This window comes from Pseudomonas sp. 2822-15, from assembly GCF_002742515.1.
GTDB classification, from domain to species: domain Bacteria; phylum Pseudomonadota; class Gammaproteobacteria; order Pseudomonadales; family Pseudomonadaceae; genus Aquipseudomonas; species Aquipseudomonas salomonii.
The window spans coordinates 1-57671 of sequence record NZ_LJRY01000241.1; the positions used below are offsets into that span (position 1 = coordinate 1).

General features: G+C 61.6%; 46 protein-coding genes (1 of these 46 running past the window's edge). 25 read left to right on the forward strand and 21 right to left on the reverse strand.

The window, feature by feature from the left end; genetic code table 11:
• Positions 1-562 precede the first annotated feature (562 nt).
• The 11 genes from AOA59_RS25990 to AOA59_RS26040 all read left to right on the forward strand — a co-directional run bounded on the left by AOA59_RS25990 (position 563) and on the right by AOA59_RS26040 (position 15580).
• Positions 563-844: a peptidylprolyl isomerase gene (locus tag AOA59_RS25990; RefSeq protein ID WP_005788801.1), complete on the forward strand. Its 282-nt coding sequence runs from the start codon at positions 563-565 to the stop codon at positions 842-844.
• Positions 845-974: 130 nt separating this feature from the next.
• Positions 975-2837, forward strand: a complete 1863-nt coding sequence (locus AOA59_RS25995) for an extracellular solute-binding protein (RefSeq protein ID WP_099489559.1) — start codon at positions 975-977, stop codon at positions 2835-2837.
• Positions 2837-3895 carry a microcin C ABC transporter permease YejB gene (locus AOA59_RS26000; protein WP_069788428.1) on the forward strand — a complete coding sequence of 353 codons (1059 nt, stop codon included), beginning with the start codon at positions 2837-2839 and terminating at the stop codon, positions 3893-3895. The genes AOA59_RS25995 and AOA59_RS26000 overlap by 1 nt, the downstream gene beginning before the upstream one ends.
• A complete protein-coding gene (locus tag AOA59_RS26005; protein ID WP_056859498.1) occupies positions 3895-4917 on the forward strand; it encodes an ABC transporter permease in 1023 nt (340 codons plus the stop codon). Before AOA59_RS26000 ends, AOA59_RS26005 begins: the two co-directional genes overlap by 1 nt.
• Before the next feature lie 10 nt (positions 4918-4927).
• Positions 4928-6499, forward strand: a complete 1572-nt coding sequence (locus AOA59_RS26010) for an ABC transporter ATP-binding protein (protein WP_099489561.1) — start codon at positions 4928-4930, stop codon at positions 6497-6499.
• Positions 6500-6631: 132 nt separating this feature from the next.
• Positions 6632-8038: a sigma-54-dependent Fis family transcriptional regulator gene (locus AOA59_RS26015; protein WP_099489562.1), complete on the forward strand. Its 1407-nt coding sequence runs from the start codon at positions 6632-6634 to the stop codon at positions 8036-8038.
• A gap of 288 nt (positions 8039-8326) precedes the next feature.
• A complete protein-coding gene (locus AOA59_RS26020; RefSeq protein WP_099489563.1) occupies positions 8327-9718 on the forward strand; it encodes a GntP family permease in 1392 nt (463 codons plus the stop codon).
• Between the two features lie 7 nt (positions 9719-9725).
• Positions 9726-10499, forward strand: a complete 774-nt coding sequence (gene hbdH, locus AOA59_RS26025) for a 3-hydroxybutyrate dehydrogenase (protein WP_056859502.1) — start codon at positions 9726-9728, stop codon at positions 10497-10499.
• Between the two features lie 128 nt (positions 10500-10627).
• Positions 10628-12586, forward strand: a complete 1959-nt coding sequence (locus AOA59_RS26030; RefSeq protein ID WP_099489564.1) for an acetoacetate--CoA ligase — start codon at positions 10628-10630, stop codon at positions 12584-12586.
• Between the two features lie 137 nt (positions 12587-12723).
• Positions 12724-15261: a PAS domain-containing sensor histidine kinase gene (locus tag AOA59_RS26035; RefSeq protein WP_099489565.1), complete on the forward strand. Its 2538-nt coding sequence runs from the start codon at positions 12724-12726 to the stop codon at positions 15259-15261.
• Positions 15262-15304: 43 nt separating this feature from the next.
• Positions 15305-15580 (forward strand): peptidylprolyl isomerase, encoded by a 276-nt coding sequence (locus AOA59_RS26040; RefSeq protein WP_003174397.1) that lies wholly within the window; start codon positions 15305-15307, stop codon positions 15578-15580.
• Between the two features lie 120 nt (positions 15581-15700).
• Here AOA59_RS26040 and AOA59_RS26045 read toward each other — a convergent pair whose 3' ends face one another.
• The 8 genes from AOA59_RS26045 to AOA59_RS26080 form a co-directional block, all read right to left on the reverse strand.
• The gene (locus AOA59_RS26045) at positions 15701-16606 is read right to left on the reverse strand and encodes a sugar kinase (RefSeq protein WP_099489566.1); all 906 of its coding nucleotides are present in this window, start codon (positions 16604-16606) and stop codon (positions 15701-15703) included.
• A gap of 110 nt (positions 16607-16716) precedes the next feature.
• Complete coding sequence (locus AOA59_RS26050) at positions 16717-17925, reverse strand: amino acid deaminase (protein ID WP_099489567.1); 1209 nt, start codon at positions 17923-17925, stop codon at positions 16717-16719.
• A gap of 9 nt (positions 17926-17934) precedes the next feature.
• Entirely contained in the window at positions 17935-18699 is a 765-nt protein-coding gene (locus AOA59_RS26055) for an IclR family transcriptional regulator (RefSeq protein WP_056859507.1), read from the reverse strand.
• A gap of 167 nt (positions 18700-18866) precedes the next feature.
• Positions 18867-19256 (reverse strand): RidA family protein, encoded by a 390-nt coding sequence (locus tag AOA59_RS26060; protein WP_010210958.1) that lies wholly within the window; start codon positions 19254-19256, stop codon positions 18867-18869.
• A gap of 15 nt (positions 19257-19271) precedes the next feature.
• Complete coding sequence (locus AOA59_RS26065; RefSeq protein ID WP_065929538.1) at positions 19272-20054, reverse strand: amino acid ABC transporter ATP-binding protein; 783 nt, start codon at positions 20052-20054, stop codon at positions 19272-19274.
• Entirely contained in the window at positions 20051-20713 is a 663-nt protein-coding gene (locus AOA59_RS26070) for an amino acid ABC transporter permease (protein ID WP_056859509.1), read from the reverse strand. Before AOA59_RS26070 ends, AOA59_RS26065 begins: the two co-directional genes overlap by 4 nt.
• An 11-nt stretch (positions 20714-20724) precedes the next feature.
• On the reverse strand, positions 20725-21387 hold the full coding sequence (locus AOA59_RS26075) for an amino acid ABC transporter permease (RefSeq protein WP_056859510.1): 663 nt from the start codon (positions 21385-21387) through the stop codon (positions 20725-20727).
• A gap of 52 nt (positions 21388-21439) precedes the next feature.
• Positions 21440-22288, reverse strand: a complete 849-nt coding sequence (locus tag AOA59_RS26080) for a transporter substrate-binding domain-containing protein (protein ID WP_065907736.1) — start codon at positions 22286-22288, stop codon at positions 21440-21442.
• Positions 22289-22622: 334 nt separating this feature from the next.
• Here AOA59_RS26080 and AOA59_RS26085 point away from each other — a divergent pair, with 334 nt between their 5' ends.
• Positions 22623-22871, forward strand: a complete 249-nt coding sequence (locus tag AOA59_RS26085) for a hypothetical protein (protein ID WP_099489568.1) — start codon at positions 22623-22625, stop codon at positions 22869-22871.
• Positions 22872-22967: 96 nt separating this feature from the next.
• Complete coding sequence (locus AOA59_RS26090) at positions 22968-23345, forward strand: co-chaperone YbbN (protein ID WP_099489569.1); 378 nt, start codon at positions 22968-22970, stop codon at positions 23343-23345.
• Here AOA59_RS26090 and AOA59_RS26095 read toward each other — a convergent pair.
• From AOA59_RS26095 to rpiB, 3 genes are all read right to left on the reverse strand, one after another.
• Positions 23340-24923 carry a TerC family protein gene (locus AOA59_RS26095; RefSeq protein WP_099489570.1) on the reverse strand — a complete coding sequence of 528 codons (1584 nt, stop codon included), beginning with the start codon at positions 24921-24923 and terminating at the stop codon, positions 23340-23342. The genes AOA59_RS26090 and AOA59_RS26095 overlap by 6 nt on opposite strands.
• Before the next feature lie 370 nt (positions 24924-25293).
• A complete protein-coding gene (locus tag AOA59_RS26105; protein WP_017135920.1) occupies positions 25294-26274 on the reverse strand; it encodes a sugar-binding transcriptional regulator in 981 nt (326 codons plus the stop codon).
• 63 nt (positions 26275-26337) lie between these two features.
• Positions 26338-26799 carry a ribose 5-phosphate isomerase B gene (gene rpiB, locus AOA59_RS26110; RefSeq protein ID WP_016969738.1) on the reverse strand — a complete coding sequence of 154 codons (462 nt, stop codon included), beginning with the start codon at positions 26797-26799 and terminating at the stop codon, positions 26338-26340.
• Positions 26800-27082: 283 nt separating this feature from the next.
• Here rpiB and AOA59_RS26115 point away from each other — a divergent pair, with 283 nt between their 5' ends.
• The 7 genes from AOA59_RS26115 to dhaL all read left to right on the forward strand — a co-directional run bounded on the left by AOA59_RS26115 (position 27083) and on the right by dhaL (position 34456).
• Positions 27083-28570: a sugar ABC transporter ATP-binding protein gene (locus tag AOA59_RS26115; protein WP_099489571.1), complete on the forward strand. Its 1488-nt coding sequence runs from the start codon at positions 27083-27085 to the stop codon at positions 28568-28570.
• Positions 28567-29544, forward strand: a complete 978-nt coding sequence (locus AOA59_RS26120) for an ABC transporter permease (RefSeq protein WP_017135922.1) — start codon at positions 28567-28569, stop codon at positions 29542-29544. The genes AOA59_RS26115 and AOA59_RS26120 overlap by 4 nt, the downstream gene beginning before the upstream one ends.
• A gap of 34 nt (positions 29545-29578) precedes the next feature.
• Positions 29579-30586 carry a substrate-binding domain-containing protein gene (locus AOA59_RS26125; protein WP_099489572.1) on the forward strand — a complete coding sequence of 336 codons (1008 nt, stop codon included), beginning with the start codon at positions 29579-29581 and terminating at the stop codon, positions 30584-30586.
• Positions 30587-30764: 178 nt separating this feature from the next.
• Positions 30765-31520, forward strand: coding sequence for an SDR family oxidoreductase (locus tag AOA59_RS26135; RefSeq protein ID WP_099489574.1), 756 nt, complete (start codon positions 30765-30767; stop codon positions 31518-31520).
• A 27-nt stretch (positions 31521-31547) separates the two neighbouring features.
• Positions 31548-32663: an alcohol dehydrogenase catalytic domain-containing protein gene (locus tag AOA59_RS26140; RefSeq protein ID WP_099489575.1), complete on the forward strand. Its 1116-nt coding sequence runs from the start codon at positions 31548-31550 to the stop codon at positions 32661-32663.
• Positions 32664-32803: 140 nt separating this feature from the next.
• Positions 32804-33805: a dihydroxyacetone kinase subunit DhaK gene (locus AOA59_RS26145; protein WP_099489576.1), complete on the forward strand. Its 1002-nt coding sequence runs from the start codon at positions 32804-32806 to the stop codon at positions 33803-33805.
• Between the two features lie 3 nt (positions 33806-33808).
• Positions 33809-34456, forward strand: coding sequence for a dihydroxyacetone kinase subunit DhaL (gene dhaL / locus AOA59_RS26150; protein ID WP_099489577.1), 648 nt, complete (start codon positions 33809-33811; stop codon positions 34454-34456).
• Here dhaL and AOA59_RS26155 read toward each other — a convergent pair.
• Complete coding sequence (locus tag AOA59_RS26155; protein WP_099489578.1) at positions 34413-35309, reverse strand: LysR family transcriptional regulator; 897 nt, start codon at positions 35307-35309, stop codon at positions 34413-34415. The two genes, dhaL and AOA59_RS26155, sit on opposite strands and share 44 nt — an antisense overlap.
• A 150-nt stretch (positions 35310-35459) precedes the next feature.
• Here AOA59_RS26155 and AOA59_RS26160 point away from each other — a divergent pair, with 150 nt between their 5' ends.
• Positions 35460-36974 (forward strand): MFS transporter, encoded by a 1515-nt coding sequence (locus AOA59_RS26160; protein ID WP_099489579.1) that lies wholly within the window; start codon positions 35460-35462, stop codon positions 36972-36974.
• Positions 36975-37093: 119 nt separating this feature from the next.
• Here the strand turns inward: AOA59_RS26160 and sohB are convergent, their stop codons facing one another.
• Entirely contained in the window at positions 37094-38119 is a 1026-nt protein-coding gene (gene sohB, locus AOA59_RS26165) for a protease SohB (protein ID WP_069788443.1), read from the reverse strand.
• A gap of 192 nt (positions 38120-38311) precedes the next feature.
• On the opposite strand from sohB, the gene AOA59_RS26170 reads away from it, so the two are divergent.
• Entirely contained in the window at positions 38312-39022 is a 711-nt protein-coding gene (locus AOA59_RS26170; protein ID WP_099489580.1) for a histidine phosphatase family protein, read from the forward strand.
• A 56-nt stretch (positions 39023-39078) separates the two neighbouring features.
• On the forward strand, positions 39079-39396 hold the full coding sequence (locus AOA59_RS26175; RefSeq protein WP_099489581.1) for an SCP2 sterol-binding domain-containing protein: 318 nt from the start codon (positions 39079-39081) through the stop codon (positions 39394-39396).
• A gap of 59 nt (positions 39397-39455) precedes the next feature.
• On the opposite strand, the gene AOA59_RS26180 is transcribed toward AOA59_RS26175, so the two are convergent.
• From AOA59_RS26180 to AOA59_RS26190, 3 genes are all read right to left on the reverse strand, one after another.
• Positions 39456-40049 carry a hypothetical protein gene (locus tag AOA59_RS26180; RefSeq protein WP_099489582.1) on the reverse strand — a complete coding sequence of 198 codons (594 nt, stop codon included), beginning with the start codon at positions 40047-40049 and terminating at the stop codon, positions 39456-39458.
• A 212-nt stretch (positions 40050-40261) separates the two neighbouring features.
• A complete protein-coding gene (locus AOA59_RS26185; protein WP_099489583.1) occupies positions 40262-42898 on the reverse strand; it encodes a glucosidase in 2637 nt (878 codons plus the stop codon).
• A 134-nt stretch (positions 42899-43032) separates the two neighbouring features.
• Positions 43033-44442 carry an OprD family outer membrane porin gene (locus tag AOA59_RS26190; RefSeq protein WP_065929555.1) on the reverse strand — a complete coding sequence of 470 codons (1410 nt, stop codon included), beginning with the start codon at positions 44440-44442 and terminating at the stop codon, positions 43033-43035.
• 288 nt (positions 44443-44730) lie between these two features.
• Here AOA59_RS26190 and AOA59_RS26195 point away from each other — a divergent pair, with 288 nt between their 5' ends.
• Positions 44731-46107: a VOC family protein gene (locus AOA59_RS26195; protein WP_099489584.1), complete on the forward strand. Its 1377-nt coding sequence runs from the start codon at positions 44731-44733 to the stop codon at positions 46105-46107.
• Between the two features lie 146 nt (positions 46108-46253).
• Here AOA59_RS26195 and AOA59_RS26200 read toward each other — a convergent pair whose 3' ends face one another.
• A complete protein-coding gene (locus AOA59_RS26200; protein ID WP_056860349.1) occupies positions 46254-46478 on the reverse strand; it encodes a DUF465 domain-containing protein in 225 nt (74 codons plus the stop codon).
• Positions 46479-46652: 174 nt separating this feature from the next.
• On the opposite strand from AOA59_RS26200, the gene tkt reads away from it, so the two are divergent.
• Positions 46653-48716 carry a transketolase gene (gene tkt / locus AOA59_RS26205; RefSeq protein WP_099489585.1) on the forward strand — a complete coding sequence of 688 codons (2064 nt, stop codon included), beginning with the start codon at positions 46653-46655 and terminating at the stop codon, positions 48714-48716.
• Between the two features lie 1083 nt (positions 48717-49799).
• Here tkt and uvrA read toward each other — a convergent pair.
• The 4 genes from uvrA to AOA59_RS26230 form a co-directional block, all read right to left on the reverse strand.
• Entirely contained in the window at positions 49800-52319 is a 2520-nt protein-coding gene (uvrA, locus tag AOA59_RS26215; RefSeq protein WP_099489587.1) for an excinuclease ABC subunit UvrA, read from the reverse strand.
• Positions 52316-54028 (reverse strand): ATP-binding protein, encoded by a 1713-nt coding sequence (locus AOA59_RS26220; protein WP_099489588.1) that lies wholly within the window; start codon positions 54026-54028, stop codon positions 52316-52318. The genes uvrA and AOA59_RS26220 overlap by 4 nt, the downstream gene beginning before the upstream one ends.
• 110 nt (positions 54029-54138) lie before the next feature.
• Complete coding sequence (locus tag AOA59_RS26225) at positions 54139-57210, reverse strand: error-prone DNA polymerase (RefSeq protein ID WP_099489589.1); 3072 nt, start codon at positions 57208-57210, stop codon at positions 54139-54141.
• Positions 57207-57671: the 3' portion of a DNA polymerase Y family protein gene (locus tag AOA59_RS26230; RefSeq protein WP_099489590.1), read on the reverse strand. The gene runs 948 nt beyond the window's last position; only the last 465 of its 1413 coding nucleotides appear in the window; its start codon lies beyond the right edge, outside the window; its stop codon occupies positions 57207-57209. The genes AOA59_RS26225 and AOA59_RS26230 overlap by 4 nt, the downstream gene beginning before the upstream one ends.

Sequence of the window (57671 nt, forward strand, 5' to 3'; positions counted from 1 at the left end):
CAAGCCAGCTCCCACAGAAAAGCAGCTCTTCAGTGCATGCAAATCCGCAGCCGACCTCATATTCAAAACTGCATGCGATCAACTGTGGGAGCGAGTTGCATCAGGTAGAGAGGCTGTTGCTTTGCACTTGATCTGGCTTTTGATTCAACCACTCAGGTCGGCTTTCAGGCCGCCGTGCTCTGCTTTTGATCTGAGGCGCCCCGTCAACCACGATGGCCGAACGCAGGCTTGAATCCGTGGGTAACCCGGCAGGACGCCGGGTTAGCCGCGCTGGGCCAAGGATGGCCCATCGCGGCGGCCCACGGATTCAAGCCTTCGTTCTGGCATGCCGAGCCAGAGCGAGGTGCCGAGTGGTGGGGCGAAGACCTTTTGGTTACTTTTGGCTGGGCCGGCATTCCGGGCGTTTGCCAAAAGTGACCCGCTGTAAGAGCGGAACCATAAGCCGCCGTTACCGCAGCAACGGATATGTACTCAATCACCCCACCACAAGATGGAACTTTGCCAACAAAAAACCACCTGAATCCGGTAGGCTCACCCTTTTTACTTCAAGGAGTTACCCCCCATGGCCAAAGCCACCGCCCGCCACATCCTCGTTTCCACCGAAGACAAGTGCAACGAACTCAAGGCCCAGATCGAAGGCGGCGCCGATTTCGCAGAAATCGCCAAAGCCAACTCCAGCTGCCCGTCCAGCCGTCAAGGCGGTGACCTGGGCTCGTTCGGCCCAGGCCAGATGGTCAAGGAATTCGACACCGTCGTCTTCAGCGCCCCCGTCAACACCGTGCAAGGCCCGGTAAAAACCCAGTTCGGCTACCACCTGCTGGAAGTCACCAGCCGCCAGGACTGATCCCGTCCGCGCTGATGCTATAAACAACGGCCCGCCTTTTGGTGGGCCGTTGTGCATCAAGTGACTGGCAACCCATAAGCCGTTAACGTACAAATCCCTATTACTGTTCACCCGGCGCTCAAGGCTGATAATGCGATTGGTTTTTTTCACAAAACTCTTCAGCTCCACCCTGGCCCTGCTAGTGGCTAGCACCGCCGTGATCGCGGCCCCGCAAACCTACCTCACGGTCTACGGCGAACCGGCCAAATACCCCACCGGCTTCACCCATTTCGACTACGCCAACCCCAGCGCGCCCAAAGGCGGCAGCCTGCGACGCTCGGCCATCGAAATCGGGCGCTTTGACCATGTATTGCCATACATAGACAAAGGCATCGGCGTGTCCCAGGTCGACGGCTGGCTCTACGCCCCGCTGGCCCAGCGTTCCCTGGATGAGCCCTACACGGTTTACGGCCTGGTCGCCGAAAAAATGGAACGCGCCGACGACGGCCTGTCGTTGCGCTTCTACCTCAACCCCAAGGCACGTTTCGCCGATGGCACGCCGATCACCGCTGAAGACGTGCGCTACAGCTTCGACCTGCTGATGACCCAGGGCAGCCTGCGCTTTCGCACGCTGTTCGCCGACGTCAAACACGTCGAAGTCGAAGGCGAGCGCCAAGTGCGCTTCGACTTTTCCAGCAATGAAAACCGCACCCTGGCGCTGGATATCGCCACCCTGCCGGTGTTCCCCGAGCACTGGTGGAAAACCCGCGACTTCGCCAACGGTGGCGGCTACGAAGCACCGCTGGGCAGCGGCCCGTATAAAATCAGCAAGATCGACTCCGGCAGCACCATCACCTTCACCCGCGACCCCGACTGGTGGGGCAAGGACTTGCCCGTCAGCCGTGGCCTGTACAACTTCGATCACCTGAGCCTGGAGTACTTTGGCGACACCGAGGTGGCCCGCCAGGTGCTGCGCGGCGGCGCCTATGACTTCAACCGCGAGTTCTCCGCCACCGGCTACTCCATCGGCTACAACGGCCCGGCCCTCGACGATGGCCGCCTGCAACGTGCGCACTTGGCCAAGGAGATGCCGCAACCGGCCCAGGGCTATGTGTTCAACGTGCAAAAGCCGATGTTCAAGGACCGCCGCGTGCGCCAGGCCCTGGCCATGTTGTGGGATTTCGAATGGGCCAACCGGCAGATGATGCGCAATATGTACATCCGCCAGCAGAGCTTTTTCTCCAACAGCCCGCTGGCCGCCAGCCAACCGCCGACCCCAGAGGAACTGGCGATTCTTGAGCCACTGCGCGGCCAGGTGCCCGACGAAGTGTTCACCCAAGTATTCAAGGCGCCGGTCACCGACGGCAGCGGCATGATCCGTGACAAACAGCTGCAAGCCCTGGCACTGCTCGAAGAGGCCGGCTGGACACCCAAGGGCGACAAGCTGGTCAACGCCGACGGCGAACCGCTGGAGTTCACCTTCCTCAATGCCCAGGCCGGCCTGGAACGCCTGTTGCTGCCGTACAAGCGCAACCTGGCGCAGATCGGCATCACCCTCAATATCCGCCGCATCGACTCTTCGCAGTACGTGAACCGCTTGATGGCACGCGATTACGACATGATCGTGATCGGCTTCCCGGTCACCACCTCGCCGGGCATGGAGCTGTACAACTATTTCGGCTCACAGGCCGCCTACGACCCAGGTGCGAACAACTACATGGTGCTTAAAGACCCCGCCGTCGATACCCTGATCAGCGGGCTGGTCAAAGCCAACACCCAGGCGCAGATGCTCACCTATGCCCATGCCCTGGACCGCGTGCTGCAATGGAACTACCTGTGGATCCCCAACTACTACCCGCCCGGCACTTCGGCCGCGTGGTGGAACCGCTTCGGTCGCCCGGCCATCGAGGCCAAGAACGACGAGGCGCTGGAAACCTGGTGGGAAATCAGCCCCACACCGCTGACCAATGAACAAATGAACGCCGAGCTGAAAAAACGCGGGGGAACGCGCTGATGTTTGCCTATATCGTGCGGCGCCTGCTGCTGATCATCCCCACGCTGGTGATCATCCTGCTGGTCAATTTCGTGATCGTGCAGGCCGCGCCCGGCGGCCCGGTTGAACAAGCCATTGCGCACCTGCAGGGCATCGGTGGCGGCGGCATCGGCGGTGGTGGTGGCGAAGCCGTCAACGGCTCGCGCGCCAGCCGTGGCCTGGACCCCAAATTGATCAAGGACATCGAAAAGCAATACGGTTTCGACAAGCCCGCGCCGGAACGCCTGTGGCTGATGCTCAAGAACTACGCCCAACTGGATTTCGGTAACAGCTTCTTTCGCGGCAAAAGCGTGATCGACCTGATCCTGGAAAAGATGCCGGTGACCATTTCCCTCGGTTTATGGGCCACCTTGATCACCTACCTGGTGTCGATCCCCTTGGGGATTCGCAAGGCCGTGCGCCACGGCAGCAGCTTTGACGTGTGGAGCAGCACCGCGATTGTCATCGGCTATGCGATGCCGGCCTTCCTGTTTGCGATGTTCCTGATCGTGCTGTTCGCCGGTGGCACCTCGCTGAACTGGTTCCCGGTGCGCGGGCTGGTCTCAGAGAACTTCGACGAACTCAGCACAATCGGCAAAATTGCCGACTACTTCTGGCACCTGGTGTTGCCCGTCAGCGCCCTGGTGATCGGCGGGTTCGCCACACTGACCATCCTGACCAAAAACTCATTCCTCAATGAAATCACGCGCCAATACGTGGTCACCGCCCGCGCCAAGGGCTTGAGTGAACGACGCGTGCTCTACGGCCATGTGTTTCGCAACGCCATGCTGCTGGTAATCTCGGGGATTCCCCAGGCCTTTATCAGCGTGTTTTTTGCCGGTTCCCTGCTGATCGAGGTGATCTTTTCCCTCGATGGCCTGGGCCGCATGAGCTACGAAGCCGCCGTGTCCCGCGACTACCCGGTAGTGTTCGGCTCATTGTTTATCTTCACCCTGTTCGGACTCTTGATAAAACTCATCGGTGACCTCTGCTACACCCTGGTGGACCCACGTATCGACTTCGCCGCGAGGAACGCCTGATGCTTAATCTGTCTCCGGTGGCCCGTCGACGTTTCGAGCGCTTCAAGAAGAACCGCCGTGGCTGGTGGTCACTGTGGCTGTTTATCGGCCTGTTTATCCTGACCCTGGGCGGCGAGTTGATCGCCAATGACAAACCCTTGGTGCTCAGCTTCAAGAACGAGCTGTATTTCCCGGTGTTCAAGCGCTACACCGAGCAGCAGTTCGGCGGCCAGTTGCCGTTCCAGGCCGACTACCGCAGTGACTACGTGCAAAAGCTGATCAAGCAGGACGGCGGCTGGATGTTGTTCCCGCCGATCCCGTTCAGCGACGACACGCCCAACTACGAACTGACCCGCCCTGCCCCCAGCCCGCCCTCGACGGTGAACTGGCTGGGCACTGATGATCAATCCCGCGATGTGCTGGCACGGGTGATCTTTGGCGCGCGGGTGTCGATCCTGTTTGCCCTGGCGCTCACGGCCATCAGCGCCGCCATCGGCATTGCCGCCGGCGCCTTGCAGGGTTATTACGGCGGCTGGGTCGACCTGCTCGGCCAGCGCATTCTGGAAGTGTGGTCGGGGTTGCCGGTGCTGTACCTGCTGATCATTCTGTCGGGTTTTGTCGAGCCGAATTTTTGGTGGCTGCTGGGGATCATGGCGCTGTTTTCCTGGCTGGCCCTGGTGGACGTGGTGCGCGCCGAGTTCCTGCGCGGGCGCAACCTGGAATACGTCAAGGCCGCACGCGCCCTGGGCCTGGGCGACGGCAAGATCATTCGCCGGCATATCCTGCCCAATGCCATGACCGCCACCTTGAGCTACCTGCCGTTTATCCTGACCGGGGCGATATCGACCTTGAGCGCCCTGGATTTTCTCGGTTTCGGCATGCCCGCCGGCAGCGCATCCCTGGGCGAGCTGATTGCCCAGGGCAAGCAGAACCTGCAAGCACCCTGGCTGGGCCTGACGGCGTTTTTCACCCTGGCGCTGATCCTGTCGCTGCTGGTCTTTATCGGCGAGGCATTGCGTGATGCCTTCGACCCACGCTCATGAGTAATTGCGTATGAACCTGATCGAGATCCGCGACCTCAGCGTCGCCTTCAACGGCCAGACCGTGGTGAGCAACCTGTGCCTGGACGTGCGCCCCGGCGAATGCCTGGCATTGGTCGGCGAGTCGGGCTCGGGCAAGTCGGTCACCGCCCACTCGATTCTGCAACTGCTGCCTGAGGCCGGCACGCACACCACAGGCTCGGTGAAGTATCGCGGCCAGGAGCTGATCGGCGCCTCGGCGGCCACCTTGCAAAAGCTGCGCGGTAACCGCATTGCAATGATCTTCCAGGAGCCGATGACCTCGCTCAACCCGCTGCACAGCATCGAAAAGCAGATCGGCGAAACCCTGCTGCTGCACAAGGGTCTGGGCGGCAAGGCCGCGCAGGCGCGTATTCTGGAACTGCTCGAACTGGTGGGCATCCAGAAACCCCAGGAGCGCCTCAAGGCTTACCCGCATCAACTCTCCGGCGGCCAGCGTCAGCGGGTGATGATCGCCATGGCCCTGGCCTGCGAGCCGGAACTGCTGATTGCCGACGAACCCACCACTGCGCTGGACGTGACCGTGCAGCGCAAGATCCTGCTGCTGCTCAAGTCCTTGCAGCAGCGCCTGGGCATGTCGCTGCTGCTGATCAGCCACGACCTCAACCTGGTGCGCAGCATTGCCCAGCGCGTGTGCGTGATGCGCGCCGGCGAGATTGTCGAGCAGGCCGACTGCGAGACGCTGTTCACCGCGCCGCAACACCCCTACAGCCGACTGCTGCTGGATGCCGAGCCGGCCGGTGATGCGCTGTGCAGTGATGAACGCGAAACCGTATTGCAAGTTGACGACCTGAGCGTGCAATTCCCCCTCGGCGGCGGGCTGTTCAGGCGCAAAACCTGGTTGCGCGCAGTCGACGGCATCAGCCTTAGGGTGCAACGTGGCAAGACCCTGGGGATTGTTGGCGAGTCCGGCTCGGGCAAATCCACCCTCGGCCAGGCGATCCTGCGCTTGCTCGACTCCACCGGCAGCATCCGTTTTCAGGGTGAAGCCCTCGACCCGCTGAACAACCAGCAGATGCGCCCGTGGCGCAAACAGATGCAGGTGGTATTCCAGGACCCGTTCGGCAGCCTGAGCCCGCGCATGTCGGTGCAGCAGATCATCAGCGAGGGCCTGGAAGTGCATGCGCCGTGCAGCCTGGCCGAGCGTGATGCGCAAGTGATCCAGGTGCTCAAGGATGTGGGGCTCGACCCCGAAAGCCGCCACCGTTACCCGCATGAATTTTCCGGCGGCCAGCGCCAACGCATCGCCATCGCCCGCGCCCTGGTGCTCAAGCCGGCGCTGATGCTGCTGGATGAACCCACCTCGGCCCTGGACCGCACCGTGCAGAAACAAGTGGTGGCGCTGTTGCGTGAACTGCAGGAAAAATACGGCCTGACCTACCTGTTTATCAGCCACGACCTGGCGGTGGTGCGGGCCATGGCCCATGACATGATCGTGATCAAGGATGGCAAGGTGGTGGAGCGCGGCGCGAGCCACGTGGTGTTCGATGCGCCGCAACATCCCTATACCAAAGAGCTGCTGGCGGCGGCGCACATCCCTTTATGAGATTGTTCCCACGCTCCGCGTGGGAACACAGCCTGGGACGCTCCGCGTCCCGCTCGCCAAGTGACGCGGAGCGTCACGGGAGGCATTCCCACGCAGAGCGTGGGAACGATCACATCACAGGATTCGGCACACATGAACATCAGCGACAGCCTCAAGGACTACCAGCAGGTTCGCGGCCTGGCCATCCAGTCGCTGTTCGAGATCATCGAGCAGTCCAGCGAAGGCACGGTGATTGTCGATCGCGACGCGAATATCGTGTGGATGAACGAGCGCTATGCCAAGCGTTTCGGCCTTAAAAGCGCCGATGAAGCCATCGGCCAACCGTGCGAGCAGGTGATTTCCAACAGCCTGCTACGCCAGGTGGTGCGCAACGACCAGCCGATTCTGCTGGATATCCAGGACACGCCCAAAGGCCCGTTGGTGGTGATGCGCCTGCCGATCCACGATGACGCAGACGCGGTGATCGGCGCAATCGGGTTTGCGCTGTTTGATGAGCTGCGCAACTTGTCGCCGCTGATCGAACGCTACCTGAGCATGCAGCAGGAACTGGCCTCCACCCGCTCACTGTTGCGCTCGCGGCAGAGCAAATACAACTTCGCGCATTTTATCGGCACCAGCGCCGCCAGCCTGGAAGTCAAACGCCGGGCACGACGCAGTGCGAGCGCGGAGTCGCCAGTGTTGCTGCTGGGCGAAACCGGCACCGGTAAAGAGGTGCTGGCCCAGGCCATCCACGGCGCCTCCACGCGCGCCCATAAGGCGTTTGTCAGCATCAACAGCGCGGCCATTCCCGGCGACCTGCTCGAAGCCGAGTTCTTCGGCACCGCACCAGGCGCCTTCACTGGTGCCGACCGCAAGGGCCGCCCCGGCAAGTTGCAGATCGCCCAGGGCGGCACGCTGTTCCTCGATGAAATCGGCGACATGCCGCTGCCGCTGCAAAGCAAACTGCTGCGCGTATTGCAGGAAAAGGAATACGAGCCGGTGGGCTCCAACGAAATGGTGCACAGCGATGTGCGGGTGATCGCCGCCACGTCCATGGACCTGGAAGCGGCGATCAAGCGCGGCGAATTCAGGGCGGACTTGTATTACCGACTGAACGTACTGCCGATCCAGGTGCCGCCGTTGCGTGAGCGCCTCGAAGATATTCCGGCGTTGAGCGAGGCGATTCTTGAAGAACTGCGCAGCCAGCATGAGCTTGACCGCGAAGCCCTGGCGTTGCTGGCGCAGCACGCGTGGCCGGGGAATATCCGTGAACTGCGCAACGTACTGGAACGCGCGGCGTTGTTGAGTGATGACCTGGTGCTGGATGCCGAGGAAATTCGCGCGGCGATCGGCACGTTCAGCCCGGTGGCGCGTGGGCGGGTGGAGACGGTCGAGGGCGAGACATTTGCGGCGGCGCGGGAGCGGTTTGATCGGCAGGTGATTGCGGCGGCGCTCAAGGCCTGTGAAGGCAATGTGGTAGAGGCGGCCCAGCGGCTGGGGCTGGGTAGATCGACGCTGTACAAAAAAATGGTGGCATTGGACATGAGCGAGTCTCAATAGATAGACAAAACTCCACAAACAAAGACAGTCCACTGTGGGAGCTGGCTTGCCTGCGATAGCGCCGCCTCAGTCACTACCTATTTAGCTGAACCACCGCTATCGCAGGCAAGCCAGCTCCCACCTTTGATCCTTGTCAGTCTCAAAAAAGAGACAATCTCAGGAATTGCACCCGCACAAAATAATAATATCTATATATTTCAACAACTTAGTTACTTGGCACGCATCTCGCTATAGCCCCTCTCCAACGCACCACCCCACAAAAATAACAATTCGATCTGGAGACACACCATGAGTGTGATCATTGCCCTGGCAGCCCTCGCGCTGCTGATGCTGGCTGCCTACCGTGGCTACAGCGTGATCCTGTTTGCCCCCATCGCCGCCCTTGGCGCCGTGCTGCTCACCGATCCGTCCGCCGTCGCCCCCGCGTTTACCGGGGTGTTCATGGAAAAAATGGTCGGCTTCATCAAACTGTACTTCCCGGTGTTCCTGCTCGGCGCGGTGTTCGGCAAGCTGATTGAGCTGTCGGGCTTTTCGCGCTCGATTGTGGCCGCCGCGATCCGCTTGCTCGGCACGCGCCAGGCGATGCTGGTAATTGTGCTGGTCTGCGCCCTGCTCACCTACGGCGGCGTGTCGCTGTTTGTGGTGGTGTTTGCGGTGTACCCGTTTGCGGCGGAGATGTTCCGCCAGAGCAACATTCCCAAGCGCCTGATCCCGGCGACCATCGCCCTCGGTGCATTCTCGTTCACCATGGACGCCCTGCCCGGCACGCCGCAGATCCAGAACATCATCCCCAGCACCTTCTTCAACACCACCGCGTGGGCGGCGCCGTGGCTGGGCTTGATCGGCACGGTCTTCGTGTTCTGCACCGGCATGCTCTACCTGGCGCGCCAGCGCAACAAGGCACAACGCGCCGGTGAAGGTTATGGCACCGAGCTGCGCAACGAGCCGGAAACCGCCGACAACCTGGCGCTGCCCAACCCGTGGGTGGCGCTGTCGCCGCTGATTCTGGTGGGCGTGATGAACCTGCTGTTCACCCACTGGATCCCGCAGTGGTATGGCAAGACCCACAGCCTCAGCCTGCCGGGCATGAGCGCGCCGGTGACCACCGACATCGCCAAGCTCACGGCGATTTGGGCGGTGCAGGCGGCGTTGCTGGTGGGTATCGTCATGGTGCTGGTGTTCGGCTGGTCGGCGATCAAAAGCAAGCTCGCCGAAGGCAGTAAAAGCGCGGTCAGCGGCGCGCTGCTGGCGGCCATGAACACCGCCTCGGAATACGGCTTCGGCGCGGTGATCGCCTCGTTGCCAGGCTTTCTGGTGCTGGCGGACTGGCTCAAGGGCATCCCCAACCCGCTGGTCAACGAAGCAATTACCGTGACCCTGCTGGCCGGCATCACCGGCTCCGCCTCAGGCGGCATGAGCATCGCCCTGGCGGCGATGTCCGAGAGCTTTATTTCGGCGGCCCATGCGGCCAATATCCCCCTTGAAGTGCTGCACCGGGTCGCGGCCATGGCCAGCGGCGGCATGGACACTCTGCCCCACAACGGCGCGGTAATTACCCTGCTGGCGGTCACCGGGCTGACCCACCGCGAAGCCTACAAGGACATTTTCGGCATCACGATCATCAAGACCCTCGCGGTGTTCGTGGTGATCGGTACTTTCTACGCCACCGGCATTGTGTGAGGTTTTCATGACGACTTTGAATGGCAAGACCGCCCTGGTTACCGGCTCCACCAGCGGCATCGGTTTGGGCATCGCGCTGAGCCTGGCCAAGGCCGGTGCCAACCTGATCCTCAACGGTTTCGGCGATGCCAGCGCGGTGATCGCCCAGGTGCAGGCGTTTGGCGGCAAGGTCGGGCATCACCCGGCCGACGTCAGCGACCCGGCGCAAATAGCCGACATGTTTGCCTACGCCGAGCGCGAGTTCGGCGGCGTCGACATTCTGGTCAACAACGCCGGCATTCAGCATGTGGCGGCCGTGGAAGACTTCCCGGTGGAGCGCTGGGATTCGATCATCGCGATCAACCTGTCGTCGGTGTTCCACAGCACACGTTTGAGTTTGCCGGGCATGAAGGCCAAGGGCTGGGGGCGTATCGTCAATATCGCGTCGGTGCATGGCTTGGTCGGCTCGGTGGGCAAGGCGGCGTATGTGGCGGCCAAACACGGTGTCATCGGCCTGACCAAAGTGGTGGGCCTGGAGACCGCCACCGGTAACGTCACTTGCAATGCCATCTGCCCCGGCTGGGTGTTGACGCCGCTGGTGCAAAAGCAGATTGATGATCGCGCGGCCAAGGGCATTGATCCGCAGCAGGCCCAGCATGATTTGCTCGCGGAAAAACAGCCGTCGCTGGAGTTTGTGACGCCGCCGCAGCTGGGTGAGTTGGTGTTGTTCCTGTGCAGTGAAGCTGGCGCCCAAGTGCGCGGCGCCGCGTGGAACATCGATGGTGGCTGGCTGGCCCAGTAATGGTCGTAATGATCGTTCCCACGCTCTGCGTGGGAATGCAGCCAGGACGCTCCGCGTCCCAAGAGCGGACGCAGAGCGTCCATAGAGGCATTCCCACGCAGAGCATGGGAACGAGAAGAGGCAACTGTATGTCCGAGATCCTCTGGCAACCCTCCCCCGAACGCATCGCCAACACGCGAATGGACCAGTTCCGGCGCTACATCAACCAACGCTACCTCGTGCAGCTGGGTGACTACCCCGCCCTGCACCAATGGAGCATCGACCAGCGCGCCGACTTCTGGCAGGCGATCGTCGCCTTTTTTGAGGTGCAGTTTCGCAGCCCGCCCAGCACCACGCTGATCGAAGGCGCGGCAATGCCCAGCGCCGAGTGGTTCCCCGGCGCGACCCTGAACTTTGCCGAACACCTGCTACGCCGTCGGGATGATCACCCGGCAGTGGTGGCGGTCAGTGAAGACGGCCAGCGCGAACAGCTGACCTATGCCGAACTGGCCCGGCATGTCGCAGGCTTGCAGCGTAGCTTGCGGGCGGCGGGTGTAACCCGGGGCGACCGCGTGGCTGCGTGCATGCCCAACACCTGGCAAACCCTGGTCGGCATGCTTGCCACCACCAGCCTGGGCGCGATCTGGTCGTGCTCCTCGCCGGACTTCGGCACCCAAGGCGTGATCGACCGTTTCGGCCAGATAGAACCCAAGGTGTTGATCACCTGCGCGGGCTACCGCTATGCCGGCAAGGACATCGACCAAAGCGCCAAACTCAATGAAATCCTCGAACGCCTGCCGTCCCTGGAGCAGTTGATCATCGTGCCGTATGCCCGGCCCCAGGCGCGCAGCGAGGACTACCGCACCCACGCCAGGGTCGCACTGTGGAACGAATTCTACTCACCCGGCGGCGAGCCTGAATTTGTCGCGGTGCCGTTCGATCATCCGCTGTATATCCTCTATTCCAGCGGCACCACCGGCGTGCCCAAGTGCATCATCCACAGCACCGGCGGCGTGTTGCTCACCCACCTCAAGGAACACGGCCTGCACGCCGACCTCTCGCGCGAAGATTGCCTGTTCTACTACACCACGTGCGGCTGGATGATGTGGAACTGGCTGGTGTCGGTGCTGGCCCTGGGCGCCACGGCAGTGTTGTATGACGGCTCGCCGTTTCACCCCGGCCCCGAGCGGCTGATCGACCTGATCGACGCGGAAAAAATCAGCGTCTTTGGCACCAGCCCCAAGTTTCTCGCCACCCTGGAAAAGGCCGGCCTGCAACCGCGCCTGAGCCACGATCTGGGCAGCCTCAAAGGCCTGATTTCAACCGGCTCGCCGCTGTCGCCGCAGAGTTATGACTATGTGTACCGCGAGATCAAGGCCGAGCTGTGCCTGTCGTCAATGTCGGGCGGCACCGATATCGTCTCCTGCTTTGTGATCGGCAACCCGGTGCTGCCGGTGCGGCGCGGCGAAATGCAGTGCAAGAGCCTGGCCATGGCCATCGAAGTGTGGGACGACCAGGGCCGGCCGCTGATCGGGGAAAAAGGCGAGCTGGTGTGTACCCGGCATTTTCCGGCCATGCCGATTGGCCTGTGGAATGACCCCGACCGGCAAAAACTGCGCGCCTCGTATTTCAGCCAGTTTCCCGGCGTGTGGGCCCAGGGCGACTACGCCGAGCAGCGGGCCAATGGCAGCCTGCTGATTCACGGGCGCTCCGACGCGGTGCTCAACCCCGGCGGTGTGCGCATCGGTACGGCAGAGATCTATCGCCAGGTGGAAAAAGTCCCGCAGGTGCTGGAAAGTCTGGCCATCGGCCAACGCTGGCAGGACGATGTGCGGGTGGTGCTGTTTGTGCGGCTCAATGACGGCATCACGCTGGATGACGCCCTGGAGCAGCAGATTCGCCAGGTCATCCGTGCCAACACCACGCCGCGCCATGTTCCGGCGAAGATCCTCGCGGTCAGCGATATACCACGCACCATCAGCGGCAAGATCGTAGAACTGGCGGTGCGCAATGTGGTGCATTGTGAGCCGGTCAAAAACACCGATGCCCTGGCCAATCCGCAGGCACTGGAGCAGTTTCGCAACCGGCCTGAACTGGCGGACGGATGAAAGGTTTCAGCGCCGACGCACGCAATTGAAGACAAACCCTCAATGCATGCTATTTTTCGAGGGGTAGTCAGCCGTTCCCGTCTCGCGGGATAATCGGCTGTGGTCGTATTTCAAAGTGTCAGGTGCAGGGCTTTTACATGAATGGAACATCCACCGGTAGCGAAGCCGCTGCATTGATTGCGCGGCTGGACTGGGCGCAAAGCCCGCTCGGTGAGGCCGGTGACTGGCCGCAGAGCCTGCGCACAGCCGTCGATATCGTCGTCCATTCACCGATGCCGATGCTGCTGTTGTGGGGCCGCCAGCTCACCCAGCTTTACAACGACAGCTTCGCGGTGCTCGCGGGCAACAAACACCCCGAGGCGCTGGGCCAACCGGCCCATGACACCTGGCCGGAGCTTGAGAGTTTTACTGCGCCGATCTACGACGCGGTGCTCGGCGGCCAGGTGCGCACCTTCAGCGAACAGCGCTTTGTGCTGCAACGCAATAACCGCGACGCCGACATCTGGCTAGACCTCACCTACAGCCCGGTGCGCGACGAAGGCGGCAGCGTGGCCGGGATCCTGGTCACCGCCATCGAGACCAACGAGCGGCGCAGCAAAACCCTCGAACTGCAGCAGCGCTCCGAAGACAGCCTCAAGGCCCAGCACAACAGCGAACAGCGCCTGCAACTGGCCCTGGCGGCAACCGACGCGGTGGGCACCTGGGACTGGGATATCGGCGAAGACCGCTTTATCGCCGACGCCCACTTTGCCCAGTTGCACGGTGTCGACCCGCAAGACGCCGGCCTGCTGCCGATCAGCGACTACCTGCAAGGCGTACACCCCGAAGACCGTGGCATGGTCGCGCGCAGCATCAAGCATTGCATCACCTTCGGCACCGAATACGCCGAGGAATACCGCCTGCTGCAAGCCGACGGCCAGGTGCGCTGGGTGTTTGCCCGCGGCCGCTGCTACAAGGACCATCAAGGCCGCCCGGCACGGTTCCTGGGGGCCGCGCTGGACCTGACCGAGCGCAAGCAGACCGAACAGGCGCTGCGCCAAAGCCAGACCGAGCTGCAACTGATCATCAACGCCATGCCGGTGCTGATCGGCTACGTCGACCACGAGCAGCGCTTTCGCCTCAACAACAGCGCCTACCTGGAGTGGTACGGCATGACGCCCCAGGAACTGTACGGCAAGAGCATCCGCGAAGTGCTTGGCGACGAGGTGTATGCCGGGCGCGTGGACAAGATCGACGCCGCGCTGCGCGGCAAGGCCTGCAGCTTCATGACCATCACCCCGCACCGCGACGGCCGACCGCGCCATGCGCTGATGAAATACTTGCCGCGCTTCAGCAATGACGGCTCGGTGAATGGTTTCTACATTTTTGTGATCGATGAGACCGAACGCAAACTCACCGAAGAGGCCCTGCGCCACCTCAACGAAAACCTTGAAGAACGCGTGGCCCAGCGCACCCAGGCGCTGGCCGAGGCCAACCAGCGCCTGCAAAACGAGATGTTCGAGCGTGAGCGTGCCGAAGACGCACTGCGCCATGCACAAAAGATGGAAGCGGTTGGCCAGCTCACAGGTGGCATCGCCCATGACTTCAACAATATGCTCACCGGCATTATCGGCAGCCTGGACTTGATGCAGCGTTATATCGCCGCCGGGCGCAGCGATGAAATCGGCCGCTTTACCGACGCGGCGGTGTCGTCCGCCCACCGCGCGGCAGCCCTCACCCACCGGCTGCTGGCGTTCTCCCGCCGCCAGTCGCTGGACCGCCGGCCACTGGACCCGAACGAGCTGGTGGCGTCCCTGGAAGATTTGTTCCGCCGCACCAAAGGCGCACATATCGAGCTCAAGGTGCAACTGGGCAAGGATATCTGGCCGGTCAACACCGATGCCAGCCAACTGGAAAACGCCTTGCTCAACCTGGTGATCAACGCCCGCGACGCGATGCCTGACGGCGGCCAATTGCGCATCGAAACCGCCAACAGTTACCTGGACGGTACCGATATCACCACCCTGGAGCCGGTCAAGGCCGGTGACTACGTGATGCTCGGCGTCTGCGACAACGGCACCGGCATGGCGCCGAAGATTCTGGCCAAGGCGTTCGACCCGTTCTTCACCACCAAGCCCATCGGCCAGGGCACCGGCCTGGGGTTGTCGATGATCTACGGCTTTGCCCAGCAATCCGGCGGCCATGTGACCATTCAAAGCGAACCCGGCCAGGGCACCTGCGTGCGCCTGTACTTGCCGCGCCTGCATGGCACCGCACTGGAAAGCAGCTTGCCGCCGCACTTGGGCGAGGCGCCGCTGGCACTCGCCGGTGAAGCGGTGGTGGTGGTCGAGGATGACCCGGCGGTGCGCATGCTGGTGGTCAACGTGCTCGGTGAACTGGGCTACACCGCCCATCAGGCGGCGGATGCGCGCACCGCGCTGCCGCTGCTGGAGTCGGACCTGCGCGTGGACCTGCTGGTCACCGATGTCGGCCTGCCGGGCATGAACGGCCGACAGTTGGCGGAAATCGCCCGTCAGCACCGGCCGGGCCTGCGCGTATTGTTCATGACCGGCTACGCCGAACAGGCCGCCGAGCGCCAGGGCTTCCTGGAGGACGGCATGGACATGGTGGCCAAGCCGTTTTCCATTGACGTGCTGGCGACTAAAATCCGCAGCATGATCAACGTTGACGAATGAGTTCAGGCATAATCGCGCGCCGTCGCACACCTGGTAGAACGTTATGAAAGCCCAAGCCCGTCATATTCTGGTGAAAACCAGTGAAGAAGCCGAACAGCTCAAACAGCGCATTGCCAAGGGCGAAGCGTTTGATGTGCTGGCCAAAAAGTACTCCACCTGCCCGTCCGGCAAGCGCGGCGGTGATTTGGGTGAAGTGCGGCCTGGGCAGATGGTGGGGGCGATTGATGCGGTGATCTTCAAGAAGCCGGTGAAGGTGGTGCACGGGCCGATCAAGAGCAAGTTCGGGTATCACCTGGTGCAGGTGTTTTACCGCGACTGAGGGGTTGGCTCAGGGCCGCTATCGCAGGCAAGCCAGCTCCTACCCTTGAGCGCATTTCAACTGGAAAAATGCAGTCAAATGTGGGAGCTGGCTTGCCTGCGAACCGCCGCAGGCGGCCATTCACCGCGCAATCAAAGCCCCCGGCACCTGAATCACCCGGCTCGCCAACCGGTGCCCCGCCAACGCCGCCTGTTCAGGCGAGCCGCCCGTGAGCCGACTGGCCAAATACGCCGCACTGAACGAATCCCCGGCCGCCGTGGTGTCCACCACCTTCTCGACCTTCAGCGCCGGCACCGCAAAGCGCTCGCCATCACAGCGGATCAAACACGCATCCGCACCGCGCTTGAGCACCACTTCTGCAATCGCCGGGTACGCCGCGAACACCTGCTCGCTGTCGGCATAACCAAACAATGCGCGTTCGTCATCCTCGGTCAGCAAGGCGATATCCACCTCGGCCAGCACCTGGTGATACGCCGCGCGCGCCGCGTCGACACTCGCCCACAGGCGCGGACGATAGTTGTTGTCGAACACCACCTTGCCACCGCGCCGGCGGGTTTCGATCAGGGTTTGCAGCAAGCGCTCACGCCCGACTTCACCCAGTACCGCCAGGGTGATGCCGCTCAAATACACCACGTCGTAGTGCGGCAACGCCGCCAGGATCGGCTCGGCTGCCGGCGTGGTAAAGCAATCGCGCACGGCGGCTTCGTTGCGCCAGTAGAGGAATTTGCGCTCGCCGTTGGCGTCGGTCTGGATGCAGTACAGCCCCGGTAGACGCCCGGGCAGGCGCTGAACCATGCCCAGCCCGAGGCCTTCGGCGGTCCATTGCTGGCACATGGCATTGCTGAAACTGTCATCGCCCAGGGCGGTCACGTAGTCGACCGTGCCGACGGTGCCCAACTCGCGGCGCAGGTACACCGCCGCGTTCAAGGTGTCGCCGCCGAAGCTCTGTTGCAGGCTGCCATCGGCGCGGTGTTGCAGTTCGATCATGCATTCGCCGATCAGGGCGATGCGGGGGTTTGTGTTCATGCCTTGGGTCTCTCGGTGTGCTGGAGGGCCGCATCGCAGGCAAGCCAGCTCCCACAGTTATGCATTTCAACCTGTGGGAGCTGGCTTGCCTGCGATGGCCACGACGCGGTTTAGAAGCAGGTATGCAAGGATTCAATGACCTGCAACTGCTCATCCACCAGGGAACCCACCTGCCACTTGTCAAAGGTCAGGCATGGGTGCGAAGTACCGAACGAGATGATGTCGCCGATACGCAGCTCAACCCCCGGCGCCACCGTCATGAACGCATGCTGGTCCATCACCGCCGTGACTTTGCACGCGGTCACATCATCGCCTTCGGCCGGCACAATCCCGGCCTTGTAGCGCTTGAGCGGCACCGGCAAACCGGCGTCGTAGGCCACGTCGCGCTTGCCCAGGGCAACTACCGCAAAGCCAGGCTCGGGCATCGATTGCACGTGTGCCCAGACTTCCAGGGCCGGGCGCAGGCCTTCGTTGAGGTCGCTGCGACGGTCGAGCACGCAGCATTGCGCCTCTTTGTAGATGCCATGGTCGTGGGCCACATAGCTGCCGGGGCGCAACACGCTGAGGAAGCGGCCGGCGGCGTTTTGCGCTTCAAACGACTCGGCGATCAGGTCGTACCAGGCCGAACCCGAGGCGGTGATGATCGGCTTGGGCCAGTCGAACGCGCCATTGTTTTGCAGGTCCACGGCCAGGCGTACCAGGCTGGCGGCAAAGTCACGGATGCCGCTGACGGCGTGTTCGCCGTGGATCACACCTTCGTAGCCTTCAATACCGGTCAGGGCCAGGGCCGGTTGGGCTTTGATCGCCTGGGCCAGCTCGCGCACTTGCTGCTCGCTGCGGCACCCGCAACGGCCGCCGACCACGCCGTATTCGATCATCACGTTCAGGCGCAGGCCACGGGCGGCGAAGAACAGGCCCAGGTCGGCGACGTTGTCCGGATGATCGACCATGCAGTGAAAATCAAACTCCGGGTCGGCCAGCAGGTCGGCGATCAGCGCCATGTTCGGCGCGCCCACCAGCTGGTTGGCCATCAACACGCGGCGCACGCCGCCGGCATAGGCGGCGCGGGTCTGCACGGCATTGGCCAGGGTGATGCCCCAGGCGCCCGCCTCGATCTGGCGCTGGAACAGCGCCGGCATCATGCTGGTTTTGCCATGGGGCGCGAGCTCTGCACCGCTGTTGCTGACAAATGCCTGCATCCAGCGGATGTTGTGTTCCAGCGCGTCACGGTGCAGCACCAGGGCCGGCAGGCTGACGTCACGGACCAAGTGGGCACCGACGGCGGCGGCGCCTTTTTCAACGGCATTGAGGGCAGACATGAAGTACTCCTATTCGTTGATACGCCGGGCCAGGTTATTGGCGCTGTCGATCAACACCCGGCGATAGTCGTTGTAGTTTTTGATCGCATCGGCGCGCGGTGCAACGATGCACAAGGTCGCGATGCTGATGCCCTGCGCGTCCCGCACCGGGGCGGCAAAGCAATGGGTGAAGGTGTCGGCCACGCTGTCGAAGGAGAAAAACCCATCGAGGGTGGCCTGACGGATTTGCGCCAGGAAGGTTTCCAGCGGCAGACGCTGGCCGTCCGGCAGGATGAAGTCGTCGTGGTCGATCAGGTCGATGATCTGCTGGTCGCTCAAGTGCCCCAGCAGCAAGCGCCCGGAAGCGGTCCAGGGGATTGGCGCGTTTTCGCCGATGTCCGAGGAAATCCGAAAATGCCGCTCGCCTTCGCGCATCAGCGCCACCGTGTATTTGCGCCCGTTGAGCAGGCACATCTGCGCGGTTTCGTGGGTCTGGCTGACGATCTCCTGCAAGGCGTGGTCGGCCTCGCGGGTCAGGTCGAAATGGCGCAGGTGCGCCTGGCCGAGAAAGTACAGCTGGCGGCCGAGGTAGACGTGACCGTCCTTGCCCACCGTCTCCAGAATGCGCCGCTCCAGCAACGACGCAACCAGTTCATAGACCGTGGACTTGGGGCTGCCGATGCCGCTGGCAATATCATTCGGGCGCAGGGGCTGGCCGATCTCCTTGAGAAAATCGAGGATATCGAATGCACGGTCCAATCCTTTGGCGCGGCGTTTGATGGTGTCTTCGGTCATGGCAGTCGTCGGTCCGGTCATAGTGGTAATGCTGCACAGTGAACCCCTGTGGGAGCGGGATTGCCCGCGATGGCGGTGGTTCAGGTAAACATGGGCTGCCTGACACGCTGTCATCGCAGGCAAGCCAGCTCCCACATTGAACATCAGTGATCTCAAGAGAGGGGCATTTAGCCTTTTTTCTTGTAGGCCACGCAATCGATCTCGACCTTGCAGTCCACCATCATGTTGGCCTGCACACAGGCGCGTGCCGGGGCGTGTTCGGGGGTGAAGTACTCGCCGAATACCTTGTTGAAACTCCAGAAGTCCCGTGGGTCTTCCAGCCATACGCCAACGCGCACCACGTCTTTGAGTTCGTAACCGGCCTCTTCCAGAATCGCCACCACGTTGCGCATGGTCTGGCGGGTTTGCTCGATGATGCCGCCGGTGATGATTTCACCGTCCACCGCCGGTACCTGGCCCGACACGTAGAGCCAGCCGTCGGCTTCCACGGCACGGGCGAAAGGACGCGGCTGACCGCCGCCGGCAGTGCTACCGGCACCGTAACGAGTAATGCTCATAAAAATTGCTCCTGATTAAAAACGAATATTCTTCAAAAATTCCGCCAGGCGCGGCGATTGCGGGCGTTCGAAGATCTCCTTAGGCGCGCCCTGCTCTTCGATGCGGCCCTGGTTCATGAAGACGATCTTGTCCGACACTTCATAGGCAAAGCGCATTTCGTGGGTGACCAGCAACATGGTCATGCCCTCTTCCGCCAGGCCCTTGATCACACTGAGCACCTCCCCCACCAACTCCGGGTCGAGGGCCGAGGTGACTTCATCAAAGAGCATCAGGCTGGGGTTCATGGCAATGGCGCGGGCAATCGCCACGCGCTGTTGCTGACCGCCGGAAAGTTGACCGGGGAAGTGGTTGCGCCGCTCCAGCAAGCCCACGCGGTCCAGCCATTTTTCGGCCAGGGCCACAGCCTCGTCCTTGCCCATTTTCTTGACCTTGAGCAGGCCGAGGGTGACGTTTTGCAACGCGCTCAGATGCGGGAACAGGTTGAATTGCTGGAAGGCCATGCCGGTCATTGCGCGGTGTTGGGCAATCACCCGTTCGGGGTGACGCACGCGCTTGCCGGCGATTTCGCTGTAGCCGATGGACTCTCCGTCCAGGCTGATCTGCCCGCCCTGGAACTCTTCGAGCAGGTTGACGCAACGCAGCAAGGTGGTCTTGCCCGAGCCGCTGGAGCCGATCAACGTCACCACGTTGCCGCGCTGCATGGACAGGTCGACGCCCTTGAGCACTTCGACCTGGCCATATTGTTTGCGCAGGCCACGAATGTTCAGCAGCGGTTGGTTGGTTTGAGGTTGGTTCATGGCAAGGCCACCCGCTTTTCAATGTAGCGCCCGAATAACTCGATGGCGTAGTTGATGACAAAGAACAGAAACCCGGCGAACAGGTAGAACTCCAGGGTCATGAAGGTACGTGCGATGACTTGCTGAGTGCTGAGCAGCAATTCGGCCACGCCGATCACCGAGAGCAAGGTCGAGGCCTTGACGATTTCGGTGGAGGAATTGACCCAGGTCGGCAGGATCTGGCGCAACGCCTGGGGCAACAGCACGTAGGTCAGTGACTGTTTGAACGTCAGGCCAATCGCCCGGCCCGCTTCCAGTTGCCCACGGGGAATGGCTTGCAGCGCACCGCGCACGATTTCTGCCACGTGGGAGCCGCAGAACAACGTCAACCCGACCGCACCGGCCTGGAACGCGCTGATCTGCCAACCCAGCGCCGGCAGCATGTAAAAACACGCCAGTACCAGCACAAACACCGGCGTACCGCGCACCAGGTCGACATACAGACGAAACGGCGCGCGCATCCAGAACTTGCCGTAGGTGAGGATCAACCCGGCAAAAATGCCGATCAGCGTGCCAAAGATAATCGCCAGCACCGAGCAATAAATACTGGTTTGAAACCCCGCCCAGAGGGTATCCCGGGCGATCCACAATTCATGCAGCCAGCTTGGGGACTCGTACATGCAAACCCTCCTTAACGACGGATCGCCAGACGCTGTTCCAGGTAACGGAGCAGCATGGCAATGAAGTAACAGGCCGCCACATAGAGCGCGGTCGTGACCATCCAGGTTTCAATCACCCGGTAGCTCTCGACGTTGATCTTGCGGGCGTAATAGGTCAGCTCCGGCACCGCAATCGCGGCCGCCAGCGACGTGTCCTTGAACAGCGAAATAAAGTTGTTCGACAGCGCCGGCAACACGTTGCGAAGCATCACCGGCACCGTGATGTAGGCGCGGATACGCCATTCACCCAAACCGATGGCCAAGCCGGCTTCACGCAAGCCCTTGGGAATATTCAACAGCCCGGCGCGGAACACTTCGGTCAGGTAAGCACCGGCATACAGCGACAGGGTGATGATGAACGAGGGGATCTTGTCGAGCCGAATCCCGAGCGAAGGCAGGGCAAAGTAGATCAACAGGATCAGCACGAGGATCGGCGTATTGCGGATCACCGTCACATACACCGAGGCGAAGATTCGCAACGCCCGGTGTTTGGACAGCATCGCAAACGCCATCATCAGGCCGATCACGCAACCGATGGCGATCGACAGCAAGGCCAGTTCAAGGCCCAGGCCGAGCCCCGCCAGCAAGCTGGGGAAATCACGCCACACGGCGGCAAAGTTCAACTGATAGTTCATGGTCGGCAGTACCTGCTCGGGGCGCCGTCAGCGACGCCCCAGGATTTACGATTTACTTGAACTCAACCGGGAAACCGATCGCAGGTTCCGGCAAATCCACACCGAACCATTGTTTGAACGAGGCTTTGTAGGTCGGGAATTCCACGCCGGTCATGGCTTCATGCAGCGCGGTGTTGACGAAGTTCAGCCAGTCCTGATCGCCACGCTTGACCGCGCACGCGTAGGTTTGCGGGCTCCACGCGTAGGTCGGGCTGCGGTAGCGGCCCGGGTTTTGCACCATCAGGTACTTGACCGAGGACTGGTCGGTGGCGGCGGCATCGGCACGGCCGGAGTTCACGGCCTGGTACATCAGGTCGACGCTGTCGTACTGGTCTACCTTGGCTTTTGGCAGGGCCTGGTGCACCAGCTCTTCGGCGTACACGTTTTGCAGCACGGCCACGGTCACGCCATCGCCGGCTGCCTGCAGGTCTTCGATTTCTTTGTATTTGCTGTTGTTCGGCAGCAACAGGCCTACGCCTTCTCGGTAGTACGGCAGGGTAAAGGCAACCTGCTGCGCACGGCTGGCGGTGACGGTAATGAACTGGCAACTCATGTCGACCTTGTCGGTCAGCAGGTTGGGAATACGTGCGTCGGACGACTGCACCACAAACTCGACCTTGCTCGGGTCGTTGAACAATCCTTTAGCCACGATGCGGCCGATGTCGATATCAAAACCCTGCAACTTGCCATCCGCTCCCTGGAAGTGCCACGGCGCATTGGTACTGCCTGTACCCACGATGAGATGCCCACGCTTGAGCACATCATCGAGCTTGCTGTCCGCCGCCTGCACAACGCTTGCGAGGGAAGCCGATGCGGCGAAGAGAAAAACACACGCTTTAAACACGGAAGGTCGGTGATGCATGACAAGCACTCCAGGAGTTGTGTATTCCGCTATACCGGAACTTAGTATGTAACAACGGAATAGACAGCAGAAAGTGTGCCACACGCAGTAACAGAAAAACACGATAGGAATAAATTCGTTTTAAATCATATAGATCGTTAACAGATCAGGATGCGGCGCTAAGCCAGCATTTCGAATCAGCTTGCTACCCAAGGCCCCATACACCGGTGACGGGCCCCAATCGAGTGCGCCCCAACGGTGTTACCGCGCCCCCTTGCAGTGCGCGCGCGCCGTGGATAAATCCTCACACTGGACTAGCCTTTGCACATCCACGCCAACAAGGACGCCCTTTTCCATGAAGCTCAGTCTCGCTCTGGTTTTGCTTTCATTGCTGGCTGCCGGCAGCGCTTCGGCCGCCAACGATCGGCACGAATGCAAGGAAGAACTGCAAAAGCTCAAGGAAGCCTTCGGCACTGACTACACCAGCCAGAACCACCACGGATACCGGCGGGCCAAGGCCTCAAGGGATAACGAGGAATACAGGAAGTGTGCTAGTCAGGCGCGCAAGGCCCGCGAGCGCATGGAGCGCGGCAAGGATGCGTGAGCATGTCTACCTGTGAAGGTTGACAGTAGACGGCGGTGATCTCCCGATTTAGCGTACCCGACAGCAGCATTTCGATGGGCACACAAGGAGATCGCCATGGGCTTGGCAAATACCGTTATCGATCACCCTGACGAATATTGGTCGTTAGTGAACCAACATCCACTGGTTTTCGTGCTGTTTGTGTCTGAGTACTGCGAAGCGTGCCTGGGCGCCAATAAGCGGTTTGAGAATATTGCCGCAAACCACACTGAATCAGTCAAAAGCATGGTTCTGGATACGAGACAGACCCCCAAAATCGAGGCATTGGGAGATATCGGTACACCTACCCTGATGGTGTACCAAAATGGCAAGGAGGCCGGAAAGTTCCTGGGAATCGGTTTTCCGGAAGATCAAGAAGAGTACCTGGCGGGAATTTTCGCACACTTTGTAAACGGCGCACCGCTTCCCGAACTTCCGGCTTATCTATTGCTATGAGCCTGCGATCCCCCTTTCCTGGGCAACCACCGGCTCAAGCAACACCTGTGTAACACGGCGCTCTTCAACCGCCATCACGGTGAGGCGCCAGCCCTCATGCTCCAGGCTATCCCCCACCACGGGGAGGCGATCGAGCAGGCTCATCACCAACCCCGCCAGGGTTTGATAGTCCTGGGTTGCGGCAGCCTTGAAGCCGGTACGCTGACGCACCAGGTTAAGGTTCACGGCCCCATTGACGCGATACCCCTCGCCTTCCTCAATAACATCCGGCCCTTCGATTTCACTGGCATCAGGCAATTCACCGGCGATGGACTCGAGAATGTCGGTCATGCTCAACACCCCCATGAAGTCACCGAATTCGTTGATCACGAAGGCAATATGGGTCGACTCCTGGCGCATCTGTTCCAACGCATTGAGGATCGAAAAACTCTCCAGCAAATTGACCGCCCGGCGCGCCAGGTGCTCAAGGTTCGGCTCATTACCGGCCAGGTATTCCTTGAGCAATTCCTTTTTGTGCACAAAACCCAATGGCTCATCCACCGCGCCGTTGCGGATCAACGGCAGGCGCGAATAGGACGATTGCATCAGCGTTTGCCGGATGGTGTCGGCATCGTCCGCCAGATCAATACAGTCGACTTTCGCCCTTGGCGTCATCAAGGTGCGGATCGGCCGCTCGGCCAATTGCAGCACGCCGCTGATCATCACGCGTTCACGTCGATCAAACAGCGGGCCTTGGCCGGCATCCGGCTCGCCGAGCAGGTCAGCCACGTCATCATCCACGCCTTCCACCGCCAGACTGCGACCACCGAGCAAACGCATCACCGCATGGGCGGTGCGCTGGCGCACCGGCAAGGTGCCTTGCGCCGACTTCTTGCGACGCGCACGCGCCAACTGGTTGAACAGCTCCACCACAATCGAGAAGCCCATGGCCGCATACAGGTAGCCTTTAGGCACATGGAAGCCCAAGCCTTCGGCGGTCAGCACCAGGCCGATCATCATCAAAAAGCTCAGGCACAGCATGATTACGGTCGGGTGCGAGTTGACGAAACGGGTCAGCGGCTTGCTCGCCACGATCATCAGGCCGATGGAGAAGACCACGGCGATCATCATCACCGCCAGCTCATCGACCATGCCCACGGCCGTCACCACCGCATCCAGAGAGAACACCGCGTCGAGCACCACGATCTGCGCGACGATCGGCCAGAACATCGCGTAAGTGGCGTTGCCGGTGCGTTGCGCCACATGCCCCTCAAGGCGTTCATGCAATTCCATGGTGGCTTTGAACAGCAGGAACACACCGCCAAACAGCATGATCAGGTCACGCCCGGAGAAGCCTTTGCCGAACACTTCGAACAGGGGCTGGGTGAGCGTCACCATCCACGAAATACTCGCCAGCAAGCCCAGGCGCATCAGCAATGCCAGGGACAGCCCGATCAACCGCGCGCGGTCGCGCTGCTCCGGTGGCAACTTGTCGGCCAAAATCGCGATAAACACCAGGTTGTCGATACCCAGCACCAGTTCCAGCACAATCAAAGTCAACAGGCCGAGCCAGGCCGTTGGATCCGCTAACCATTCCATTTATAAACGTCTCATAATTGATTTCAGAATGCCGGGCACGGCAAGGCGCGGTCAATGGACCGGGACAAGGTTAGCAATCGGAATACGGGGTGCTTGAGCAGGAACGGCGACAGCGAATGTCTTGGGGAAAGACGACTGGGAGGCTCCGAGAGGGTGTTCATGCAAGTCCTGCAGTGAGAAAAGGACTTGAATCGTACAGTCGAAACTCAAATTTCCCACACTGCAAAACTATTACAAAATCTGTAAGCCCAACCCATAACCTCTGTGGGAGCTGGCTTGCCTGCGATACAGGCAACTCGGTCCTTCAGTGAAACCGAGGTGATGCTATCGCAGGCAAGCCAGCTCCCACAGTTTTTTGACCTTTGTCCATTCAGGACTTACGCGTCGCATCATCCAGCGCCAGAATCGTGTGCGCATTCGTCACCGTGGTCGCCAACGTATTGATCACCCCCGAGCGCAACGCACCCAAGGTCGCCGCCGCCTTGGTGTTCTCGCTGGCTATCGCCACCACATCCGGGATACGAAACAACTCCTGCACGGTCAACCCGATCACCCGTCCTTGAATCGCGTTGACCGCCGGCTGCCCATGAATGTCGATAAAGTCATACCCCATCATGTCGCCCACCGTGCCGGACAGCCGCGCCTGGGCAATCTCCTGCGGCGAGAACCAGCCCATGCGCACCATGTTGCTGTTCTCGCTCATGTCACCAATGCCGATCAGCGCAATGTCTGCGCGCCGCGCGCGATCAAGGGTTGAGCGCACGGTGTCATTGTTGATCAGCACGCCACGCAATTCCGGGTTGGCCACCAGTGCCGGCGCATACAAACTTTCACTCTCGCCACCAAAACGCAGGGCCAGGCGCCGGCAGATATGGTCAGGGTTCATGTATTCGCCCGCCTTGAGCGAACCGCCGATCGCACAGACAAATGTGCAGTTGCGCGTCACCGGCAAAAACACATTGTCGGCCACCGCGCCGACGTTACGGCCCATGCCGACGGCGACGATCATACCGTCGCTCAAGGTTTTGTTCAGGTAATTGGCCACCAGGCTGGCGACGGCCGAGCGCTGGGTGTCGGGTTCGCTGTGGTCGACCGCAATCAACGCACGGTCGAGCTTGAAGCGCTCCACCAGCGCGCGCTCCAGCTCGTTGTTCATCGCCGGGTGCTGCAACACCCGCACCTCGACAATCCCTTCATCGCGCGCACGTTTGAGCAAGCGGCTGACTTTGGCCCGCGACAGGTCGAAGCGCTTGGCGATCGCCTCCTGAGTGACGTTCTCAAGGTAATAGAGCATCGCCACTTCGGTCATCTGATCGATATCGCTGGCGATGCGCTGGGTACTGTCACTCATGGGGACGGGCTTCCGTTTCGGCGTCAAAAACCCATTCTCCCGACTCTTGCCCCGTCCCGTCCACTACTGATGCCCATCGCGCTCGATCGCATTGATACGCTCGACCTTGGCCCCGGAACGCGCCGCCTCGAACTCCGACTCCAGAAACGATTTGACGATGCTTTTGGCCAGCTCGGCGCCGATCACCCGCGCGCCAATAGACAGGATTTGCGCATCGTTGCTCTTGCGTGCGCGTTCGGCCGAGTAGGTGTCGTGGGCCTGGGCCGCACGAATGCCCAGCACTTTATTGGCCGAGATGGCCATACCGATCCCGGTGCCGCACACCAGCACGCCGAGGCGCTGCTGCCCGGCATTGATGGCGGTGGCCACCGCCAGCGCGATGTCCGGGTACAGCACCGGCGCGGTGGAATGGGTGCCGAAGTCGGTCACCGGGTAACCCAGCGCCTCGATATGGCGCTTTAACAGCTCTTTGAGCTCAAAACCCGCTTCATCGCATCCGATAGCCACCGGGAAAGGTGTGTTCATGGCGTCTGGCTCCGCTGCCGTTTAGGTGCTTTAGACTGATCATATGATCATTCAATGAAATTTCGCTCAGTTATTTCTCGGGTATTCCGCCCCTTCTGTCAAGCGAGTTTTAGCTGACCTCACAGTCAAAGCCGTCTAAACAGGCGTACTTCGCGCAAACAGACGTATTTATAACTTTTTAATGAAAGCGATTGACTGATCAGAATTTCATTTGATACACATATGATCACAGCAAAACATGACTGTGCGACCTAATAAGAATTCACAGCACGAGGACACGCCGATGGCCACGCCATTACTGCTCCAGGCTGAACACGTCGCCAAGGCCTACGCCGGGGTGCCTGCCCTGCGTGACGGGCGCCTTTCTCTGCGGGCCGGCAGCGTGCATGCGCTGTGCGGCGGCAATGGCGCCGGCAAGTCGACCTTCCTGAGCATCCTGATGGGCATCACCCCGCGTGACGCCGGGACCATCCTGCTCAAGGGCACGCCCGTACAGTTCAACCGCCCAAGTGAAGCGCTGGCGGCGGGGATCGCGATGATCACCCAGGAGCTGGAGCCCATCCCTTATATGACCGTCGCCGAAAACATCTGGCTGGGCCGCGAACCGCGCCGCGCCGGTTGCATTGTCGACAGCAAGACCCTCAACCGCCGCACCCGCGAGCTGCTCGAAAGCCTCGAATTCGAGGTCGACGCCAGCAGCCCCATGCACCGCCTGAGCGTGGCGCAGATCCAACTGGTGGAAATCGCCAAGGCGTTCAGCCATGACTGCCAGGTGATGATCATGGACGAGCCGACTTCGGCGATCGGCGAGCGCGAAGCGCAAACCCTGTTCAAGGCCATCCGCCGCCTCACCGCGCGCGGCGCCGGCATCGTTTATGTGTCGCACCGCTTGAGCGAGCTGGCGCAGATCGCCGACGAGTACAGCATCTTCCGTGACGGCGCTTTTGTGGAAAGCGGGCGCATGGCCGATATCGACCGCAACCATCTGGTGCGCGGGATTGTCGGCCAGGAGCTGACACGCATCGACCACAAGGTCGGCCGCGAATGCGCCGCCACCACCTGCCTGCAAGTCGACAACCTGAGCCGCAATGGCGAGTTCCACGACATCAGCCTGCAACTGCGCCAGGGCGAAATCCTCGGCATCTATGGGCTGATGGGTTCGGGGCGCAGCGAGTTTCTCAATTGCATCTATGGGTTGACGGTCGCGGACTCCGGCAGCGTGACCCTGCAAGGCAAACCCATGCCCATCGGCCTGCCCAAAGCCACGATCGACGCCGGCATGTCGCTGGTCACCGAAGACCGTAAAGACAGTGGCCTGGTGCTCACCGGCAGCATTCTTTCCAATATTGCGCTGTCGGCCTACAAGCGTCTGTCGAGTTGGTCGCTGATCAATGCGCGCAAGGAAACCCAACTGGCCGAAACCATGGTCAAGCGCCTGCAAATCAAGACCAGTTCCCTGGAATTGCCGGTGGCCTCCATGAGCGGCGGCAACCAGCAGAAAGTCGTGCTCGCCAAATGCCTGTCGACCGAGCCGGTGTGCCTGCTCTGCGATGAGCCGACCCGCGGCATCGATGAAGGCGCCAAGCAGGAGATCTACCACCTGCTCGACCAGTTCGTACGCGCCGGTGGCGCTGCCATCGTGGTGTCATCCGAAGCCCCGGAACTGCTGCACTTGAGTGATCGCATCGCCGTATTCAAGGGCGGCCGGCTGGTGACCATCAGCACCGACACCGCCCTTTCCCAGGAAGCCTTGTTGAGTCTTGCCTCATGAATGCCAAAACCATCGCACCGCCCATGACCACCGCGCCGCGCAATCGCCTGCGCTTGTCCCTCGACCGCTTCGGCCTGCCGCTGGTGTTTATCCTGCTGTGCGTGGTGATGGCGTTTTCCAGCGAATACTTCATGACCTGGCGCAACTGGATGGACATCCTGCGTCAGACCTCGATCAACGGCATCCTGGCCGTGGGCATGACCTACGTGATCCTCACCAAAGGCATCGACCTGTCGGTGGGCTCGATCCTGGCCTTTGCCGGGTTGTGCAGCGCCATGGTTGCGACCCAGGGTTATGGCCTGCTGGCGGCCGTCAGTGCGGGGATGTTTGCCGGTGCGATGCTCGGCGTGGTCAACGGTTTTATGGTTGCCAACCTGTCGATCCCGCCGTTCGTGGCCACCCTCGGCATGCTCAGCATTGCGCGTGGCATGACCTTCATCCTCAATGACGGCAGCCCGATCACCGACCTGCCCGACGCCTACCTGGCGCTGGGCATCGGCAAGATCGGCCCGATTGGCGTGCCCATCGTGATCTTCGCCGTGGTCGCGCTGATCTTCTGGATGGTGCTGCGCTACACCACTTACGGGCGCTACGTGTACGCGGTGGGCGGCAATGAAAAGAGCGCGCGCACCTCGGGTATCGGCGTGCGTAAGGTGATGTTTTCGGTGTACGTGGTCTCGGGTTTGCTCGCCGGGTTGGCCGGCGTAGTGCTTTCGGCACGCACCACCTCCGCCCTGCCCCAGGCCGGGGTGTCCTATGAGCTGGACGCGATTGCCGCCGTGGTGATCGGCGGCACCAGCCTGTCGGGCGGCACCGGCAGCATTGTCGGCACGCTGTTTGGTGCCCTGCTGATCGGCGTGATCAACAACGGGCTGAACCTGCTCGGCGTGTCCTCCTATTACCAGCAGGTCGCCAAGGGCCTGATCATCGTGTTCGCAGTACTGATCGACGTGTGGCGCAAGAAAAAACGCTAGAGAACGACCCACAACAATAACCGGAGTTCTACTCATGAAACTTGGTACCACTTTGGCCGCCGCGGCGACCCTCACTCTGCTCGCCAGCAGCATTGCCTTTGCCGCCGACGGCAAGGCCTACAAGATCGGCGCGGCCGTCTACGGCCTCAAGGGCCAGTTCATGCAGAACTGGGTCCGCGAGCTCAAGGAACACCCGGCGGTCAAGGACGGCACCGTGCAACTGACCGTGTTCGACGGCAACTACGATGCCCTGACCCAGAACAACCAGATCGAAAACATGGTGACCCAGCACTACGACGCCATCCTGTTCGTGCCCATCGACACCAAGGCCGGGGTCGGCACAGTGAAAGCCGCCATGAGCAACGACGTAGTGGTCATCGCCTCCAATACGAAAGTAGCCGATGCCTCCGTGCCTTATGTGGGCAACGACGACGTAGAAGGCGGCCGCCTGCAGGCCCAGGCCATGGTCGACAAGCTCAATGGCAAGGGCAATGTGGTGATCATCCAGGGCCCGATTGGCCAGTCGGCGCAGATCGACCGGGAAAAAGGCGAACTGGAAGTGCTGAGCAAGCACCCTGGCATCAAGATCATCGAGAAAAAGACCGCCAACTGGGACCGCGCCCAGGCCCTGACCCTCACCGAGGACTGGCTGAACGCGCACCCCAAAGGCATCAACGGCGTGATCGCGCAAAACGACGACATGGCCCTTGGCGCCGTGCAGGCACTGAAGTCCCACGGGCTGACCTCCAAGGACGTGCCGGTGACCTCTATCGACGGCATGCCGGATGCGATTCAGGCGGCGAAAAAAGACGAAGTCACCACCTTCCTGCAAGACGCCCAGGCCCAATCCCAGGGCGCGCTGGATGTGGCGCTACGCGCCCTGGCGGGCAAGGACTACAAGCCGCAATCGGTGATCTGGGAGCGCTACGCCAAGGACGTGAAATGGGGCGATGGCACCGCCAGGAACTACATCCTCCCGTGGGTGCCCGTCACTAACGCGAATGCGGATGCGCTGTACCAGCAGGTCAGCGGCGGCAAGTAGTTTTCGCCTTGTAATAGGGCCAAGTGTGGAAGCTTGCTTGTGTGGGAGCTGGCTTGCCTGCGATGCAGACACCTCGGTGTGTCAGTTACATACGGTTGATGCCATCGCAGGCAAGCCAGCTCCCACACAAGCCAGCTCCCACATTGGATCTCTACTGTTTTCGAAGAGGGAGTCATTCATGTCTGGATTCTGGAACCAAGCCTTCGACCTCACCGGCCGTTGCGCGGTGATCACCGGCGGCGCGGCCGGTATTGGCCTGGCCTGCGCCCACCTGCTGGTGGAACGCGGCGCGCGCGTGGCCTTGCTTGACCGCGACCCGGCGGTGGTGCAGGTCGCGGCCGGCCTGGGCGACGGGCATTTGGGGATTGCCGTCGACCTCGGCCAGATCGGCCAGATACAGCGCACCATCGACAGCGTATTCGAACACTTCCAGCGCCTGGATTACCTGATCAACAGCGCCGGCGTGGTGTTGCTGGACAAGGCCGTCGACGTCAGCGAAAGCGCCTGGGACACCACCCTGGACATCAACCTCAAGGCCAGCTTCTTTGTGGCCCAGGCCTGCGCCAGACACATGCTGGCGCAGGGCGGCGGGCGCATCGTCAACCTGGCCTCCCAGGCCGCCGTGATTGGCCTGGACCGCCACGTCGCCTACTGCGCGAGCAAGGCCGCCATTGTCGGCATGACCAAAGTGCTCGCCATGGAATGGGCGCCACAGATCAACGTCAACGCCATCTCGCCGACCATCGTCGAGACCGCCCTGGGCAAAAAAGCCTGGGCCGGTGAAGTTGGTGAGAAGGCCAAATTGCAGATCCCGGCGGGTCGTTTTGCCCAGCCGGAAGAAATCGCCGGGCTGGCGTTGTACCTGCTCAGCGACGCCGCGCAGATGATCACCGGCGCCAACATGGTGATCGATGGCGGCTACAGCATTCAGTAATTCATCTTTTGTCGTGAGGTTTTTGTCATGTCCACCGTCACCGAACGCACACCTGAACAATTGTCCCCGGTCATCCCGAAAACCATGCAGGCCGTGGTCTGCCACGGGCCGGAAGACTATCGCCTGGAAACCGTCGACGTGCCCACGCCCGGCCCTGACGAGATTCTCACCAAAGTCGAGCTGTGCGGCATCTGCATGGGTGACATCAAGACCTATCGCGGCGCGCCGTCGTTCTGGGGTGATGCCGAGCAACCGCGCTATGTGAAGCCGCCGATGATTCCGGGGCATGAGTTCGTCTGCCGCGTGGTTGCCCTCGGCCCGGGTGCAGAAAAACGTGGCGTGGCGGTGGGTGATCGAGTGATCTCCGAGCAGATCGTGCCGTGCTGGGGCTGCCGTTTCTGCAACCACGGCCAGTACTGGATGTGCCAGAAGCACGACCTGTATGGCTTCCAGAACAATGTGCAGGGCGCCATGGCCCAGTACATGATCTTCACCAAGGAAGGCATCATCCACAAAGTGCCGGAATCCATCGCCCCGGATGAAGCCATTCTGATCGAGCCGCTGGCCTGTTCGCTGCACGCGGCCGAACGCGCGAATGTCGACCATGACGACGTGGTGGTGGTCGCCGGTGCCGGTACTTTGGGCCTGGGCATCATTGGCGCCGTGCGCCTGCGCAACCCGAAAAAACTCATCGTGCTGGACATGAAACCCGAGCGCGCCGCCCTCGCCCTGCGCATGGGCGCCGACGAAGTGTGGAACCCGGCTGAAGTCGACGTGATGGCCAAGATCCGCGCGATCACCGACGGCTATGGTTGCGACATTTATATCGAAGCCACCGGGCACCACAAGGCGGTAAACCAGGGCCTGGCGATGCTGCGCAAGCTGGGGCGTTTCGTCGAATTCAGCGTGTTCAATGACGAGGCCACGGTAGATTGGTCGATCATCGGCGACCGCAAGGAATTGGATATTTTGGGTTCACACCTGGGGCCGTACATGTACCCGCGCGCCATCGACTTTATCGGCAACCGCAAGATCGACATGCGCGACGTGGTGACTCACAAGTTCGCATTAGCGGACTTCAAGGAAGCGTTTGCGGTGATGGAGCGCGGGGACAAGTCGCTCAAAGTCGTCCTGCAACCCTGATTTCAACAACACCACCTCACCCTGTGGGAGCCGGGCTTGCCCGCGATGGCGGTGGCAACTGACACACCGCTATCGCAGGCAAGCCAGCTCCCACATTAGATTGTTGTTGCCCTTCAAGAACAAGAACAGGAACCCGCGTTATGAATCGAGTCATCAACGATCCGGACCACGTGGTCGAGGACATGCTGCGCGGCATCCTGGTCGCGCACCCCGAGCTGCGCCAATTCGAAACCAACCCACGGGTCATCACCAAGGCCAGGCCCTCGGCAGCCGGCCGTGTCGGCATTGTCACCGGCGGCGGCTCCGGCCATGAACCGGCGTTCCTCGGCTACGTCGGCCCGGGCCTGGTGGACGCCGTGGCCGTCGGCGAGATTTTCTCCTCGCCCACCGCCAAGAGCTTTTTTGACGCCTTCCGCGCCGCCGACCATGGCGCGGGCGTGGCCTGCCTGTACGGCAACTACGCCGGCGACAACATGAACGTAAAGCTGGCGATGAAAATGGCCGCCAGCAAAGACATGCGCATCCGCACCGTGGTCGCCAATGACGACGTGGCTTCCGCGCCCAAGGCCGATATCGCCAAGCGCCGTGGCGTGGCCGGCGAAATCTTCATGTGGAAGATCGGCGGCGCTGCGGCCGCCCAGCATTACGACCTGGACGGCGTGATTCGCGTCGCGCAGAAAACCGTGGATAACTGCCGCTCCATCGGCATTGGCCTCACGCCCTGCACCATCGCCGCCGTGGGCAAGCCGAACTTCCAGATTCCCGACGGGCAGATGGAACTGGGCATCGGCCATCACGGCGAACCGGGCATTGAAGTGATCGCCATCGAACCGGCCGCCGCCATGGCCGAGCGCATGCTCGCGCCGATCCTGGCCGACCGCGATTTCAGCCAGGACGACAGCGTAGTGGTGCTGGTCTCGGGCCTGGGCGCCACGCCGGTGATGGAGCTGTATGTGTTCTACGCCGAGGTCGAAAGCCAACTCAAGGCCAAGGGTTTGAAGATTCACCGTTGCTACGTCGGCAACTACTTCACCTCCCTGGAAATGATGGGCGTGACCCTGACCCTGCTCGGCCTCGACGCCGAGCTTAAAACCCTGATCGACCAACCCTGCCGTTCCATCGGCATGACCCAGGCGGAGTGAACCATGAGCCAGCACTTTTCCACCCGCGACGGCAGCGCCATTGTCGCTGACCTGGTCAGCGTGATCGTGGCCAACCGCGAATACCTCAGTGAAATCGACGGCGCCATTGGCGACGGCGACCACGGCATCAACATGGCCAAAGGCTTTGCACATTGCGGGCGCAGCCTCGAAGGCCGCCAGTTGAGCCTGGCCGAAGCCCTGGATGAACTGACCCTGAGCCTGATGGAAGGCATCGGCGGTTCCATGGGGCCGCTGTATGGCAGCCTGTTTATCGGCATGGCCGACGAAGTGCGCACCAGCGAGGCGATCGACGCGGCAACCTTTGCCCACCTGTTGCGCGGCGGCTTGACCTCGTTGCAGGACATCACCGAAGCGGGCGTGGGCGACAAGTGCTTGATGGACACGCTGATCCCGGCGGTTGAAGCCTTTGAGCGTGCGCATGCCGGTGGCGCTTCTTTCAACGATGCGCTGGAAGCGATGAAAACCGCCGCATCCCAAGGGCGAGATTCGACCAAAGACCTGATCGCCAAAATCGGCCGCGCCAGCCGCCTGGGCGAGCGTTCGCTGGGCGTGCTGGATGCCGGGGCGGTGTCGTGCTGCCTGATTCTTACGCGCCTGGCCGATTCCGTGCAGCCACGGCTGACTGCTTGACCTGCTGGATATACCGCGCCACCGCCGGCGCTTTTTCAAAGCGCCGGTGAATCAGCGACAGCCACGATGAAGCCTCGTTACCCTGAATCGTGCGATACACCACGCCCGGCAAACTCACATGCCCGACCATCGATGCCGGCACCACCGCCACGCCCTGCCCTAACGACACCAACGCCACCACCGCGACCAGCCCACCCGGCTGCGGCCCCAGGCGCGGGGCGAAACCACCTTGCGCCGCCACCTGCAAGGTGCCGTTGATTTGTTCCGGCAATATAAACGTCTCGTTTTGCAGGTGTTCGCAGCCGATGACCTTAAGCCCCAGCAGCCAGGAATCCTGAGGCAGCGCCAACACAAAGCCTTCGCTGTCCAGGCGCACCGCCTCCACACCGTCGGGCAAGGTCATGGGCGAGCGGATATAGCCGATGTCATAACGCCCGTCGGCCACCGCGCCGGGCAAGGACGCCATGGCGCATTCGCGCACATTCACGCTCACATCGGGAAACGCCTGGCTGAACGCCTGCATCTGTTTTTGCAGCAGCCCCGAATACACCGCCGACGCCACATAGCCCAATTCGATATGCCCGATGTCTCCCCGCCCGGCACGCTGGGCGTTGCGTTGGGCGAACTCGAACTGGCGCACGGTGGCTTCGGCCTCAATCAACAACGCCGCGCCGGCTTCGGTAAGGCTGACTTCCCGTTGCTGACGGATAAACAGGCGCGTGCCCAGTGAGGCTTCCATGTCCTGGATCTGGCGACTCAAGGTCGGCGGCGCGATGCCCAGTTGCTCAGCCGCGCGGGTGAAATTGCGCTGCCTGGCGACGGCGAGGAAGTAGCGGAAATGGCGGATTTCCATTGTTGCATTAGCTCATAGGTAATGAAGTGCAGGGTTCCAGCTAATAAAACCAAGCGTAGCCGGAGATAAGCTCAACGTACGCCCACACTAGAGAGCCCTTGCGATGCACGTCAACTGTCTTTCCCATATTACCTGTAAGGCAATCAAGCCATGAGCCAGGTCAGCCCGCGCCTCACCCTGCTGACCGCCTCCGGCGTCTGCTCGCTGATCGTGCTCGACACCAATATCGTCGCCGTCACCCTGCCGAGCATTGCGCGCGACCTGGGGGCGAACTTCGCCGATATCGAGTGGGTGGTCAGCGCCTACATGCTGGCGTTCGCCGCGTTATTGCTGCCCGCCGGCAGCATCGCCGACCGCTTTGGCCGCAAGCGGTCGCTGATCTGGGGCTTGAGCATTTTTATCCTCGCCTCACTGGGCTGCGGCGCTGCACCGAATGCGTTGTTCCTGGACATTGCCCGCGCTGTAAAAGGCGTCGGCGCAGCCTTGCTGCTGACCGCTGCCCTGGCCTCCATCGGCCACACCTTTCACGATGAAGTCGAGCGTGCCAAAGCCTGGGCGTTCTGGGGCGCGTGCATGGGCGTGGCGATGACCGCCGCGCCGACACTGGGCGGCGTGATCACCCAGTACCTGGGCTGGCGCTGGATCTTCTACCTCAACCTGCCGGTGGGCCTGGGGTTGATGGCGCTGGTGCTGCGGGCGATTCCCGAATCACGCGACACTCAATCGGCACGCCTGGACCCGTGGGGCAGCCTGGCCTTCAGTGCCAGCTTGCTGTGCCTGATCTGGGGTTTGATCGAGGCCAATCGCATCGGCTGGGACAGCCCGCTGACCTACGCGCGCCTGATTGGCGGCGCAATGTTGCTGGGGGTGTTTGTGCTGGTCGAACGTGTGCAACAGCGGCCCATGGTCGACTTGCAACTGTTCCGGCACCCGCGTTTTATCGGCGCGCTGCTGGGGATGTTTGCCTACGCCGGGTGCGCCCAGGTGATGATGACGTTGCTGCCGTTTTATCTGCAAAACGGGCTGGGTTTCTCCGCTGTCGCCTCGGGCCTGGGTATGTTGCCATTTGCCCTGACCATGCTTATTTGCCCACGCATCGGTGCACGGCTGGCCGGGCGTTTTGCGCCCGCAACGATGATGGCAACCGGTTTGACCCTGGTGGGCTGCGGCAACCTGTTAAGCGCCTGGGCGGTGAATGCGGGCGGTTATCTGCCCTTCGCGCTGGCGATTGCCGTGACCGGTGCCGGTGCGGGCCTGCTCAATGGCGACACGCAGAAAAACATCATGGCCTGTGTGCCGCGTGACCGTGCGGGCATGGCGTCGGGCATGAGTACCACCATGCGCTTCAGCGCGATCATGCTGGCCATCGGCGTGTATGGGGCGCTGCTCAGCAGCCATGGCGAGCAGTTGCTGAGCACGAGTATCGACCCGCAATGGCTGGCGCAGGTGGCGGGGATTGCATCGCGAGTGGTGGCCGGGGATATGCCGGCGGCGATGGGCATGCTGCCGGAACCGGCACGAGAGGTGGTGCAACCGTTGGCGCAGCAGGCGTTTGTGGGTGGGTTCAGCGGGGTGTTGTGGGTGGCGGGGCTGTTGGGTTTGCTGGGGGCTTTGGTGGTGGGGACGCTGATGCGAAAGCCGATTCCCGCCCTGGCGCAAAACTAAAATGTGGGAGCGGGCTTGCCCGCGATTACGGTGTATCAGCCGACAACTATGTTGCCTATGCCACCGCCATCGCGGGCAAGCCCGCTCCCACATAGATCACCTGGGTCTTCAGATGTGGGTTACCAGAACCGCTGCTGGGTCAACCGGCTCCACCAGGTCAGCAACACACGGTCCACCGAGCCGCTGGCCGCCAGGCCCACGCGTTCCTGCAGGCTTTTACGCTCGGCGTAGTGCAGGTGGAACACCTCGGCCGTCTTGGCCTTGGTCGCCAGGTATTCGTCGCTGGTTTGCAGTTCGTCGACCAGTTGTTTATCGAGCGCTGCAACACCCAGCCACACTTCTCCGGTCGCGACGTCATCGATGGCCAGCTGCGGGCGATAGCGCGACACAAAGTTCTTGAACAACTGATGGGTGATGTCCAGGTCTTCCTGGAACTTCTCCCGGCCCTTCTCGGTGTTTTCGCCAAACACGGTGAGGGTGCGTTTGTATTCACCGGCGGTCAGCACTTCAAAGTCGATGTCGTGCTTTTTCAGCAGGCGGTTGACGTTGGGCAGCTGCGCCACCACACCAATGGAGCCGAGGATGGCAAAGGGTGCGCTGATGATCTTCTCGCCAATGCACGCCATCATGTAGCCGCCGCTGGCCGCCACCTTGTCGATGCACACGGTCAGCGGCACGCCGGCCTGACGGATACGCGCCAGCTGCGATGAGGCCAGGCCATAGCTGTGCACCATGCCGCCGCCGCTTTCCAGGCGCAGCACCACTTCGTCTTTCGGCGTGGCCAGGCTCAACAGCGCGGTGATTTCATGGCGCAGGCTCTCGGTGGCCGAGGCCTTGATGTCGCCGTCAAAATCCAGCACAAACACCCGTGGCTTGGCCTCGGGCTTCTTCTTGCTGTTCTTCTTTTCGGTCTTGCTTTCGGACTTGCGCAGGGCCTTGAGCTGGTCCTTGTCGAGCAGGCTCGATTCGAGGCGTTCACGCAGGCCTTTGTAGAAATCATTAAGCTTGCTGACCTGCAATTGGCCGGCGGATTTGCGCCGCCCCTTGCTGCGCAGCGCGGCGAAACTGATCAGTACCACCACAATAGCGACCACCAGGGTGACGGTCTTCGCCAGAAAGCTCGCGTATTCGGCCAAAAAATCCATATGTCTCCTTAAAAAAGCACGGCGCCAGGCGCGGATGGCCCAGCATACCGACGGCACCGCCTTCGGACCAGTGCTCAAACCGCCAGCAGTCGGCCTCTAACGCGCTTTTAAAACAAGCGTATGTTTTTTCATTGACAGCTCCCTGCCATCCTCATAACCTCGCCAGACTTTCAACGTACCGGGAAAACGGACGTGGGCAGCATTTATCTGATTCGACATGGCCAGGCCTCCTTCGGTGCAGACGACTATGACGTCTTGTCGCCCGTCGGCGTGGAGCAAGCACAGGTACTCGGTCGCCACCTGGCCGACCTGGGCCTCAGGTTCGACCGTTGTGTCTCGGGCGACCTGCGTCGCCAGCAACACACCGCCACCGCCGCATTCGATCAATACCGCACCCTCGGCCTGCCAGCCCCAACGCTGGAAATCGACACGGCCTTCAACGAGTTCGACGGCGAAGCGATCATCCGCGCCCTGCTCCCCGACCTGCTGAGCACCGAGCCCCACGCCTTGGATATCCTGCGCAACGCTGCGCAAAACCGCAGTGAGTTCCAGCGCATTTTCGCCCTGATCATCGAGCGCTGGCTGGCCGGCACCTACGACCCGCCTGGGCTGGAAAGCTGGCTGGGTTTCGTGGAGCGTGTGCAGGGTGGCCTGCAACGCATTCTGGAAGCAGCCGACAACAGCGACAAGATCGCCGTGTTTACTTCCGGCGGCACCATCACCGCCCTGCTCCACCTGATTACCCGAATGCCTGCCGCGCAGGCCTTCGAACTGAACTGGCAAATTGTTAACACCTCGCTCAACCAGCTGAAATTCCGTGGTCGCGAGGTGGCACTGGCTTCCTTCAACAGTCATACCCACTTGCAACTGTTGAAGGCGCCGCAGCTCATCACCTTCCGATGAATTGCGGCCAACCGTGACCCCAAGGTCACTGGACTCTACCTTAAAGGATCGAAACCATGACTGACGTAGCCAAAGCTGTAGAAGCAATGAAAGCCAAATTCAACCCGGCCGCTGCCGACGGCCTGGACCTGGTGTTCGGTTTCCGTATCGACGACACCCAGAACTTCTCGCTGGTGGTGAAAAACAACACCTGCGAACTGCTGGAAGGCGAAAACCCTGACGCCCAAGTTACTCTGGTGATGGACGCCGAGACCATGAAAGGCATCGTCGATGGTTCCACCGATGGCATGCAGGCCTTCATGGGCGGCAAGCTGCGCACCGAAGGCGACATGATGCTGGCCATGAAACTGAGCGAGCTGTTCCCGGCCGGATAACGCCGCGCTCAAAAAAATCCCGCCTTCCGGCGGGATTTTTCGTTCAGCCGGCTTCCCGGTCAGCGGGTATTGGCATTATCCATTTCTTCGAACGTGTCCATGTACGCTGGGTCATTACCGTCGTTTTCACGAATCACACGCCCTTCATACTCGGCGGTGATTTCACCGGTATTGACGTCAAGCCCAACCACGATCACCAGCTTGTATTTGCCCACTTGCAAGTACATGTCATAGAGGTCCCGGGGTTCATCGGGCGCCATAAAAAAGCTGTAGCTGTAACGTACGCGCCTGGTTAACACGGGCCACTGTGCTTCAAACGTGCGGGAATCGAAGGATGGGAGCACATCGCTGATTCCACGCAGCGCAGCCTCGACCAGTTGGTCATTATCCTTGGCCTTGAAGACCACCGGATGCGTGCGAGTCATCGACCGCATCGGGTTGGGAACAATATCCGTTTCAAGGCGGTACATGCCGCTGCTGAACCATTTTGTTGCATCGAAGGTGTCGTCACCTTTCTCGCATTCGCGGCAATGCATCATCAGCGGGGCCGCGGCGCTTTCTCGGGAATACAGTGAAGTGATGGACACACCGAAGGTGATCAGCAATGCCCACAATAGGCCTGCACTGCCAACTCGCGCGATAACATTCGCCATCGTCTACATCCTTGTCTGGAGGGGCGGCGAATTTACCTGATTCAGACCTTTTGGTGGCGGGATTTTTTTGCTGGCCAGTTCGCAAGCGATGTAGTTTCAATGTGGGAGCTGGCTTGCCTGCGATAGCGGTGGGTCAGCCCACCCGTGTATGGCTGATACACCGCTATCGCAGGCAAGCCAGCTCCCACAGAAAAGCTTGTCAGTGGTGCGGCTTAGCTTTTGGGCTGCAGCAACAACGCCACCAACGCACTCCACCCCGTCTGATGCGACGCCCCCAGGCCACGCCCGATTTCGCCATGGAAATACTCATGAAACAACACCAGATCGCGACTGGCCGGGTCTGCTTCCAATTGCGCATAGCCCGCCATCGACGGGCGCAGGCCATTTTCATCGCGTAAAAACAAGCGCGTGAGGCGCTGGCTGAGGCTGTCGGCCACTTCTTCAAGGGACGCCAGATAACCACTGCCCGTCGGGTACTCCACCGAGAAATTGTCCGCGTAGTAGCGGTGAAACTCGCGCAGCGATTCGATCAGCATGTAGTTCACCGGCATCCACAACGGCCCGCGCCAATTGGAGTTGCCGCCGTACAAGCGTGAGTCGGACTCGCCGGGCTGGTAGCGCGCACACAGGGTGTCGCCATTCATCTTCAGCGCCAATGGCTGTTCGGCAAAGGCCTTGGATAACGAGCGCACGCCAAACGTCGACAGAAACTCCTGGTCATCGAGCATGCGCCGCAGCAGGTCCTTGGTGCGCTCGCCACGCAGCAAGGCGAGCAACAGGCGGTTGCCCTGCCCCGGTTCGTTCCAGCGCGACACCAGCTTGGCCAGGTCCGGCCGGTGTTTCATAAAGCCCAGCAGTCGCTCACGCAAGCCTTGCAGCCCTTCATGCTCGCGTTGCTCCAGCACCAACACGGCAAACAGCGGCATCAGGCCGACGATGGAGCGCAGGCGCACCGGCTCGCTCTGGCCGTCCGGGCGGTGCAGCACATCGTAAAAGAACTGGTCCTGCTCATCCCACAAGCCTTCGGCGCTGTCGTCGACGCGGTTGATCGCGCCGGCGATGTAGAGGAAGTGCTCGAAAAACTTCACCGCGATATCCACGTACACAACATTGCGCTTGGCCAGTTCCAGGCCGATGCGCATCAGGTCCAGTGCATACGCCGCGACCCACGCGGTGCCGTCGGCCTGATCCAGCTGGTAGCCCGGCGGCAAGGTGGCCGAGCGGTCGAACAAGGCGATGTTGTCCAGGCCCAGGAAGCCGCCCTGGAACAGGTTGCGGCCCTCGGCGTCCTTGCGGTTGACCCACCAGGAAAAATTCAGCAGCAGCTTGTGGAAAATCCGCTCGAGAAAGTCCATGTCGCCCACGCCGGTCAGCGCCTTGTCCTGCTGATACACGCGCCAACTGGCCCAGGCGTGTACCGGCGGGTTGGCGTCGTCGAAGCGCCATTCATACGCCGGCAGCTGGCCATTGGGGTGCATAAAGCGATCTTTGACCAGCAACAACAACTGTTGCTTGGCATACCCCGGATCAATCAACGCCATCGCCACGGCCTGGAAGCCCTGGTCCCAGGATGCGTACCACGGGTATTCCCAGGTGTCGGGCATGGACAAAATGTCGAAGTTCGACAGGTGCCGCCAATGGGTATTGCGGATATGCAGGCGTTCGGGCGGCGGCGCGGGTTGGGCCGGGTCGCCGTCGAGCCACTGGTTTACATCAAAGTAGTAGAGCTGCTTGGACCACAGCAGCCCGGCCAGGGCCTGGCGCTGCACATTGCGCGCGTCATCATCGGCAATGCCTTGCTGCAAGGCGGCGTAGAAGTCGTCCGCCTCTTGGCGGCGCAGCGCGAACAGCTTGCGTGCATTGACCTGGGGCGCGTCCACCGGCGCGAACCGCAGGTACAGGGTTTTGCTCTCCTGGCCCGCCAGTTCGAGGATGAAACGCGCGGCGACCTTGGTGCCCACGTCCCGGCGGATTGCCGAGGCTGCGCCACCCACCACGTAATCGTTGATGCCATCCTTGAATGGCCCCGGCGCCGGTTGCCCATCGAGCTTGGGGAAGTTGCTTTCGTTTTCGCAGAACAGCCACTCCAGGCCGTCCTGGCCCCAGGCGCTGAGATGGCGATCGGTCAGCTCATGGTGCCGGGCCAGTACCCGTTCACCGTCTAACCGCAACTGCGGCCTCGGCGCGTCAAAGGTCCAGCTCCAGTCATTACGCGCCCACAGTTGTGGCAGCACCTGCACACGCGTCGGTTGGTCCGCGCGGTTGTGCACGGTGACGCGCATAAAAATATCGTCGGGCTGATGCTTGGCGTATTCGACGGTTACATCACAGTAGCGGTTGTCTTCGAACACGCCGGTGTCGAGCACTTCGTACTCGGCATCCTCAAGCCCACGGCGGGCGTTTTCGGCGAGCAGGTCGGCATAGGGAAAAGGCGCATGCGGGTATTTGTAGAGCATGCGCATATAGGCATGGCTGGGCACGCCGTCGACGAAAAAGTACAGCTCCTTGACGTCTTCGCCGTGGTTGCCCTCGGCGTTGTTGAGGCCGAACAGGCGCTCCTTGAGGATGCTGTCACGCTCGTTCCACAGCGCCAGACCCAGGCACCAGCGCTGCGCCTTGTCGCTGAAACCCGCCAGGCCGTCCTCGCCCCAACGGTAGGCGCGGCTGCGGGCGTGTTCGTGGGGGAAGTAGGCCCAGGCATCGCCATCGGCGCTGTAGTCTTCGCGCACCGTGCCCCATTGGCGTTCACTTAAATACGGGCCCCACTCGCGCCAATGCTCGGCGTCCTGGGCGGCCAGGCGCTGGCCTTCAATAGTTGCAAGGATGTTGGTTGCGGGCGTGGCCGTCATTGGGTCCTCCATCACTGACACAGTGGGGGCAGTGTAGAACCCATCCGTGCGCGGATGCACATGAAGTCGTGTTCGCGCGCGCGAAAAAAAAAGAGGCCGCTGTTCAGGCGGCCTCCGTTTGTCGCGGCGCGAGCTTAGAAGATCGCGTAGGTGTAGTTGAAGATCAGGCGCGTCTGGTCCTGGTCTGCGGTGCCGGTGTTGTGACCTTTATAGGTACCGGTACGGAAGGTGGTGCCGAAGCCTTTGAGCGGGCCTTGCTGCACCACGTAGTCGAGGCGGAAGTCGGTTTCGTTTTCTTTCTGATCCGACCCACCGGCCACTTTGGACTTGATGCCCGTGCCGTCCAGGTACGCCACGGAGGCTTTCAAACCTGGTACAAAGGCCTTGAAGTCATAGGAGTACTGGCCAAAATTGACCTGCTCACCCGCGCGGGAGAACTGGCCCACCACCGCGTCGGTGAACAGGTAGAAGTCGCTGCCGCCCGCGCCTTGTGCGTTTGGATCAGCGATGCTGCCCTGGTTGACCCAGACGAAGCCGCCGTCATCGCTCACACCGATGTGACCGAGCATCAGGCTGCTGCCGCCCAACTGGTAGGTGAACGCGGCGCTGTAGGTTTTGTTGTCCACTTCGCCGGCGTGCTTGGCGTAGCCGCCGTTGTTGTTGAACTGGTAGCCGGCGTCACCATTTTTGCCGTCGCTGGTGCTGTCGAAGTAACGCAGGTCAGTCTTGAACGACTGGTCGTTGCCCAATGGCAGCACGTGAACCAGGCCGAAGTAGTTCTGTTTGTAGAAGTCTTGCAGGTCGGCGTAGTAGTACTGCAACGTCAGGTTTTTAGCGATGGCGTTGTCGGACGAGCCAAACGGTTTGTAGTCCACACCGCCGAACTTGAAGCTGTCGCTGTCGCGGGTACCGCCGGCAACGCTCAAGCCCGTGGCGTTGCTGGAAGCACGGCCTTCGGCACGGTTGAGCTCACCACCGGTGAAGGTCACGTTAGGGATGTCGTTGGAGGTCAGGATGCCGCCGTCAAAGGTCTGCGGTGCCACACGGCTGTCGTTGGAGACCAGGATAGGCAACACCGGGGCCAAACCGCCACCGACGTGCAACTCGGTCTGGGAAATGCGGAATTTCACGTTACCCGCAGCGCGACCGAAACTGTCGGCGGGTTCGGTGCCGTTGTTTTTGGTCGGGAAAAAGCTGTTGCCGTTACCCGCCAGGCCCGGGCCTGCGGCGTGGCCATCGCCACCGTCCAGACGCAAGGCGCCGAACGCCATCACGTCGAAACCGACACCAAGGGTGCCTTGGGTGTAACCGGATTTGTAGTCAAAGCGCAGCAAGGTCGCGGCTTCGCGCAGATCGTTGTTGGTGCCCGAACGGTTGTCGGCGCTGTAGTACATGGTCCGCGAACTGACAGCCGCATGGCTGTCTTCAAGAAAACCGCTGTGACCCGTGCCCGTGCCCAGAGAACCGAGCCCGAAGTCATCAGCGCACGCGTGTTGCGCGAGCAACGCTGCGGTGATGGATAACGCCAGTGTAGAAATTTTCATGTGTAACAGCCCCTAAACATTTTTTTATGTGCGTTGTGTGCAAACGGCGTTTTCATCCCTACAAACGTAACGATTGTTTCATGAGGACCGGGGCGCGCCTCGTGAAGAATTAGTTAGGAAAGTACCCACGAAAATGAAATTTTCCTGGCGCCGATTTTTGTCATATTTGCGTCATTTCATTCATTTGCAGAATGAAGTCCTGAGGATTCTTCGTTTGCCAGCCCCCTTAAAGCCCAACAGAATCCAGAGAAAGGCCGCACCCTCACCACCGTGTTCAGGAATTTTTCTATGCCAGGCGCCGCGTATGTCAGCCCCGACGAGATTCGCAAAGACTTTTCCAGGGCCATGTCCGACATGTACCGAGATGAAGTTCCGCTGTACGGCGCACTGATGGAGCTGGTAGCCGAGACCAACACGCGGGTTCTGGAGAGTCATTCGGGCCTGGCCACCCAGCTGCAGCGCACCGGGGAACTGGAGCGCCTGGCCATGGAGCGCCACGGCGCCATCCGCCTGGGCACCGCCCATGAGCTGGCCACCATCGGCCGTCTGTTTGCGGTGATGGGCATGCAGCCGGTGGGCTATTACGACCTCACACCCGCCGGTGTGCCGGTGCATTCCACCGCCTTTCGCGCCGTGCATGAACAGGCGCTGCAGGCCAGCCCGTTCCGCGTCTTTACCTCCCTGCTACGCCTGGAATTGATCGAAAACCTCGAGCTGCGCGCCTTCGCCGAAAGCGCCCTGGCCAAACGCTCGATTTTCACCCCTGGCGCCTTGGCGCTGATCGAGCAAGCCGAACGCAATGGCGGCCTCAACGTCGCGGATGCCCAAGCGTTTGTCCGCGAGGCTCTGGAAACCTTTCGCTGGCACCACACCGCCACCGTGACCGGCGCCCAGTACCAGCAATTGAGCGACCAGCATCGCCTGATCGCCGACGTGGTGGCGTTCAAAGGCCCACATATTAATCACCTGACACCCCGCACCCTGGACATCGACCAGGTGCAGGCCGCGATGCCCGGTAAAGGCATCACGCCCAAAGCCGTGATCGAAGGCCCGCCCCGTCGCCAGTGCCCGATCCTGCTGCGTCAGACCAGCTTCAAGGCCCTCGACGAGCCCATCGCGTTTACCGACGCCAAAGGCAGCCACAGCGCGCGCTTCGGCGAAATAGAACAACGGGGTGTGGCGTTGACGCCAAAGGGTCGCGCCCTGTACGACCAGTTGCTGAACGCGGCGCGCGACGAACTGGGCGCCTTCCCGAATGAGGGCAACGCTGCACGTTACGTCGAATTGATGGCGCAACACTTCCAGGCCTTCCCCGATAACCACGCGCAGATGCGTGAACAGGAACTGGCGTATTTTCGCTACTTCGTCACCGAGCAAGGCTTGGCGGCGCGCGGCCAGGCCGGTCAGCCGCAAACGTTGGAGGCCTTGATGGCGGCCGGGCACGTGGCGGTGGAGCCTTTGGTGTATGAGGATTTTCTGCCGGTGAGTGCGGCGGGGATTTTCCAGTCGAACCTGGGCGATGCCGCGCAAAGTCACTACGCAGCCCATTCGAACCAGGCTCAATTCGAGCAGGCACTGGGCCGTCGGACGATTGATGAATTGAAGCTGTATGCCGAGACGCAGCAGCGCTCCATGGATGAGTGCATCCAGGCGTTGCGTGCATAAGAAAGGATGCCCGCCCGGCTCAGCAGCGCAATCCTTGCGCCGCGACAGTCCCCAGAGCCGGGTGGACGGCCGGCATCATAAGCAGTGAAACGCCGGCTGTCGCTCAGACAATTCTGAACAAATATGTCCGCGTCCTGTAGGACGCTTTATTGCAGCAAGTCCCTGATTTCGTCTTTAACCAACAGGCGTTTATCCTTCAGCTTCTTCAACGCCTCATCACTGCCGGATGCCTTTTCGGCGCTCACCACCTGCTCATCGACGGTGTTGTACTTATCAAACAGCGCGTTCAAATGGGGATTTTTCGCCCGACGCCCGTCGACCTCTTCCTTGCTCAAACCCAAATCCTGATACAGGTCGTGTTTCACTGGCATGGAGTACCTCCGCAAGTTGATCAATGGCCTACGCCTTGAAACTAGCCCATTCCAAGGGGTCTTGTCATGTCTTGGGTCAAGGCGGTCCCGTTCGTCGTAATGCCCACGATGGGATCAAACCTTTGCCGTGCCCTGCCCTCCACTGTAGATCGCCACCCGAGGGAGAACGGTTTCATGACTCACGCTGCCACTGCTGTCGACACCCAATGCATCAACACCATTCGCACCCTGGCCATGGACGCCGTGCAAAAGGCCAACTCCGGCCACCCCGGCACGCCCATGGGACTGGCACCGGTGGGCTACACGCTGTGGAGCCGCTTCCTGCGTTACCACCCCGAACACCCGGATTGGCCTAACCGCGACCGCTTTGTGTTGTCGGTGGGGCACGCTTCGATGCTGTTGTATTCGCTGCTGCACCTGGCCGGTGTGGTTGAGATTGATGCCCACGGCAAGCGCTCCGGCCAGCCGGCGATCAGCCTGGACGACATCAAGCAATTCCGGCAGATGAGCTCCAAAACCCCCGGCCACCCCGAGTACCGCATGACCACCGGCGTGGAAACCACCACCGGCCCGCTGGGCCAGGGCTGCGCCAACAGCGTCGGCATGGCCATGGCCGAACGCTGGCTGGGCAAGCGCTTTAACCGCGACGGCCAGGTGCTGTTCGACTACAACGTCTACACCCTGTGCGGTGATGGCGACATGATGGAAGGCATCAGCAGCGAAGCGGCGTCGATGGCCGGGCACTTGAAGCTCGATAACCTGTGCTGGATCTACGACAACAACACCATCAGCATCGAAGGCCACACCGAGCTGGCGTTCAGCGAAGACGTGATCAAGCGCTTCCAGGCCTATGGCTGGCACACCTTGCACGTTACCGATGCCAACGACCTGCAAGCCCTGAGCGCAGCGTTGGAGACCTTCCAGGCCAACACCGGCGCGCCGACCCTGATTGTGGTCGACAGCGTGATCGGCTACGGCTCACCGCACAAACACAACACCGCCGCCGCCCATGGCGAGCCATTGGGTGAGGAAGAAATCCGTTTGACCAAAGAGGCCTACGGCTGGCCGCAGGATTCCAGCTTCCTGGTGCCCGACGACGCCCGCACGGTGCTGCGCGATGCGCTGCTGGAACGCAGCCAGCCGCTGTATGAAACCTGGCAGCAACACTTGGCGCAGCTGGAGCAGTACGAACCGGAACTGGCCGATGAATTGCGCCGCATGCGCGCCGGCGAAATGCCGGAGCACTGGCAGGACGAATTGCCCCACTTCGACACCGACGCCAAGGGCGTGGCCAGCCGCGCCGCCGGCGGCGAGGTGCTGAATGCCTTCGCGCAACAAATCCCCTGGCTGCTGGGCGGCTCGGCGGACTTGTCGCCTTCGACCAAGACCAACCTCACCTTCGACGGCGCCGGGCGTTTCAGTGCCGATGACTACAGCGGGCGCAACCTGCACTTCGGCATCCGCGAACACGCCATGGGCGCGATTGCCAATGGCATGGCGCTGTCCTACCTGCGGCCGTACACCTCGACCTTCCTGGTGTTCAGCGACTACATGAAGCCGCCGATCCGCCTGGCGGCAATCATGGAATTGCCGGTGGTGTTTGTGTTTACCCATGACTCGATTGGCGTGGGTGAAGACGGCCCGACGCACCAGCCCATCGAACACCTGACACAACTGCGCGCCACGCCAGGGTTGCTGACCCTGCGCCCAGGCGATGCCAACGAAACGCTGGAACTGTGGAAGGTGGCACTGGCGCAAACCCATCGGCCGAGCTGCGTGGTGCTGTCGCGCCAGGCGCTGCCGACCTTGGATCGCACAAAATATGCAGCAGCGTCCGGGGCGGCCAAAGGCGCTTATGTGTTGGCGGGTGCTGATAAACCTGAGGTGCTGCTGTTGGCGACGGGCAGTGAGGTGAGCCTGGCGGTGGCGGCTTATGAGCAGTTGCAAGCTGAAGGCATTGCCGCTCAGGTTGTATCGATGCCCAGCTGGGAATTGTTTGAAGACCAGGATCAGGCGTACCGCGACAGCGTCTTGCCACCTGCGGTAAAAGCCCGTGTGGTGGTGGAACAGGCTGGGCCCCTGGGTTGGGACCGCTATGTCGGGCAGACTGGCGCTAAAGTGGTGATGAACAGCTTTGGCGCGTCGGCACCGTTGGCCAAGTTGCAGGAGAAGTTTGGGTTTACGGTGGAGAATGTGGTGAAGCAGGCCAAGGAGCAGATTCGCCTGGCTGGGCGTTGAGGGGGCATATCCGTTATTTAGGTAACGGCGGCTTATGGTTCCGCCCTTACGGCGGGTCACTTTTGCAAGGACGCAAAAGTAACCAAAAGGTCCACGCCCCAACACTCGGTGCCTCGCTGTGGCTCGGCATGCCCGCAATCCGACAGTGATTTGGGGGGCCGCCGCGATGGGCCATCCTTGGCCCAGCGCGGCTAAACCGGCATCCCTGCCGGTTTACCCCCCAAATCACTGTCAGATTCCGGCCATCGTGTTTGACGGGGCGATTTCAGATCAAGATCAAGATCAAAAGCGCAGATCAAAAGACCGCTGACTTCGTCATCGAAAAGGATGTAAGGGCCGGAGCAAAAGCAACAGCAACAGCAACAGCAACAGCAACAGCAGAGCCATACTCGGTCAAAGGTGGGAGCTGGCTTGCCTGCGATGGCCTCAACTCTGTGTGCCTGATATACCGAAGTGTCTGCATCGCAGGCAAGCCAGCTCCCACAGAAAAGCAGCTCTTCAGTGCATGCAAATCCGCAGTCGACCTCATTTTCAAAACCACATGCGGTCAACTGTGGGAGCGGGCTTGCTCGCGAATGCGGTGGGTCAGTTACAGATGAATTGACTGACCCACCGCATTCGCGAGCAAGCCCGCTCCCACATTTAGACCGAGTTGCATCAGGTAGATAGGCTGTTGCTTTGCACTTGATCTGGCTTTTGATTCAACCACTCAGGTCGGCTTTCAGGCCGCCGTGCTCTGCTTTTGATCTTGCTTTTGATCTGAGGCGCCCCGTCAACCACGATGGCCGAACGCAGGCTTGAATCCGTGGGTAACCCGGCAGGACGCCGGGTTAGCCGCGCTGGGCCAAGGATGGCCCATCGCGGCGGCCCACGGATTCAAGCCGGAGTGAGGGCACACCGAGCCTAGGCGAGGTGCCGAGTGGTGGGGCACAGACCTTTTGGTTACTTTTGGGGCGTTTGCCAAAAGTGACCCGCTGTAAGAGCGGAACCATAATCAGCCGTTACCGCAGCAACGGATATGTACACCACCAAAAGACCGCCACAGCAGGCAAGCCAGCTCCCACAATTAATCGGCGTTGAAACTTACACCAACTCCCGCGCCAGAAACGGTGCAGTACGGCTGGCCTTGCTTTTGGCGACCTTCTGCGGCGTACCACGAGCCACCACCTTCCCGCCCAGATCCCCAGCCCCCGGCCCAATATCAATCACCCAGTCCCCCTGGGCCACCACGCGCATCTCATGCTCCACCACAACCACCGTGTGCCCCGCATCCACCAGATGATTAAGCTGACTCAGCAAACGGTCCACATCCCGTGGATGCAAACCCGTAGTCGGCTCATCCAACACATACAACGTCGCGCCTCTGGCATTACGTTGCAACTCGGTCGCCAACTTGATCCGCTGCGCCTCACCGCCGGACAGCTCGGTCGCCGGCTGCCCCAGACGCAGATACCCCAAACCGATATCCCGCAACACTTGCAACGAACGCAACACCCCAGGCTGCTCGGCAAACACCTCGACCGCCTGCTCCACCGTCAACTCCAGCACCTGGGCAATGCTCAAGCCTTGCCACTTGATCGCCAACGTTTCAGGGTTATAACGCGCCCCATGACACGTCGGACACGGCGCATACACACTGGGCATAAACAGCAACTCGACACTGACAAACCCTTCCCCCTCGCAATGGGGGCAACGGCCCTTGGCGACGTTGAACGAGAACTGCCCGGCATCGAAATGACGCTTCCTGGCCGCCGGCGTTGCCGCAAACAATTTGCGTACGTTATCGAACAACCCGGTGTAAGTCGCAAGGTTGGAACGCGGCGTGCGGCCGATGGGTTTCTGGTCCACCTGCACCAAACGTCGAATCTGTTCCAAACCGCTGCTGATCCGCCCGCCACTGCTTTGCGGGGCAGCGTCTTCAAGACTCGGTTCCTCGTCGCTTTCCAGCACACGTCCCAGCCCTGTCCCCACCAGTTCCAACAGTGCCTGGCTGACCAGGCTGGATTTGCCCGAACCGGAAATACCCGTCACCGCCGTAAAGCAACCCAGCGGGAAATCCACGCTCAGGTCCTTGAGGTTATTACGCGTCACGCCTTCAAGCTTCAGCCAGCCGGACGGCTCACGTCGCGTACGGCTGCAAGTGCGCCGCTCGGCGAACAAATACTCGCGCGTCTGCGACGCCTGCACATCCGCCAACCCGGCGGGCGGGCCGCTGTACAGCACTTGCCCGCCGTGCTCACCGGCAGCCGGGCCCACGTCGATCAGCCAGTCGGCGCGGCGCATGGTTTCCAGGTCATGTTCCACCACAAACAACGAATTGCCGGCGGCTTTCAAGCGTTCAAGCGCAGTGAACAATGCTTCGCCATCCGCCGGGTGCAGGCCCGCCGAGGGTTCGTCCAGCACATAGATCACGCCGAACAATTGCGAACCCAATTGGGTGGCCAGGCGCAGGCGCTGCAATTCCCCGGACGATAATGTGGGCGTGCTGCGCTCCAGGGACAGATAGCCCAGGCCTAGCTCGGTGAGGGCGCTGACCCGCTCCAGCAAGTCCTGGGCGATACGCTGGGCCGCCAGGCGTTTTTCCACCGACAGTTTCATCGTGTCCTGCCCCGCCGCCACCGGGCGCAGCAACTCGGCCAACTGCGCCAGCGACAGCTGCGACAGCGCGCCGATGTCCACCCCGGCAAACTTCACCGACAGCGCCGCCTTGTTCAAGCGCTTGCCCTCACACACCGGGCAGGCGCTGCCCTGCATAAACTGCGACACGCGCTTTTTCATCAGGGCGCTTTGGGTGTGGCTGAAGGTGTGCAGGATATAGCGCCGCGCGCCACTGAACGTGCCCTGGTAGCTGGGCTCCAGCTTGCGTTTCAGCGCGTCGCGGGTCTGCTGCGGGGTGAAGCCTGCGTACACCGGCACGGTCGGGGTTTCTTCGGTAAACAGAATCCAGTCGCGCTGCTTTTTCGGCAGGTCGCGCCACGGGATGTCCACGTCATAGCCCAGGGTCACAAGGATGTCGCGCAGGTTCTGCCCCTGCCACGCCAAGGGCCAGGACGCCACCGCACGCTGGCGAATGGTCAAGGACGGATCGGGCACCATCAGCGCCTCGGTCACCTCATACACGCGGCCCAAACCATGGCAGTGCGGGCAAGCGCCCTGAGGCAGGTTCGGCGAAAAGTCCTCGGCGTACAGCATCGCCTGCCCCGGCGGGTAGCTGCCGGCGCGCGAATACAGCATGCGGATCAAGCTCGACAAGGTGGTGACGCTGCCCACCGACGAGCGCGCACTCGGGGTGCCGCGCTGCTGTTGCAGGGCCACGGCCGGTGGCAGGCCTTCGATGGAGTCCACATCGGGCACGCCGACCTGATCGATCAAGCGCCGCGCATAGGGCGCCACCGATTCGAAATAGCGGCGCTGGGCCTCGGCATACACCGTGGAAAACGCCAGGGATGATTTGCCAGAACCCGATACGCCGGTAAACACCACCAGGGCATCCCGGGGAATGTCCACATCGACGTTACGCAGGTTGTGTTCGCGGGCGCCGCGCACACGCACAAAGCCTGGGCGCTGGGCAGTGATCGGGGGGATGTCGCGCTGTGACGTCATGGGCAACCTTGTCTGGCGGTGAGCACGCTGCGCACCCGTTGCGTGAGGGCTTCGGGGCTGTAGGGCTTGCTCAGCAGATGAATGTCGGGGCTCAGCAAATGCGTGCTGGAAAGAATGTCGCGGGTGTGGCCGGAAGTGAACAGCACCGCCACCGGCGGGTGCTGCAAGCGGGCCCAGTCGGCCAGGTCGGTGCTTTTGACCCGGCCGGGCATCACCACGTCGGTAAAGATCAGGTCCGGGCGCACGTCGTTTTGCAGGGCCTGCATGGCCCGGTCGCCGTCTTCGGCGGTCAGTACGGTGTAGCCCGATTGCTGCAGCAACTCGACCACGGTCAGGCGCACGCCTTCGTTGTCCTCGACCACCAGGATGGTTTCCTGGCCGCCGCTGTGAGTCGCCTGCTCGGTGTCGACCTCACCACATTCGGGTTCCAGGCTGTGGGGGAAATACATCTGCACCACCGAGCCTTTACCCTCCTCGCTCCACACCTCCACATGCCCGCCGCTTTGGCGCACAAAACCAAACACCATGCTCAAGCCCAGGCCGGTGCCGTGCCCTTCGAGCTTGGTGGTAAAAAACGGCTCGAACGCACGCTTGAGCACCTCCTGGGGCATGCCGACACCGGTGTCGGTCACCGCCAAACGCACGTATTCACCGGGCTTGATGCTTTTACCGATGCAATCGCCCGGGTTGAGGATGATATTTTCGCCGCTGATGCGAATCACGCCTTCGCCTTGCATGGCATCGCGGGCATTGATCGCCAGGTTGAGCAGCGCGTTTTCCAATTGGTTACGGTCGACATTGATGCACCAGGAGTCCTGGGGCAGTTGCACATCGATATGAATGGTCTCACCCAACGCCCGTTGCAGCAGTTCGCCTAAACCGGCGTAGATGCGTTGCGGGTTGTACACCGCTGGCGACAACGGCTGGCGACGCGCAAACGCCAACAGTTGCGAGGACAGCTTGGCGCCGCGCTCCACCGCCGCAATGGCCGCCGTGACCCGGCGCTGCACCTGGGGGTTGTCCGGCTCATTCCGGGCCAGCAGGTGCAGGTTGCCGGCGATCACTTGCAGCAGGTTATTGAAGTCATGGGCCACGCCGCCGGTCAGGCCGCCGATGGCTTCAAGCTTCTGGGATTGGCGCAACTGATCTTCGGCGGCGGAACGCGCTTGCACTTCGGCGGCGACGCGTTGCTCCAGGTTATGGGTGAGTTCCTGGCGCAGGCGCTCGGAATGCACGTGCTCGGTGGTTTCCACCACAATCGCCAACACCCCGGCTGGCTGCTGATTGTCCCCGGCGACGGGGCTGTAATAGAGGTCCAGCCACACGGTTTCCGGCTTGCCGTTACGCAACAACACCAGGTCTTTGTTGTTAAACGTCAAGGTGCCGCCCGCCAGGCAGGTGTCGACCACGTGGCGATTGAACTCGGCCACCTCCGGCCAGCCCAGCTCCACCGGCGTGCCGAGCAAGTACGGATGCCGACCGCCGGCAAACACCGAATAGCTGTCGTTGTAGATCATGTAGCCGGCCCGCCCCCACAGCATCACCATCGGCACGGGCGAGGCCAGCATCATCTGCACGTTGCAGGCCAGGCTGGCGCTCCAGGTGTCAATCGGGCCAAGATCCGTGGCGGACCAATCGAAAGCACGGATACGCTGGGCCATTTCACCGGACCAGCCTTCACAGCCATAGGGGTTGGATAAAAATTGCATCGGTTGGCTCTGTGCAAAGAGAGGGTATTTGCAACGTTTTGGAGCGCGCCAGCGCCGGATGGTTTCACTTGTTATAAGTTAGGAGGTAATGGCGACAAAAACCACTGCCCTCAATGAAAATCCCGGCTGCGCACATGAATGCCTTCCAGCAGCGGCGTCAGGTCGGTAAGACGCCCGGCAATCAGGTGCCGCACCTCGCCCACTGCCTCCCAGCGCCCGTCGACTTTGAGCAGCCGCGAGCCGACCAGCGCCAGGCGCTGGCGTTCTGCCAGGTCGCGCCACACCACCACATTGAGGTTGCCGAATTCATCTTCCAGCGTCACAAAGGTCACGCCGCTGGCGGTGCCAGGGCGCTGGCGCCCGGTCACCAGACCGGCGACGCTGACATTGCGCCCATGCTCCACCGCCATCAGCTCCAAAGAGCTGCGGCAGCGGCGTCTACGCAACTCATCACGCAGCAACGCCAGCGGGTGCGGGCCCAGGGTGGTGCCGACGGTGGCGTAGTCGGCCTGCAGGTCTTCACCAACCGTCGGCGCCGGCAATTGCACCGCCGCTTCGTCGGGGCTCGGCAGGCCCGCGAACAACCCCAGCTGTTTATGCACGCCTGCCACTTCCCAGCGTGCCCGGTGCCGGTTGCCCGCCAGCGCACGTAAGGCACCGGCATCCGCCAGCAACGCCTGGGCCCGCGCATCCAGGCCGGCGCGGTCGTCCAGGTCGGCAATGTCACTGAACACACGACGCTGGCGCGCCGCCTCGATGCGCCGTCCATCCTCCTCACGAAACCCCGAGATCATGCGCAACCCCAGGCGAATCGCCGGTTGCTGGCCGTCGACAGGCTCCAGGCTGCAATCCCAGTCACTGGCCAGCACATCCACCGGGCGGATCTGCAAGCGATGGCGCCGCGCATCCTGCAGGATCTGATCCGGGCTGTAGAAACCCATGGGCCAGCTGTTGATCAAGGCGCAGGCGAACGCCGCCGGTTCATGGCACTTGAGCCAGCAACTGGCGTAGGTCAGCAAGGCAAAACTGGCCGCATGGGACTCGGGGAAACCATAGCTGCCAAAGCCTTTGATCTGCTCGAAGATCTGCGCAGCAAATTCCTCGCTGTAGCCGTTCTTGAGCATGCCGGTGCGCAGGCGCTGCTGATGCGGTTCGAGGCCGCCATGGCGTTTCCACGCGGCCATGGAGCGGCGCAACTGGTCGGCTTCGCCGGGGCCATAGTCGGCGGCGACCATGGCGATCTGCATCACCTGTTCCTGGAACAGCGGTATACCCAAAGTACGTTCAAGGACGGCTTTGAGTTGAGGTGACGGATAAGTGGTGGGCTCTTCGTTATTCCGGCGCCGCAGGTACGGATGCACCATGCCGCCCTGGATCGGCCCAGGCCGCACAATCGCCACCTCGATCACCAGGTCGTAGAAATTCTTCGGTTTGAGCCTGGGCAGCATCGACATCTGTGCCCGCGACTCGATCTGGAACACGCCGATGGTGTCAGCCTTGCTGATCATTGCGTAGGTGGCCGGGTCTTCCTTGGGGATCGTCGCCAACGCCAGATCGCGGTTGCGATGGCGGCGCAGCAAGTCGAAGCAGCGACGGATCGCGCTGAGCATGCCCAACGCTAGGATATCCACCTTGAGCAGGCCGACAGCGTCGAGGTCGTCCTTGTCCCACTGGATAATGGTGCGCTCGGCCATGGCGGCATTTTCCACCGGCACCAGGGTGTCCAGCGGGTATTCGGAAATCACAAAGCCGCCAGGGTGCTGGGACAAGTGCCGGGGGAAGCCGATCAGTTGCTGAGTCAATGTCAGCACACGCCGCAGGATCGGGCTTTGCGGGTCGAAGCCGCCTTCGCGCAGGCGCGCAAGCGGCGGCGCATCTTCACTCCAGCGTCCGCAACAGTCGGCCAGCGCGTTGATCTGGTCCGGCGGCAAACCGAGGGCCTTGGCCACATCACGCACCGCGCCGGACGCGTGATAACTGCTGACCACTGCCGTCAAGGCCGCGCGGGTGCGGCCGTAGCGCTGGAATACGTACTGCAGCACCTCTTCACGGCGTTCATGTTCGAAGTCCACGTCGATATCCGGCGGTTCATTGCGCTCCCTGGACAGGAAACGCTCGAACAGCATGCTCGTCAGGCTCGGGTCGATTTCGGTGATGCCCAAGGCAAAACACACCGCCGAGTTGGCCGCCGAACCCCGGCCCTGGCACAGGATCGAACGGCTGCGGGCAAAGCGCACAATGTCATGCACCGTCAAAAAGTAGCTTTCGTAGCCCAGCTCGCTGATCAGCACCAGCTCCTTGTTGATCTGCTGCAAGGTCTTGGCGTCGACACCGTGGGGCCAGCGTTGAGCAATGCCTTCTTCAGTCACCGCGCGCAGCCAGGATTGGGCATCATGGCCTGCGGGCACCAGCTCGCGTGGGTAGTGGTAGCGCAACTGGCTGAGGTCAAAGGTGCAACGTTTCGCGATGGCCAGGGTTTCATCACGCAGCGCTTGCGGGTACAGCGCGGCCAACGCCTCGAGGCTGCGCAAATGCCGCTCGCCATTGGGGTGCAGGCGCGTGCCGGCTTCGGCCACCGGCACGTGATGGCGGATCGCGGTCATGGTGTCTTGCAAGGCGCGGCGACCCCGGGCGTGCATGTGCACATCGCCGCAAGCCACTGCCGGGATCTGCAGGCTGGCGGCCAGGGCCAGGCGCTGTTGCAAATGGCGCGCATCGTCCTGGCCGCAGTGCAGGTGCACCGCCAGCCAGAGGCGTTCGGCGAAGGTGTGTTGCAGCCATTGGAGGGTGGCCTGGGTGTCGCTGTCTTCGGCCACCCACAGCGCCAGCAGGCCGGGCATCGGTTGTTCGAAGTCGGCGTGCAGCAGGCGGTAACGGCCTTTTTCGGCGCGGCGGCGAGCCAGGGTAATCAGCCGGCACAGGTGTTGATAGCCGCTGAGGTCTTCGACCAGCAACACCAGTTTGGGGCCGTTTTCGATGCGCATCTCGCTGCCGATAATCAGCGGCAAACCCACCGCCTTCGCCGCCTGCCAGGCCCGCACGATGCCCGCCAAGGTGCATTCGTCGGTGATCGCCAGGGCGCTGTAGCCTTGGCGCTTGGCACGTTCGAACAGCTCCAGCGCACTGGACGCGCCGCGCTGGAAACTGAAATTGGACAGGCAATGCAGCTCGGCGTAGCTCATGCGAACCAGCCTTGCAGCCACAGCCCGTCGTTTTGCCCCACACAGCGATAGGCCCAGCCTTGCTGGCCGGCACGGGTGCGGATCAGGTAATAGTCGCGGCGGATATCGGCGCCGTCCCACCAGCCGGATTCAATACGTTCCGGGCCCATCAGGATCTGCACGCCCTGCTCGGCCAGCAAGGTCGGTTCAGTCAGCAACCAGCCGGGGCGCTGCACCTTGTGCAAGGTCGGGCACGCACGGCTGTCGGCGCTCGCCTGCCAGGCACATTCGGGGCGGTGGTCGGCGTGAAAGCGCAGGCTTTGGACGGCCTCATCGCCCAGCCGTGCGCGCAGGCGTTCGCGCAGTTGCTCCCAAGGCAAGGTTTGTTGCGGGCGATCGTCGAACAGGTCCTGGCGTTGCGGCACAAACACCGGCAGGTCCTGGGCCACCAGGCGAAAACCGCGCACCGGTGAGGTGACTTG

Excerpts from the sequence above, each read along its gene's own strand:
- AOA59_RS25990 (WP_005788801.1), top strand. The coding sequence starts at position 563 with ATGGCCAAAGCCACCGCCCGCCACATCCTCGTTTCCACCGAAGACAAG.
- AOA59_RS25995 (WP_099489559.1), top strand. The coding sequence starts at position 975 with ATGCGATTGGTTTTTTTCACAAAACTCTTCAGCTCCACCCTGGCCCTG.
- AOA59_RS26000 (WP_069788428.1), top strand. The coding sequence starts at position 2,837 with ATGTTTGCCTATATCGTGCGGCGCCTGCTGCTGATCATCCCCACGCTG.
- AOA59_RS26005 (WP_056859498.1), top strand. The coding sequence starts at position 3,895 with ATGCTTAATCTGTCTCCGGTGGCCCGTCGACGTTTCGAGCGCTTCAAG.
- AOA59_RS26010 (WP_099489561.1), top strand. The coding sequence starts at position 4,928 with ATGAACCTGATCGAGATCCGCGACCTCAGCGTCGCCTTCAACGGCCAG.
- AOA59_RS26015 (WP_099489562.1), top strand. The coding sequence starts at position 6,632 with ATGAACATCAGCGACAGCCTCAAGGACTACCAGCAGGTTCGCGGCCTG.
- AOA59_RS26020 (WP_099489563.1), top strand. The coding sequence starts at position 8,327 with ATGAGTGTGATCATTGCCCTGGCAGCCCTCGCGCTGCTGATGCTGGCT.
- hbdH (WP_056859502.1), top strand. The coding sequence starts at position 9,726 with ATGACGACTTTGAATGGCAAGACCGCCCTGGTTACCGGCTCCACCAGC.
- AOA59_RS26030 (WP_099489564.1), top strand. The coding sequence starts at position 10,628 with ATGTCCGAGATCCTCTGGCAACCCTCCCCCGAACGCATCGCCAACACG.
- AOA59_RS26035 (WP_099489565.1), top strand. The coding sequence starts at position 12,724 with ATGAATGGAACATCCACCGGTAGCGAAGCCGCTGCATTGATTGCGCGG.
- AOA59_RS26040 (WP_003174397.1), top strand. The coding sequence starts at position 15,305 with ATGAAAGCCCAAGCCCGTCATATTCTGGTGAAAACCAGTGAAGAAGCC.
- AOA59_RS26045 (WP_099489566.1), bottom strand. The coding sequence starts at position 16,606 with ATGAACACAAACCCCCGCATCGCCCTGATCGGCGAATGCATGATCGAA.
- AOA59_RS26050 (WP_099489567.1), bottom strand. The coding sequence starts at position 17,925 with ATGTCTGCCCTCAATGCCGTTGAAAAAGGCGCCGCCGCCGTCGGTGCC.
- AOA59_RS26055 (WP_056859507.1), bottom strand. The coding sequence starts at position 18,699 with ATGACCGAAGACACCATCAAACGCCGCGCCAAAGGATTGGACCGTGCA.
- AOA59_RS26060 (WP_010210958.1), bottom strand. The coding sequence starts at position 19,256 with ATGAGCATTACTCGTTACGGTGCCGGTAGCACTGCCGGCGGCGGTCAG.
- AOA59_RS26065 (WP_065929538.1), bottom strand. The coding sequence starts at position 20,054 with ATGAACCAACCTCAAACCAACCAACCGCTGCTGAACATTCGTGGCCTG.
- AOA59_RS26070 (WP_056859509.1), bottom strand. The coding sequence starts at position 20,713 with ATGTACGAGTCCCCAAGCTGGCTGCATGAATTGTGGATCGCCCGGGAT.
- AOA59_RS26075 (WP_056859510.1), bottom strand. The coding sequence starts at position 21,387 with ATGAACTATCAGTTGAACTTTGCCGCCGTGTGGCGTGATTTCCCCAGC.
- AOA59_RS26080 (WP_065907736.1), bottom strand. The coding sequence starts at position 22,288 with ATGCATCACCGACCTTCCGTGTTTAAAGCGTGTGTTTTTCTCTTCGCC.
- AOA59_RS26085 (WP_099489568.1), top strand. The coding sequence starts at position 22,623 with ATGAAGCTCAGTCTCGCTCTGGTTTTGCTTTCATTGCTGGCTGCCGGC.
- AOA59_RS26090 (WP_099489569.1), top strand. The coding sequence starts at position 22,968 with ATGGGCTTGGCAAATACCGTTATCGATCACCCTGACGAATATTGGTCG.
- AOA59_RS26095 (WP_099489570.1), bottom strand. The coding sequence starts at position 24,923 with ATGGAATGGTTAGCGGATCCAACGGCCTGGCTCGGCCTGTTGACTTTG.
- AOA59_RS26105 (WP_017135920.1), bottom strand. The coding sequence starts at position 26,274 with ATGAGTGACAGTACCCAGCGCATCGCCAGCGATATCGATCAGATGACC.
- rpiB (WP_016969738.1), bottom strand. The coding sequence starts at position 26,799 with ATGAACACACCTTTCCCGGTGGCTATCGGATGCGATGAAGCGGGTTTT.
- AOA59_RS26115 (WP_099489571.1), top strand. The coding sequence starts at position 27,083 with ATGGCCACGCCATTACTGCTCCAGGCTGAACACGTCGCCAAGGCCTAC.
- AOA59_RS26120 (WP_017135922.1), top strand. The coding sequence starts at position 28,567 with ATGAATGCCAAAACCATCGCACCGCCCATGACCACCGCGCCGCGCAAT.
- AOA59_RS26125 (WP_099489572.1), top strand. The coding sequence starts at position 29,579 with ATGAAACTTGGTACCACTTTGGCCGCCGCGGCGACCCTCACTCTGCTC.
- AOA59_RS26135 (WP_099489574.1), top strand. The coding sequence starts at position 30,765 with ATGTCTGGATTCTGGAACCAAGCCTTCGACCTCACCGGCCGTTGCGCG.
- AOA59_RS26140 (WP_099489575.1), top strand. The coding sequence starts at position 31,548 with ATGTCCACCGTCACCGAACGCACACCTGAACAATTGTCCCCGGTCATC.
- AOA59_RS26145 (WP_099489576.1), top strand. The coding sequence starts at position 32,804 with ATGAATCGAGTCATCAACGATCCGGACCACGTGGTCGAGGACATGCTG.
- dhaL (WP_099489577.1), top strand. The coding sequence starts at position 33,809 with ATGAGCCAGCACTTTTCCACCCGCGACGGCAGCGCCATTGTCGCTGAC.
- AOA59_RS26155 (WP_099489578.1), bottom strand. The coding sequence starts at position 35,309 with ATGGAAATCCGCCATTTCCGCTACTTCCTCGCCGTCGCCAGGCAGCGC.
- AOA59_RS26160 (WP_099489579.1), top strand. The coding sequence starts at position 35,460 with ATGAGCCAGGTCAGCCCGCGCCTCACCCTGCTGACCGCCTCCGGCGTC.
- sohB (WP_069788443.1), bottom strand. The coding sequence starts at position 38,119 with ATGGATTTTTTGGCCGAATACGCGAGCTTTCTGGCGAAGACCGTCACC.
- AOA59_RS26175 (WP_099489581.1), top strand. The coding sequence starts at position 39,079 with ATGACTGACGTAGCCAAAGCTGTAGAAGCAATGAAAGCCAAATTCAAC.
- AOA59_RS26180 (WP_099489582.1), bottom strand. The coding sequence starts at position 40,049 with ATGGCGAATGTTATCGCGCGAGTTGGCAGTGCAGGCCTATTGTGGGCA.
- AOA59_RS26185 (WP_099489583.1), bottom strand. The coding sequence starts at position 42,898 with ATGACGGCCACGCCCGCAACCAACATCCTTGCAACTATTGAAGGCCAG.
- AOA59_RS26190 (WP_065929555.1), bottom strand. The coding sequence starts at position 44,442 with ATGAAAATTTCTACACTGGCGTTATCCATCACCGCAGCGTTGCTCGCG.
- AOA59_RS26195 (WP_099489584.1), top strand. The coding sequence starts at position 44,731 with ATGCCAGGCGCCGCGTATGTCAGCCCCGACGAGATTCGCAAAGACTTT.
- AOA59_RS26200 (WP_056860349.1), bottom strand. The coding sequence starts at position 46,478 with ATGCCAGTGAAACACGACCTGTATCAGGATTTGGGTTTGAGCAAGGAA.
- tkt (WP_099489585.1), top strand. The coding sequence starts at position 46,653 with ATGACTCACGCTGCCACTGCTGTCGACACCCAATGCATCAACACCATT.
- uvrA (WP_099489587.1), bottom strand. The coding sequence starts at position 52,319 with ATGACGTCACAGCGCGACATCCCCCCGATCACTGCCCAGCGCCCAGGC.
- AOA59_RS26220 (WP_099489588.1), bottom strand. The coding sequence starts at position 54,028 with ATGCAATTTTTATCCAACCCCTATGGCTGTGAAGGCTGGTCCGGTGAA.
- AOA59_RS26225 (WP_099489589.1), bottom strand. The coding sequence starts at position 57,210 with ATGAGCTACGCCGAGCTGCATTGCCTGTCCAATTTCAGTTTCCAGCGC.